At 74.1% G+C, this 55641-nt stretch carries 59 protein-coding genes (2 of these 59 running past the window's edge); 34 read left to right on the plus strand and 25 right to left on the minus strand.

The window, feature by feature from the left end; all coding sequences use genetic code 11:
• Positions 1-2064: the 3' portion of a GmrSD restriction endonuclease domain-containing protein gene (locus CELGI_RS14865; protein WP_013884959.1), read on the plus strand. It extends 87 nt beyond the left edge of the window; only the last 2064 of its 2151 coding nucleotides appear in the window; its start codon lies off the left edge, out of view; the stop codon is at positions 2062-2064.
• Positions 2048-2266, plus strand: coding sequence for a DUF4268 domain-containing protein (locus CELGI_RS14870; RefSeq protein WP_013884960.1), 219 nt, complete (start codon positions 2048-2050; stop codon positions 2264-2266). Before CELGI_RS14865 ends, CELGI_RS14870 begins: the two co-directional genes overlap by 17 nt.
• Before the next feature lie 7 nt (positions 2267-2273).
• Here the strand turns inward: CELGI_RS14870 and CELGI_RS14875 are convergent, their stop codons facing one another.
• Together CELGI_RS14875 and CELGI_RS14880 are read right to left on the minus strand one after the other, a co-directional pair.
• Positions 2274-2918, minus strand: coding sequence for a DUF6308 family protein (locus CELGI_RS14875; protein WP_013884961.1), 645 nt, complete (start codon positions 2916-2918; stop codon positions 2274-2276).
• A gap of 167 nt (positions 2919-3085) precedes the next feature.
• The gene (locus CELGI_RS14880) at positions 3086-4765 is read right to left on the minus strand and encodes an NERD domain-containing protein (protein WP_013884962.1); all 1680 of its coding nucleotides are present in this window, start codon (positions 4763-4765) and stop codon (positions 3086-3088) included.
• A 243-nt stretch (positions 4766-5008) separates the two neighbouring features.
• On the opposite strand from CELGI_RS14880, the gene CELGI_RS14885 reads away from it, so the two are divergent.
• A complete protein-coding gene (locus CELGI_RS14885; RefSeq protein WP_013884963.1) occupies positions 5009-5908 on the plus strand; it encodes a phosphotransferase in 900 nt (299 codons plus the stop codon).
• Between the two features lie 40 nt (positions 5909-5948).
• Here CELGI_RS14885 and CELGI_RS14890 read toward each other — a convergent pair whose 3' ends face one another.
• The 3 genes from CELGI_RS14890 to CELGI_RS14900 all read right to left on the minus strand — a co-directional run bounded on the left by CELGI_RS14890 (position 5949) and on the right by CELGI_RS14900 (position 7470).
• Positions 5949-6263, minus strand: coding sequence for a hypothetical protein (locus CELGI_RS14890; RefSeq protein ID WP_013884964.1), 315 nt, complete (start codon positions 6261-6263; stop codon positions 5949-5951).
• Positions 6264-6369: 106 nt separating this feature from the next.
• Positions 6370-6852 carry a VOC family protein gene (locus tag CELGI_RS14895; protein WP_013884965.1) on the minus strand — a complete coding sequence of 161 codons (483 nt, stop codon included), beginning with the start codon at positions 6850-6852 and terminating at the stop codon, positions 6370-6372.
• Between the two features lie 39 nt (positions 6853-6891).
• Positions 6892-7470, minus strand: coding sequence for an isochorismatase family protein (locus CELGI_RS14900; RefSeq protein WP_013884966.1), 579 nt, complete (start codon positions 7468-7470; stop codon positions 6892-6894).
• A 108-nt stretch (positions 7471-7578) separates the two neighbouring features.
• On the opposite strand from CELGI_RS14900, the gene CELGI_RS14905 reads away from it, so the two are divergent.
• Positions 7579-8010, plus strand: a complete 432-nt coding sequence (locus tag CELGI_RS14905; protein WP_013884967.1) for a MarR family winged helix-turn-helix transcriptional regulator — start codon at positions 7579-7581, stop codon at positions 8008-8010.
• A gap of 125 nt (positions 8011-8135) precedes the next feature.
• On the opposite strand, the gene CELGI_RS14910 is transcribed toward CELGI_RS14905, so the two are convergent.
• Positions 8136-9869 (minus strand): cellulose binding domain-containing protein, encoded by a 1734-nt coding sequence (locus CELGI_RS14910; RefSeq protein ID WP_013884968.1) that lies wholly within the window; start codon positions 9867-9869, stop codon positions 8136-8138.
• Positions 9870-10062: 193 nt separating this feature from the next.
• Here CELGI_RS14910 and CELGI_RS14915 point away from each other — a divergent pair, with 193 nt between their 5' ends.
• A complete protein-coding gene (locus CELGI_RS14915; protein ID WP_245528119.1) occupies positions 10063-11289 on the plus strand; it encodes an RICIN domain-containing protein in 1227 nt (408 codons plus the stop codon).
• Between the two features lie 204 nt (positions 11290-11493).
• On the opposite strand, the gene CELGI_RS14920 is transcribed toward CELGI_RS14915, so the two are convergent.
• Positions 11494-11835 carry a YciI family protein gene (locus CELGI_RS14920; protein ID WP_013884970.1) on the minus strand — a complete coding sequence of 114 codons (342 nt, stop codon included), beginning with the start codon at positions 11833-11835 and terminating at the stop codon, positions 11494-11496.
• A 128-nt stretch (positions 11836-11963) separates the two neighbouring features.
• Between CELGI_RS14920 and CELGI_RS14925 the strand changes: the two genes are divergently transcribed.
• The 5 genes from CELGI_RS14925 (at position 11964) to CELGI_RS14945 (ending at position 16005) form a co-directional block, all read left to right on the plus strand.
• Positions 11964-12665 carry a helix-turn-helix transcriptional regulator gene (locus tag CELGI_RS14925; RefSeq protein WP_013884971.1) on the plus strand — a complete coding sequence of 234 codons (702 nt, stop codon included), beginning with the start codon at positions 11964-11966 and terminating at the stop codon, positions 12663-12665.
• A gap of 83 nt (positions 12666-12748) precedes the next feature.
• Complete coding sequence (locus CELGI_RS14930; RefSeq protein ID WP_013884972.1) at positions 12749-13120, plus strand: VOC family protein; 372 nt, start codon at positions 12749-12751, stop codon at positions 13118-13120.
• 145 nt (positions 13121-13265) lie between these two features.
• Positions 13266-14630, plus strand: a complete 1365-nt coding sequence (locus CELGI_RS14935; protein ID WP_013884973.1) for a cellulose binding domain-containing protein — start codon at positions 13266-13268, stop codon at positions 14628-14630.
• Positions 14631-14690: 60 nt separating this feature from the next.
• Complete coding sequence (locus CELGI_RS14940) at positions 14691-15245, plus strand: GNAT family N-acetyltransferase (protein WP_013884974.1); 555 nt, start codon at positions 14691-14693, stop codon at positions 15243-15245.
• Between the two features lie 121 nt (positions 15246-15366).
• Positions 15367-16005 carry a fasciclin domain-containing protein gene (locus tag CELGI_RS14945; protein WP_013884975.1) on the plus strand — a complete coding sequence of 213 codons (639 nt, stop codon included), beginning with the start codon at positions 15367-15369 and terminating at the stop codon, positions 16003-16005.
• A gap of 43 nt (positions 16006-16048) precedes the next feature.
• Here the strand turns inward: CELGI_RS14945 and CELGI_RS14950 are convergent, their stop codons facing one another.
• Complete coding sequence (locus tag CELGI_RS14950) at positions 16049-17242, minus strand: NAD(P)/FAD-dependent oxidoreductase (protein ID WP_013884976.1); 1194 nt, start codon at positions 17240-17242, stop codon at positions 16049-16051.
• A gap of 187 nt (positions 17243-17429) precedes the next feature.
• Between CELGI_RS14950 and CELGI_RS14955 the strand changes: the two genes are divergently transcribed.
• Together CELGI_RS14955 and CELGI_RS14960 are read left to right on the plus strand one after the other, a co-directional pair.
• Positions 17430-17996, plus strand: a complete 567-nt coding sequence (locus tag CELGI_RS14955; protein WP_013884977.1) for a dihydrofolate reductase family protein — start codon at positions 17430-17432, stop codon at positions 17994-17996.
• A 4-nt stretch (positions 17997-18000) separates the two neighbouring features.
• A complete protein-coding gene (locus CELGI_RS14960) occupies positions 18001-18807 on the plus strand; it encodes a YqjF family protein (protein ID WP_013884978.1) in 807 nt (268 codons plus the stop codon).
• A gap of 157 nt (positions 18808-18964) precedes the next feature.
• Here CELGI_RS14960 and CELGI_RS14965 read toward each other — a convergent pair whose 3' ends face one another.
• Positions 18965-19936, minus strand: coding sequence for a helix-turn-helix transcriptional regulator (locus CELGI_RS14965; RefSeq protein WP_013884979.1), 972 nt, complete (start codon positions 19934-19936; stop codon positions 18965-18967).
• Between the two features lie 81 nt (positions 19937-20017).
• On the opposite strand from CELGI_RS14965, the gene CELGI_RS14970 reads away from it, so the two are divergent.
• Positions 20018-20752 (plus strand): alpha/beta fold hydrolase, encoded by a 735-nt coding sequence (locus CELGI_RS14970; RefSeq protein WP_041574226.1) that lies wholly within the window; start codon positions 20018-20020, stop codon positions 20750-20752.
• 15 nt (positions 20753-20767) lie between these two features.
• Here the strand turns inward: CELGI_RS14970 and CELGI_RS17790 are convergent, their stop codons facing one another.
• From CELGI_RS17790 to CELGI_RS14980, 3 genes are read right to left on the minus strand one after another with little or no spacing between them, the layout of a single operon-like run.
• On the minus strand, positions 20768-21715 hold the full coding sequence (locus CELGI_RS17790) for a cold-shock protein (protein WP_013884981.1): 948 nt from the start codon (positions 21713-21715) through the stop codon (positions 20768-20770).
• Positions 21610-21945: a GNAT family N-acetyltransferase gene (locus tag CELGI_RS17840; RefSeq protein WP_407636804.1), complete on the minus strand. Its 336-nt coding sequence runs from the start codon at positions 21943-21945 to the stop codon at positions 21610-21612. The genes CELGI_RS17790 and CELGI_RS17840 overlap by 106 nt, the downstream gene beginning before the upstream one ends.
• Before the next feature lie 45 nt (positions 21946-21990).
• Positions 21991-22593, minus strand: coding sequence for a TetR-like C-terminal domain-containing protein (locus CELGI_RS14980; RefSeq protein WP_013884982.1), 603 nt, complete (start codon positions 22591-22593; stop codon positions 21991-21993).
• Between the two features lie 202 nt (positions 22594-22795).
• On the opposite strand from CELGI_RS14980, the gene CELGI_RS14985 reads away from it, so the two are divergent.
• On the plus strand, positions 22796-23764 hold the full coding sequence (locus tag CELGI_RS14985; protein ID WP_013884983.1) for a DUF5692 family protein: 969 nt from the start codon (positions 22796-22798) through the stop codon (positions 23762-23764).
• A 53-nt stretch (positions 23765-23817) separates the two neighbouring features.
• Here CELGI_RS14985 and CELGI_RS14990 read toward each other — a convergent pair whose 3' ends face one another.
• Positions 23818-24276, minus strand: a complete 459-nt coding sequence (locus tag CELGI_RS14990; protein WP_013884984.1) for an Lrp/AsnC family transcriptional regulator — start codon at positions 24274-24276, stop codon at positions 23818-23820.
• Between the two features lie 85 nt (positions 24277-24361).
• On the opposite strand from CELGI_RS14990, the gene CELGI_RS14995 reads away from it, so the two are divergent.
• Entirely contained in the window at positions 24362-24787 is a 426-nt protein-coding gene (locus tag CELGI_RS14995; protein ID WP_013884985.1) for a rhodanese-like domain-containing protein, read from the plus strand.
• 6 nt (positions 24788-24793) lie between these two features.
• On the opposite strand, the gene CELGI_RS15000 is transcribed toward CELGI_RS14995, so the two are convergent.
• Together CELGI_RS15000 and CELGI_RS15005 are read right to left on the minus strand one after the other, a co-directional pair.
• Positions 24794-25384: an AAA family ATPase gene (locus CELGI_RS15000; protein WP_013884986.1), complete on the minus strand. Its 591-nt coding sequence runs from the start codon at positions 25382-25384 to the stop codon at positions 24794-24796.
• Positions 25381-26955: an OmpA family protein gene (locus CELGI_RS15005; RefSeq protein WP_013884987.1), complete on the minus strand. Its 1575-nt coding sequence runs from the start codon at positions 26953-26955 to the stop codon at positions 25381-25383. The genes CELGI_RS15000 and CELGI_RS15005 overlap by 4 nt, the downstream gene beginning before the upstream one ends.
• A gap of 186 nt (positions 26956-27141) precedes the next feature.
• Here CELGI_RS15005 and CELGI_RS15010 point away from each other — a divergent pair, with 186 nt between their 5' ends.
• From CELGI_RS15010 to CELGI_RS15020, 3 genes are all read left to right on the plus strand, one after another.
• Positions 27142-28350 carry a TerD family protein gene (locus CELGI_RS15010; protein ID WP_013884988.1) on the plus strand — a complete coding sequence of 403 codons (1209 nt, stop codon included), beginning with the start codon at positions 27142-27144 and terminating at the stop codon, positions 28348-28350.
• The gene (locus CELGI_RS15015) at positions 28347-30017 is read left to right on the plus strand and encodes a TerD family protein (protein ID WP_013884989.1); all 1671 of its coding nucleotides are present in this window, start codon (positions 28347-28349) and stop codon (positions 30015-30017) included. Before CELGI_RS15010 ends, CELGI_RS15015 begins: the two co-directional genes overlap by 4 nt.
• Before the next feature lie 69 nt (positions 30018-30086).
• Complete coding sequence (locus CELGI_RS15020) at positions 30087-30935, plus strand: SDR family oxidoreductase (RefSeq protein WP_013884990.1); 849 nt, start codon at positions 30087-30089, stop codon at positions 30933-30935.
• A 9-nt stretch (positions 30936-30944) separates the two neighbouring features.
• Here CELGI_RS15020 and CELGI_RS15025 read toward each other — a convergent pair whose 3' ends face one another.
• The gene (locus CELGI_RS15025; protein ID WP_013884991.1) at positions 30945-32084 is read right to left on the minus strand and encodes a low temperature requirement protein A; all 1140 of its coding nucleotides are present in this window, start codon (positions 32082-32084) and stop codon (positions 30945-30947) included.
• Between the two features lie 89 nt (positions 32085-32173).
• On the opposite strand from CELGI_RS15025, the gene CELGI_RS15030 reads away from it, so the two are divergent.
• The 8 genes from CELGI_RS15030 to CELGI_RS15065 all read left to right on the plus strand — a co-directional run bounded on the left by CELGI_RS15030 (position 32174) and on the right by CELGI_RS15065 (position 38297).
• Entirely contained in the window at positions 32174-32752 is a 579-nt protein-coding gene (locus CELGI_RS15030; protein WP_013884992.1) for an ArsR/SmtB family transcription factor, read from the plus strand.
• Positions 32749-33543, plus strand: a complete 795-nt coding sequence (locus CELGI_RS15035) for an SRPBCC family protein (protein WP_013884993.1) — start codon at positions 32749-32751, stop codon at positions 33541-33543. Before CELGI_RS15030 ends, CELGI_RS15035 begins: the two co-directional genes overlap by 4 nt.
• Before the next feature lie 49 nt (positions 33544-33592).
• The gene (locus CELGI_RS15040) at positions 33593-34417 is read left to right on the plus strand and encodes a UbiA family prenyltransferase (RefSeq protein WP_013884994.1); all 825 of its coding nucleotides are present in this window, start codon (positions 33593-33595) and stop codon (positions 34415-34417) included.
• A gap of 45 nt (positions 34418-34462) precedes the next feature.
• Entirely contained in the window at positions 34463-35578 is a 1116-nt protein-coding gene (locus CELGI_RS15045) for a type III polyketide synthase (protein WP_013884995.1), read from the plus strand.
• The gene (locus CELGI_RS15050; RefSeq protein ID WP_013884996.1) at positions 35575-36099 is read left to right on the plus strand and encodes an isoprenylcysteine carboxyl methyltransferase family protein; all 525 of its coding nucleotides are present in this window, start codon (positions 35575-35577) and stop codon (positions 36097-36099) included. Before CELGI_RS15045 ends, CELGI_RS15050 begins: the two co-directional genes overlap by 4 nt.
• Positions 36096-37145, plus strand: a complete 1050-nt coding sequence (locus tag CELGI_RS15055; RefSeq protein WP_013884997.1) for an NAD(P)/FAD-dependent oxidoreductase — start codon at positions 36096-36098, stop codon at positions 37143-37145. The genes CELGI_RS15050 and CELGI_RS15055 overlap by 4 nt, the downstream gene beginning before the upstream one ends.
• Before the next feature lie 71 nt (positions 37146-37216).
• The gene (locus CELGI_RS15060) at positions 37217-37651 is read left to right on the plus strand and encodes a VOC family protein (RefSeq protein ID WP_013884998.1); all 435 of its coding nucleotides are present in this window, start codon (positions 37217-37219) and stop codon (positions 37649-37651) included.
• Between the two features lie 4 nt (positions 37652-37655).
• Positions 37656-38297 carry a winged helix-turn-helix transcriptional regulator gene (locus CELGI_RS15065; RefSeq protein WP_013884999.1) on the plus strand — a complete coding sequence of 214 codons (642 nt, stop codon included), beginning with the start codon at positions 37656-37658 and terminating at the stop codon, positions 38295-38297.
• Positions 38298-38306: 9 nt separating this feature from the next.
• Here the strand turns inward: CELGI_RS15065 and CELGI_RS15070 are convergent, their stop codons facing one another.
• The gene (locus CELGI_RS15070) at positions 38307-38876 is read right to left on the minus strand and encodes a TetR/AcrR family transcriptional regulator (protein WP_013885000.1); all 570 of its coding nucleotides are present in this window, start codon (positions 38874-38876) and stop codon (positions 38307-38309) included.
• Positions 38873-39478 carry a sugar O-acetyltransferase gene (locus CELGI_RS15075; protein ID WP_041574231.1) on the minus strand — a complete coding sequence of 202 codons (606 nt, stop codon included), beginning with the start codon at positions 39476-39478 and terminating at the stop codon, positions 38873-38875. Before CELGI_RS15075 ends, CELGI_RS15070 begins: the two co-directional genes overlap by 4 nt.
• Positions 39479-39542: 64 nt before the next feature.
• Between CELGI_RS15075 and CELGI_RS15080 the strand changes: the two genes are divergently transcribed.
• Positions 39543-40802: an MFS transporter gene (locus CELGI_RS15080; protein WP_013885002.1), complete on the plus strand. Its 1260-nt coding sequence runs from the start codon at positions 39543-39545 to the stop codon at positions 40800-40802.
• 52 nt (positions 40803-40854) lie between these two features.
• Positions 40855-41790 carry a GNAT family N-acetyltransferase gene (locus CELGI_RS16845; protein WP_013885003.1) on the plus strand — a complete coding sequence of 312 codons (936 nt, stop codon included), beginning with the start codon at positions 40855-40857 and terminating at the stop codon, positions 41788-41790.
• Positions 41791-41829: 39 nt separating this feature from the next.
• Here CELGI_RS16845 and CELGI_RS15090 read toward each other — a convergent pair whose 3' ends face one another.
• Together CELGI_RS15090 and CELGI_RS15095 are read right to left on the minus strand one after the other, a co-directional pair.
• A complete protein-coding gene (locus tag CELGI_RS15090; RefSeq protein WP_013885004.1) occupies positions 41830-42345 on the minus strand; it encodes a DUF3592 domain-containing protein in 516 nt (171 codons plus the stop codon).
• 130 nt (positions 42346-42475) lie between these two features.
• Positions 42476-43132 (minus strand): acetoacetate decarboxylase family protein, encoded by a 657-nt coding sequence (locus CELGI_RS15095; RefSeq protein ID WP_013885005.1) that lies wholly within the window; start codon positions 43130-43132, stop codon positions 42476-42478.
• Positions 43133-43271: 139 nt separating this feature from the next.
• Between CELGI_RS15095 and CELGI_RS15100 the strand changes: the two genes are divergently transcribed.
• Positions 43272-43574: a hypothetical protein gene (locus tag CELGI_RS15100; RefSeq protein WP_013885006.1), complete on the plus strand. Its 303-nt coding sequence runs from the start codon at positions 43272-43274 to the stop codon at positions 43572-43574.
• A gap of 11 nt (positions 43575-43585) precedes the next feature.
• On the opposite strand, the gene CELGI_RS15105 is transcribed toward CELGI_RS15100, so the two are convergent.
• On the minus strand, positions 43586-44413 hold the full coding sequence (locus CELGI_RS15105) for an alpha/beta fold hydrolase (RefSeq protein ID WP_013885007.1): 828 nt from the start codon (positions 44411-44413) through the stop codon (positions 43586-43588).
• A gap of 66 nt (positions 44414-44479) precedes the next feature.
• On the opposite strand from CELGI_RS15105, the gene CELGI_RS15110 reads away from it, so the two are divergent.
• Positions 44480-44782: a hypothetical protein gene (locus CELGI_RS15110; RefSeq protein ID WP_013885008.1), complete on the plus strand. Its 303-nt coding sequence runs from the start codon at positions 44480-44482 to the stop codon at positions 44780-44782.
• 49 nt (positions 44783-44831) lie between these two features.
• On the opposite strand, the gene CELGI_RS15115 is transcribed toward CELGI_RS15110, so the two are convergent.
• On the minus strand, positions 44832-46271 hold the full coding sequence (locus CELGI_RS15115; RefSeq protein WP_013885009.1) for a hypothetical protein: 1440 nt from the start codon (positions 46269-46271) through the stop codon (positions 44832-44834).
• A 164-nt stretch (positions 46272-46435) separates the two neighbouring features.
• Between CELGI_RS15115 and CELGI_RS15120 the strand changes: the two genes are divergently transcribed.
• The 4 genes from CELGI_RS15120 to CELGI_RS17420 all read left to right on the plus strand — a co-directional run bounded on the left by CELGI_RS15120 (position 46436) and on the right by CELGI_RS17420 (position 52453).
• Entirely contained in the window at positions 46436-47509 is a 1074-nt protein-coding gene (locus CELGI_RS15120; protein WP_013885010.1) for a zinc-dependent alcohol dehydrogenase family protein, read from the plus strand.
• Between the two features lie 63 nt (positions 47510-47572).
• Positions 47573-49201 (plus strand): HNH endonuclease signature motif containing protein, encoded by a 1629-nt coding sequence (locus tag CELGI_RS15125; RefSeq protein WP_013885011.1) that lies wholly within the window; start codon positions 47573-47575, stop codon positions 49199-49201.
• Positions 49202-49651: 450 nt separating this feature from the next.
• Positions 49652-51532, plus strand: a complete 1881-nt coding sequence (locus CELGI_RS17795; protein WP_013885012.1) for a glycoside hydrolase family 11 protein — start codon at positions 49652-49654, stop codon at positions 51530-51532.
• Between the two features lie 375 nt (positions 51533-51907).
• Positions 51908-52453 carry a GNAT family N-acetyltransferase gene (locus CELGI_RS17420; RefSeq protein WP_013885013.1) on the plus strand — a complete coding sequence of 182 codons (546 nt, stop codon included), beginning with the start codon at positions 51908-51910 and terminating at the stop codon, positions 52451-52453.
• Between the two features lie 183 nt (positions 52454-52636).
• On the opposite strand, the gene CELGI_RS15140 is transcribed toward CELGI_RS17420, so the two are convergent.
• The 3 genes from CELGI_RS15140 to CELGI_RS15150 form a co-directional block, all read right to left on the minus strand.
• Complete coding sequence (locus CELGI_RS15140; protein ID WP_245528120.1) at positions 52637-53482, minus strand: GNAT family N-acetyltransferase; 846 nt, start codon at positions 53480-53482, stop codon at positions 52637-52639.
• A gap of 111 nt (positions 53483-53593) precedes the next feature.
• Positions 53594-55378 (minus strand): ABC transporter ATP-binding protein, encoded by a 1785-nt coding sequence (locus tag CELGI_RS15145; protein WP_013885015.1) that lies wholly within the window; start codon positions 55376-55378, stop codon positions 53594-53596.
• Positions 55375-55641, minus strand: the 3' end of a protein-coding gene (locus CELGI_RS15150) for an ABC transporter ATP-binding protein (RefSeq protein WP_150104762.1). Its footprint extends 1755 nt past the window's final position; the window shows 267 of its 2022 coding nt (coding positions 1756-2022); its start codon lies off the right edge, out of view; its stop codon occupies positions 55375-55377. The genes CELGI_RS15145 and CELGI_RS15150 overlap by 4 nt, the downstream gene beginning before the upstream one ends.

Below are 55641 nucleotides of genomic sequence, written 5' to 3' on the forward strand. Positions count from 1 at the left end.
CTGACGACACTCACGCTCCTGCTCGCGGCGCTGCGCGACCACCTCACCGAGACCGGCGATGCCGAGAGCGCGGAGGGCATCCACGCCCAGTACCTGGCGAACGTCTACGACAAGGGCAAGCCCGCCAAGGTGCTGCCCACGCAGGCCGACCGCGAGGCGTACAAGGCGGTCCTGACACGCTCGCCGGATGCCGGTGGCCCCGATCGCATCGGCGTCGCGTACAACCACTTCCGGGCCAAGATAGCCGCCGCGGACGACCCCGACGACCCCCACGATCTCGAGGAGATCGAGCACGCCGTCGTCCACGGGCTGGCCGTCGTCGTCGTGACCGCCGAGCCAGGTGACAACGCGCACCGCATCTTCGAGTCGCTCAACAACACCGGCCTGCAGCTCAACCAGTCGGACCTGCTGAAGAACTACCTGTTCATGCGCCTCGGCGAGCGGGGCGAGGACGTCTACGACACCGTCTGGCTGCCGCTGGAGAAGAAGCTCACCTCGGACCAGCTGGAACTACTGTTCTGGCTGGACCTGGCCCAACGTGACGAGCGCGCCAAGCAGTCGGAGACCTACGCGGGCCAGCAGAAGCGCCTGGAGAAGCTCGCGGGGCCGGAGCAGATCGAGTCCGAGGTCCGACGCATCGCCGCTCTCGGCGACCTCCTCGCGACGATCCTCGACCCGTCACGCGAGCCCGACCCGGCGATCCGTCTGCGCCTCGAACGCATCCGGGCCTGGGGCTCGACCACCGCCTACCCCGTCGTCATGGCGCTCCTCGCCCGGCGAGCCGCGGGCACCGCGACGTCCACCCAGGTCGCGGCAGCCCTGCTGACGTTGGAGTCGTACTTCGTGCGACGCATCGTCGTCGGTCGCGCGACCGCCGGCCTCAACCGCAGCCTCCTGCAGGCCGTCGGTGCGGTCACCGACGCCCCGGCCGTGGACGTCGCGCTACGCGACTACCTGTCGCGCGGGCGCAGGCACTTCGCCACCGACGCGCAGATCCGCGGAGCTGTCGGGGTGGTGGCGTTCTACTGGCAGGGCCGCGCGGCGCAGAAGAAGCTCATCCTCCACTGGATCGAGGGGTCCCACGGCTCCAAGGAAGCCGTGGACCCCACGCGCCTCACGATCGAGCACGTCCTGCCCCAGGTGCCGACCGACGCCGCCCGCCGGGAGTTCGCCGCAGGGCTGCCCGAGGACGCGGACGTCAGGGCCGAGCACGAGCGCGTCGTCCACACCTTGGGGAACCTCACGCTCACCGGCTACAACAGCGAGCTGAGCAACCGGCCCTTCTCCGCCAAGCGGTCCATGCTTGCCGACTCGGGCCTCCACATGAACCGCGGAGTCGCTGCAAGCGAGACCTGGAGCGTGGCGGAGATAGACGCGCGTGGCGCGGCGCTGGCCGAGCGGACCATCCAGCTCTGGCCGGGACCGAACGAGGGCCTCAGCGGCGGGAGCGACGAGGAACCCTCGGCGACCCGTCGGCTGGTCGCCTCGATCGTCGCCGAGATCCCCGCCGGCCGGTGGACGTCCTACGGGGAGGTCGCGCTCGTCGCAGGCTCCTACCCTCAGCCGGTTGCGGCGATCATCACGCACCTCATGCAGGGGGTGTGGCGCGTCCTGCAGACCGGCGGGACCATCTCGCCCGGCTTCCGGTGGCTCGACCCGGCCCGCACCGAAGAACCCCGCGCGTACCTCGAAGCCGAAGGCCTGAGATTCGACGCTGAAGGACGTGCCGACACCGAGCTGTTCGTCGACGCCGCAGAACTTGCCTCCCTCGTCGGGCTCGAGGTCCCCGACGAGGCGCCCGCTTGGCGGGCCTCCGACACCCGGCCACTGCTGGCCCACTGGCAGGCGTTCTTTCAGAAGGTGCGAGACCTCGGCGAGTCGACGGACGCGGTCGTCCGATACTGGCCCAGCCCGTCGACCCAGGACGCCGTCGACGTCAACGTCGGCGTCCCCGGTTGCGTCGTCGTCCTCTCACTCAGCTCCCGTGACCCTTCAGGCGTCCAGTGCTCCTTCTACGTCCGGGACGACAAGGCGCTCTTTCGCGCAGTTGCACGCACGCTGTGAGGAGATCGAGGAAGCACTCGGAGGCACCCTGGAGTGGCACGAGAACCCCGCATACAAGGCCAGCAGGATTGCGCTGCGGCATGTCGGGGACTGGCGGGACGAGAACTTCGCCCCCGGCCTCGCGCACTGGCTCGTGAGCACTGCCGAGCTCTTCGCCACGGCCTTCCCGAAGTACACGAGCGAGGTGCGACGGCTCAGCTGATAGGGCTCTACGAGGTCAGGTATCCACTGCCGACCATCCAAGCGAGCACGTCGAACACACGCAGCACCGACACCTCCGGCCCGAGCCCCGCCGCCAGACGGAGCTCCTCGAGACGTCGGTGCTGGGCGCGGCCGTCCGCGGTCAGCCATGCGTGCAACGGCACCCAATACCGGCCCTTGACGACGGACAACTCGGCAGTGACGACGGCGTCGAGGATCGGGACGAGATGCGGTCGCTTGCGTGCGAGCAGCTTGGTGGCGGTGGTCTCGCCGATCCCTGGGACAGCCAGGAGCTCTCGGTAGGCGTCCCGCACGGACCAGACGTCGCCCACCTCGTCGGCCGTGAGCTCGGCGAACGCCACGTCCGTCGGAATCTTCGCGAGTAGGTCGCTCAGCTCCGGTCCACGCGCCTCGAGGAGCTGCAGCGCCGCGGCTGCGGGGACAGGTACCGAGAGCATCGACACGGCCACGATGTCGTCAGAGGTGAACGTATTGGCCACGTCAGGCCGGTCCCCTCCGCCTCCGAGCCGCTCGAAGTAGGCACCCGTGAAGCCGCCCGCCGGCAATGGCGCGAAGTAGCGCCGGAGAGCCGCCACCGCTACCTGCTCGTCCCCCGGTGCCAGGAGGGCCTCAAGTCGCTCGCTGATCTGCACGCCGTCTCCTCGTCGTTGAGCGCCATGCGTAGGCCGCCTCGCGGACCTACGCGAGAAAAGCGGCGCCGAGCGCGACGTGTTCCGCGCGCCCGCCGTGCCCGCATCGTCGCAGAGGCACGGCCGGCGGACACGAGGTTCAGGAGACTGCGCGCCCGCCCGGGCGATTCTCACCCGGTCGAGGACGCCGCCGCCCACGCCCAGGCATCCCCCAACCGCCTCCTGACCGCCTCTCCGCCAACCTCCTCCACGTACCCGAGCGGCCCCACCACCACGAGCAACACACGCGCTCGTGACAACCCCGTGTAGATCATCGACCGAGCCCGCGCCGCGTCCCGGATCCCGTTGACCGCCAGCACCACGACCGTCCGCTCGAGCCCCTTGAACCCCAGCACGTGCCCGTAGAACACGTCCTCACCGGCGAAGAACCCGTCCCAGTACTCCTGGTACCCGGCCATCCCGACGGTCTCGACCTGCATCGGGTGGCGCCGCCCGGTAGTGAGCAGCGCGATCTGCCCGGTCTCCCAGCCCTCGTCGAGCAGCGCCTCGACAGCGTCGTCCGCGGCGCCGACGGCCTCCTCGAACGGCACGTCCACGACGCGCACCGGCGCGCCGGGCCAGCCACGCGGGCGAGTGACGCCCTCGTGCAGCGCACCGCACAGCTGGGCGATCTGCTTGGTGGAGCGCAGGTTCTCGTCGAGCTCGACGACGGTGAGCTCGACCGGCGCGGTGCCCGAGCGCGGGAACACGCGCTGCCCGTCGTCGGAGAACACCGTCAGCCTTCCGCCGTCGGGGTCGCGCAGGCACCGCAGCAGTGCCGGCCACCACGCGTCGCCGAAGTCCTGCGCCTCGTCGACGACGACCGCGTCGAACAGGTCACTCTCCGGCCGCTGCGCGGCCAGCTCCCCGAGGTCACACGGCAGGCGCTCCTCCCAGTCGGTCGGGTCGGCGTCGTCGCCGGGTGCCGCACCCCAGCGCACCGGCAGCTCGTGGAACAGCCCGACGTACGCCGGACGCTCCCGCACCGGCCACTGCGTGGTCGTCCGCTCGAGGTACCGGGCCAGCCCTCGCGAGTAGCACATGAGCGCGACCCGTTCGCCCGCCTTCGCGCGGCGACGGGCGTGCTCGAGGGCCAGCCACGTCTTGCCCGTGCCCGCCCCACCGACGACGTGCACCCGGCGCACCGCGTCGAGGTAGCGCATGGCCTGCGCCTGCTCGCGAGTCAGCCGGTCGAGGTGGTCCTCGTACTGCGCGGCCACCGCGAGCGCCTCGGACTGCGAGGGGAACCCGCCGGTCAGCCACTCGACGAGGGACTCGGCCGACGGCTCGTCGAGCGGAGCCCGCCCAGCCCCGTGCTCGTCGATCGCCCGACGCACGAGGTGGACGGCCCGCCCGCCGTCGGTGACGTCGCCCCGGTCGAGCAGCATCGTGCGAGGCAGCTCCGGTGCGTCCCACCCCCCTGGGACGAACGTGTGCGGAAGCGCGACGAGGTGCGCGGCCCGTGCCCGCGCCGCCGCGAGACCGTGCCGATGCAGCAGCGCGAGCAGCGTGTGCTTCGCGTCCTGCACCTGCCCCACCGGGTCGATCGCATGGCGCCCCTCACCGGAGCCCTGCCACCACTGCCCGTCCGCGCGCGTGACGTGCCCACCCTTCACCTCGATCGCCGCGAGCCCCAGGCCCGGCCACACGACGAGCAGGTCGATCTCGCGTTCCTTCGCCCCGTCCTGCAACGCGGTGCCCGCGAGCAGGACCGCGTCGTCAGGCAGGTGGTCGCGCAGCGCCTGCCAGACGGCCTGCTCGGCGCCGCCGTCCTCGGGGAAGGCGGGATGCTCGGGGTAGGTACGTGCCACTGCCGTGACCTCCAGAGGTTGGTGTCCACCCCCGCTATCGGCATGGGCAGGTCGGTGCCGGAGGACGGAAGGGGCAATAGCTCGTCCGCCGACCGCGTGACCATCCGCCCGGTGGGCCCTGACATGGTGTGAAGGTCAAGCGACTGCCTCGGTCCTCCGACGAGGGGCGCCGCCTGCGGCCCGACAGACGCGCGTCGGCACGACCAGAGCATCCCAGCCACGCACCGGCTAACGTGACGCCGCATGGCGTCCGAGATCACCGCGGAGCTCATCCGCGACCTGGTGCGCGAGCAGCACCCCGACCTCGCGGACCTGCCCCTCGTCGAGGTGGACGGCGGGTGGGGGAACCAGATGTGGCGCCTGGGCACTGATCTGGCGGTGCGGATCCAGCGCATGGACACCAGCCCGGACCACCAGCTCAAGGAACGTCGGTGGCTGCCGTTCCTCGCACCGCTGCTGCCGTTGCCGGTCCCTGTCCCGGTGCGGCACGGCGCGCCCTCCGCGCGCTCGGCCAAGCTCTGGACGGTGGTCACATGGGTCCCCGGTGAACCGCTGGACCGTGCCACGATCACGCGCGCCGCGCACGCGACCGACGCCCTGGCGGCGTTCCTCCGGGCGCTGCACGTCGAAGCGCCCGCCGACGCACCGGCGGGGGTCGACCGGGGTGCGCACCCGCGGGAGTGCACCGGTGGGTTCACCCACTTCCTCGAGTCCGTCGACCCCGCCGCACTCGGCTGCGCGGCCCGCGACGTCCGTGCCGTGTGGGAGGACGCCGTCGCCGCGCCTGCCTGGCAGGGCCCGCCGGTGTGGGTGCACGGGGACCTGCACCCGGCGAACGTCGTCGTCGCCGACGGGACGCTGGCGGGCATCGTGGACTTCGGCGACCTGTTCGCGGGGGACCCCGCGTGGGACCTCGCCGCGGCGTGGTTGCTGCTGCCGGCAGGGTCGTCCGCCCGGTTCTTCGACGGCTACTCGCGGGCGGACGACGCGACGATCCGCCGAGCCCGCGGCCTGGCGGCGCTGAAGAGCCTGTTCCTCATCCTCATGGGCCAGAACGGCGAGCGCGGCCTGCCCGGGGGGAAGCCGGCGTGGGGTCCGGCGGGACGTGCCGCGCTCGCCCGGGTCCTCGGCGATCCGCTCTGAACCCGCCCGTGCGGCCCTTGCGCGGCCCGGCCGTCCTGGCTCAGCGGCCGGGCGCCGGCGTCTCGGACGACACCCAGTACGGCGAGCCGGCGCACGCCCGCTCCGCCTCGTCCATGCCGTCCGGGCCGATGTCGTGGTCGAACCCGGGGTCCAGCAGCCGCCGGGCGTGCGCGAGTCGGCGCGTCACGCGCCAGCCATCGACGAACCGCGCCGGCTCGCGCCCGTACCAGTCGTCGTCGCGGGCGTGCTCGTCGGAGGCGATCGCGTGCAGCGACGCCAGGACGAGGTCGATCTCCCGCAACGCGTCGAGCGCATCGGGACGGGGGACGACGAACGGGGGTGCTGAGTCGGTCACGGCGCGATGCTAGGGGTCGGGCCGTGCCCGCCCGAGCCCCGGGAGGCGGCACTCCTGTGCCCGCAGGGGCTCCTGGGTAGCACGGGCGCGTCCGAGGGTGCGGCGGTCAGTCGCGGGTGTCGGCGGTGCCGAACCCGGGCCGGCCGGAACGCGCGTCGAGCGACTCGAGCTCCTCGAACACCGTGATCTGGAGCCCGGCCGGCGCGTCCAGGCGGGCGTTCAACGACTGCCACGGCGTGCGGGTGGGCGGGGCCAGCTCCTGTGCGCCCGCGTCGGTCAGCGCCCGGGTGGTCGCCACGGCGTCGTCCACCTCGAACGCCACCCGCAGGTGGGGTGCGACCTGCCGCCCTACCTCGACGTCGTCGATCATGCGCTTCTGAGCGGGGTTGGCGATCTCCAGGGTGGCGCGGCCGGCGTCGAGGATGATGACGCGCGCGTCGCCGTCCCCTTCGAAGGCCGCCTGCTCGGGCAGGCCGAGCACGTCGCGGTAGAACGTCACGGCCTCGTCGTAGTCGGCAGCCTCCACCACGAGGCGCAGCTGGCGGACCGGGCTGGGCGCGCCGGCGGTTCGTGCGGTGTCGTCCGTCATACCAGGACGATAGGTGTCCCCGGCACGGGCGGAACGGACTCAGCGCTCCCCCGCCAGGCACTGGGCGATCGCCTCAGCCGTGTCCAGGCGCGCGATCCTCGGCAGGATCACCCCCAGGCTGGTGGCGTGCGCCGCGGCCACCAGATCCGTCACCGCGTCGTGCGCGACGACGACCTCGTATCCCAGCTCGCGTGCCGTGCGGGCCGTGGACTCGACGCCGATGCTCGTCGAGATCCCGGCGATCACCACGCACCGCACGCCCCGGCGACGCAGCCGCGAGTCCAGCTCGGTCCCCGTGAACGCGTCCCACCCCCGCTTGGTGACGACGAGGTCGGCAGGGTCGCTCGGCACACGCGCGTCGAGCTCGGCGAAGTCCGCGGCCTGGGTCACCGCGGGCCCGGGAGAGTCGGTGCGCCCGCGGAGCACGTCGCCGCCGTCGCTCGAGAACGCGGTCCGCACCCGGGCCACGGGCAGGCCGGCGCGGTGCGCTGCCTCCGCGAGGAGCGCGGCACGCGCGACGACGAGCGACGCGTCGTGCACCGTCGGCAGCGCGGTGATGCCGTTCTGGAGGTCGACGAGGACCAGGGCGGTGGCGGGGTCGAGCGTGTCGACGGGCATGAGGTGCTCCTGACTCGAGGGGGAAAGACAGCAAAACTGTCTATCGAGCCCCGCCCGATGTCAAGCAAGACTGCGCAGATGCGCTGTTGATCAGGCTAGGGTGGCCGCATGGACGACGCCCAGCTCGCCGCCGACCTGCGCCTGCACGTCGGTCGTCTGGTCCGACGAGGCCGCGCCGAGGACCCGCGGCCCCAGCCGCTCACCGCGGCGCTCGGGCTCCTCGACCGTGAGGGGCCGCTGACCACGAGCGAGCTCGCCGCTGCGCAGCGCGTGCGGCCGCAGTCGATGGCGCGCACGGTCCGCACGCTGGAGGAGGACGGGCTCGTCGAGCGGTCCACGGACCCCACCGACGCCCGCAAGTCGCCGGTGGTGCTGACCGCCCGGGGGCGCGAGGCGCTCGCGCAGGAACGCCGCCGCCGGACCGACTGGCTCACGCTGGCGCTGGCCGACGCGCTCGATCCGGCGGAGCGGGAGACCCTCGCGGCCGCCGTGCCCCTCCTGGCGCGCATCGTCGCGTGGGACGAGCGCCGCACGCGCTGAGGCCACGCTCGCGCGCTCGTCGGCCTCGCCACCTGGCACGCCCCTCGACCACCGAGACGGTGGCCCACGCAGCTCGGCGTGGACCACCGTCTCAGGCGCCGGGGTCCCCCGGGCGTCCCCGGGGGTCAGAGCGTGATGACGACCGTCGAGATGCTCCGCGCGGGGACGTCGACCGTCACCTGGCTGCCGTTGACGCTCGTGGTCCGTGGCGCGCGGCTCGAGTACTGCGACGTCATGGTGTGGAGCGCGGACCTGATGGTCAGCGGCGCCTGGATGACGGCGCCGTTCACCGCACTGGTCGAGCGGTTGAGGATGACGAGCGTGACCTTGCCGTCGCCCTGGTAGGCCGTGACGTCGAGCGGTGAGGCCTTCGAGCTCTTCGTCAGGCCGACCCGCTGGTAGCCCGGGCGGACGTACTTGGAGAACTGCGAGAAGGCCCACCCGCGCTTGAGCACGGCGCCGCCGGTGGTGCCGAACGCCGACTCCCCGTCACCGATGAACGAGTAGTAGCGCCGCCCGTACCACCAGACGTACGCGCTCCAGTTGGCCTGCATCGACCGGTCCACGGTGTACATGACCTTGTCGAGGGTCTCGTTCCAGGCGGCGGCGTTCGACGGGTCCCCCCAGATGGTCGAGCCGTTGCCGTCCGCCTGGTGGTAGTTCCACTCCGTCATCCACTGGTTCTTGCCGTACTGCGCGGCGAGCGGGTACGGCGAGAGGTTCGGCCCGTTCTCCTGGCCGTAGATGTGGCCGCCGACGTACCCGATGTTGGTGCGCGCCGCCGCGTCGTTGAGCGTCGGGTCGCTGTAGGACCGGTTGAACCCCAGCGACTCGGCCACCATCAGCCTGGTGTTCTGCACCTTGGCGCCCTGGTCGCGCACGAAGGTCCGCAGCTGCTCTCCGGTCCACGCCATCGAGTCGTAGTCGGGGTGCCAGTCGGGCTCGTTCTGCACCGACGTCACGTCGATGGTCACGCCCTGGCTGCGCATGTACTGCACGTAGCTGTTCAGGTGGTTGGCGTAGTCGTCGTAGTAGTCGGTCTTGAGCGACCCGCCGCCCGTGCGGCTGTTGTTGGTCTTCCACGCCGCGGGCGCGGTCCAGGGCGAGGCCAGGATCTTCACGTTCGACCCGTACGACTTCGCGGTCTTCAGCGCGTTGACCTGGGCGCCCCACTCGCCCGAGACCGGCGAGACGCCCGTGCGCACGATGGACAGACCCAGCTGGTTGTCGCCCATCCCGACGAGCGTCTGGGTGTCGGCTGTCGACCACGCGCCGCCCCAGATCGGCGTCGCGGCGCCGAAGCCGTCGATCGTCTGGTACTTCGTTCCCGTGTTCACCGTGATGTCCGCGGGCGCGCTCGGCCGCGGCGTCTCGCCGGCGGTGGGCGTCGGGGTGGGCGTCGGCGTCGGGGTGGCTGTCGCCGTCGGCGTCGTGCCCGTCGAGCCGGTGCAGGCGACCCCGTTGAGCGCGAACGCGGTCGGGACCGGGTTCGCGCCGACGAAGCTGCCGTTGAAGCCGATCTCCGCGGACCCGCCGGTGCCCAACGAGCCGTTGTAGGACGCGTTCCTCGCGGTCACGGCCGCACCGCTCTGCGTGAGGGTGGTGTTCCAGGCCTGGTTCACGGTCTGCCCCGCGGGGAACGTCCAGGTGAGCAGCCAGCTGCTGACCGCGTCGCCGAGGTTGGTGACCTTGACGCTCGCCGTGAACCCGTCGGTCCACTGCGAGGCGACGACGTAGTCCACCCGGCAGCCGGTCGCGGCGGTCGCCGCGGGCGCCACCGCGACCGTCCCCCCGGTGACGAGCGTCGCCACCGCCAGAGCCGCGGGCCACAGACGGCGCCGCCAATGAGTTCCTCGCATGGTTCGTCCCATCGCCGTTGGTGTGTCGAAGCGCGCCGAGGCCCCCTGTCGGCAGTCGGCGGCCGGGGACCGCGGTGCTCGGATGGCGCGACTATCGCGGGCCGGATCGGGCTTGTCCACCGCCCCGATCCCTAACCGTTTGTGCCGATCGCGCGGCCCGCGAGCGCCGTGCGACAGTGAGCGGATCCGTGCTGTGAGCGCTCACATCGACGCCGCGCAGCGCCACACTCTCGAGGAGGCAGACATGCACCGGTTCGGCCGACGGCTGCTGCTCGCCGTCACCCTCTGCGCCGCGCTCGCGGGAGGCGCGGCGACCCCGTCCGCGCCCGCCTCCGCCGAGAGCAATGGCGGCACGCGCGTGATGCCGCTGGGTGACTCGATCACGGAGGGCTACCCCGGCGGGGGCGGCTATCGCGTCGGGCTGTGGCAGCGCCTGGCGCAGAACGGCTACACCACCGACTTCGTCGGCTCGGCCTTCAACGGGCCGGCCAGCCTGTGGGACCACGACCACGAGGGGCACGGAGGGTGGCGGATCGACCAGATCGACGCCAACGTCGTGAGCTGGGTCCGCGCCTACCAGCCGCGGACCGTGCTGCTGCACATCGGCACCAACGACATCACCCAGAATCGCGACCTGGCGAACGCGCCGGCCCGGCTCGCGTCCGTCGTCGACAAGATCACCAGCACGTCCCCTCAGACGGACGTCTTCGTCGCGACCCTGATCCCGATCTCGTTCGCGGATGCGCAGGTCCGGTCGTACAACGCGGCCATCCCCGGCATCGTCTCGAGCCGCGCCGCCGCCGGGAAGCGGGTCCACCTCGTCGACATGTACCGCGCGCTGACCACCGCCGACCTGGGCGACGGCGTGCACCCCAACGCGACGGGCTACGACAAGATGGCGGCCGCCTGGTTCACCGCGCTGCGCGCCGTGCCGGGGAGCATCGGGAACCCCGGCGGCGGCTCCGACCCGGGCCAGGGCTCCGGCCCCGTGGACGCCTCCGCCTGGTACGCGCTCGTCAACCGCAACAGCGGCAAGGCCCTGGACGTCTACAACCTGTCCACCGCAGACGGCGCGCGCATCACCCAGTGGTCCCGCAACAACGGCAACCAGCAGCAGTGGCAGTTCGTCAGCGCCGGCAACGGCTTCTACACGGTGCGGTCGCGGCTGTCGGGCAAGGTGCTCGACGTGTCCGCCAGGTCCACCGCCGACGGTGCGGCGATCATCCAGTGGAGCGCCACCAACGCCACCAACCAGCAGTTCAGCATCCAGACGATCGACGGGTACGTCCAGCTGATCGCCCGCAGCAGCGGCAAGGCCGTCGAGGTCCAGGGCGCCTCCACCGCCGACGGCGGGAACATCGTCCAGTACGCCGACTGGAACGGCGCCAACCAGCAGTGGCAGCTCGTCAAGGTGGGGTGAGCCCGCCGACCGCGCGCTGGTCAGGCTGACGGCTGCCATCCTTCGTCGTCCCGGATGGCTCGCGTGATGCGGCGACCGAGCTCACGCAGCTGCCGGGGGCCCGTCCCTCGGATGCGCACGAGCTGCGTGGCCTCGCGCGGCCCGACGGGGTCCGTCCGGCTCGCGCCCTGACGAGCGTCCTGGTGGTCCTCTGCCGAGATGGACTCACCAGACGGCCCGGACCTCCTGGGGCCACCCGCACCCCTGCGCCACCCTGCCGGCCCACATCTTGGCCGTCTCCAGGTCGGGCACGTCGATGACGGTGATCCCACCGAGGTGCTCGGCGGTCTCCGTGTAGGGGCCGTCGGTGATGGACAGCGTCCCGCTCGTCGCATCCGCGCTGAACGCCTCGGCCGGGTCCTCGACCAGCCCGCCCGCGAAGACGAGCACCCCGGCCTCCTCCATCTCACGCACGACCGCCCGGCTGGGCTCCTGGCGCGTCTGGAACCATTCGGCGGGGTGGTCTCCGACCCACTGCTGGTTGAAGTAGATCGCGTACCGCGTCATGTCACTCCTCCTGTTCGTGGCGTTCACCCCCATGACGGACGAGGCCCGCCGAGATCGACAGGGGCCCGGACCGATCAGGCGGCGGACCGGGCCCACGGCCCGTCAGGGGCCAGGAGCATGATCGCCCCGTGAACCGGACGGATCGCCTCTACGCGCTCGTGGAAGAGCTGCGCGCCGTGTCGCCCCGGCCCCGGAGCGCGCGCTGGCTGGCGGCGCGCTTCGAGGTCTCCGTGCGGACCGTCGAGCGGGACCTGTCCGCGCTGCAGCAGGCGGGGGTGCCGATCTGGGCCCACCCCGGTCGCACCGGCGGGTACGCGATCGATGCGTCCGCGACGCTCGGGCCCATGGCCTTCACCCCCGACGAGGCCCTCGCCGTCCTGATCGGGCTGGGCGCGCTGCGGCGAGGACCGTTCCGGGCGTCGGCGGGCACCGCGCTCACCAAGTTCCTCGCGGTTCTGCCCCGCGAGGACGCCCGACGCGCCACCGCGCTCGCGGGCAGGGTCCACCTGCTCGAGCCCGACGAGGCGGACACCGTCCCGACGGCGTTCGCCGCCGCGCTGCGCGCCGGACGGGTCGTCAGCCTGGTCTACCGGGACCGCGACGGCATCGAGACCCGGCGGGAGGTGGAACCGCTCGGGTCGGTCGGCCGGGACGGCACGTGGTACCTGGTCGCGTGGTGCCGGCTGCGCGCAGGCGTGCGTGCGTTCCGTGGCGACCGCATGGTCCGCATCGAGCTCACCGACGAGCGCCCCGCACCGCGTGCCCTGCGGCTGGAGGACCTGCAGATCCCGATGGGGGTGCTGCGGCCAGTCGTCGAGCACCTCTCCTGACAGATCGCACGCAAACACCGACAGGACGGTGTCGCGGATGGGCGCGACGCTGGGACCGCCGATCCCCTACCCGGAGGTTTCCCGTGCCGTTCGCATCGATCCGTCTCGTCACCGACGACGTCGACCGCCTGGTCGCGTTCTACGAGCGCGTCACCGGTGAGGTCGCCGAGCGTCCCGCTCCGGTGTTCGCCCAGCTCGGCGGCCCCCGTGCGATCCTCGCCATCGCCGGCACGCAGACGGTCGCGATGCTCGGCGGCGCCGTGACGCCCGCGTCCAACCGCTCGGTGCTCGTCGAGTTCGAGGTCGACGACGTCGACGCCGAGGTCGCCCGGCTCCAGCCCGATCCGCAGGACGTGGTCCTGCCGCCGTCCACCATGCCGTGGGGCAACCGGTCCGCGCTCATCCGGGACCCTGACGGCAACGTCGTGAACCTCTTCAGCCGTCCGCCCGCATGACCGGCCGACCGTGCGGGTGGGGCACCGTGAGCCCCGCCCGCACGGCGTAATCGATTCGCCCCTCGGGCGATCGGACGACCCGCCGCCTGACGCCCGCGCCCAGGTGAAGACTCGGGCCGATCGCTGACCACCAGGGGAGCTCGTCATGTCGTCGTCGGGGAAGATCCGTTCATGGAGCCGTCTGCTCGCCGTGGTGCTGGCGGGTGGCGCGCTCGTCGGCGTGCAGTCCCCGGCGGACGCCGTACCGCCCGGCGGCGAGACCGAGCCGGTGACCGGCAACGCGACGTGGTTCGACAACCTCGGGGCGCCCTACGGGGGCTGCGGGCTCCCGCAGGACCAGCTCGAGACGCAGAGCTGGATCGCGCTCAACGTGTTCGACACGCCCGGCGACTACGCGATGTACCCGCGCCCGATGGCCGCGGGCGACCCGAAGATCGGCATGTGGGACAACGGCCGCAACTGCGGCCGGTGGGTCCGGGTGTCGATCGGCGACTACTGCACCGGCCTCAACGACGGCGCCGCCGGGCAGGCGTTCTGCCGCAACGGCTCGTGGGTCGCGGACAGGTACAACGGCGCGACGCTCGACATGCTCGTCGCGGACTCCTGCGGCGACCCCAACGCGTGGTGCCGCGACGACCCGTTCCACCTGGACCTCGCCCACGCCGCGATCAACACGTTCGTCAAGAACGGTGCACCGGTCGGTGACCTGGAGCCCGCGCACTGGGGCAACCGGCACGTGACCTGGGAGTTCATCGAGGCACCGCACTACTCCGGCGACATCGAGATCGGGTTCATCCAGGGCTCGGAGAAGTGGTGGGCCGGGGTCTCGATCAACCACCTGCCCAACGGCATCCACGGCATCGAGCACTACGCCGACGGCGCGTGGGTGCCGACCCCGATGAACGTCGACATGGGGCAGTCCTTCCTGCTCAAGCCGACGACGACGGGCGGGACCGAGTACCGGATCCGGGTCAAGGACGTCACCGACGCCTACCTGTTCGGCGGCCGCGAGTACTCGTTCTCGCTGCCCGCGAGCTGCGGCGGCAAGTGCTCGGCCCCGCGCACGGTCGTCCCGTACACGACGACGGGCGGGGACGCCCCGACCCCCACGCCGACGACCACGCCCACGCCGACACCGACCTCGGACCCGACGGTCACGCCGACGCCGACGCCCTCTCCCACCCCCACGGCTACCCCGACCCCGACGCCCACCCGCACCAGCGGCCCGGCCACCTGCACCGCGACGTTCCGCGCCGTGAGCACGTGGCCCGGCGGCTACCAGGGCGAGGTCACGGTGACGGCCGGCGCCTCGGCGCTGTCGTCGTGGACCGTCACGCTGTCCGGGGCGTCCGTGAGCAGCCTCTGGAACGGGACGGTGACGACGTCCGGGTCGACGACCACCGTCGCCAACGCGCCGTACAACGGCGCCGTGGTCGCCAGCGGGACGACGAGCTTCGGCTTCATCGGCTCCGGCTCCCCCGGCATCCCGCGGCTGACCTGCGCGCCCTGACGCTCCCGGCCTCGACACCCTGCCGACCCTCCGGTCCCGGCGATCGCTACCGTGTGCCCGATGACCCTCGTCACGCGTCCCGCCGTCGCCGACGACGTGCCCGGGCTGGCCCGCGTCCACGTCGCGTCGTGGCGCGAGACGTACCGCGGTGTCATGCCGGACTCCGTGCTGGACGACGACGGCCTCGTCGCGCGGCGTGAGCGCTTCTGGACGGCCGCGCTGACCGACGAGCGGTACCGCGCCAACCGGGTCGCGACGACCACGTCGGACGGCACGGTCGTCGGCGTCGCCATGTCCGGACCGCCCCTCGACGACGACGCCACGTGGCAGCAGCAGCTCTACGTGCTCTACACGTACCGCGCGATCCACGGCCGCGGGGCAGGCGCCGCGCTGCTGCGTGCGGTCCTCGACCCGTCGGACGACGCCGCACTGTGGGTGGCCGATCCCAACCCCCGTGCGCAGGCGTTCTACCTGCGGCAGGGGTTCGCGTTCGACGGCACAACCCGGCTCGAGGACGGCGTCCACGAGCTTCGGATGACGCGCCCCGCTCGCCACCACGCAGGCCGTAGCCGCGCAGCCGCACGCGAAGCACCGGGCGACACGAACGAGATCTGAGGTTCGTCCCGGTTGGTGCATCCGGACGCACCGCTCGCGCGGAAGTAGGGGCAGGGCGCCGAGGACGACGCCCCGCGGCGCGCACCGCGCACCGCCCCGCCGCACGCAAGGAACCGTTCCCATGAGGATCCGTCGTCTCGTCACGTCCCTGGCCGTCACCGCGCTCGCCGGTGGCGCCGCCCTCGGCCTGGCCCCGGCCGCGTCCGCCGCGACCGGCACCGCGAGCCTCGCGTCGGTGCTCGCCGCCGACGGCTCGGGGTTCGACCGCAACTGGTACGACTTCGACATCGTCGACAACGCCGTGGCCGCGGTGCTCGCCGCCAAGCCCGACAGCCCGGTGGCCGTGCTCGCCGACGGCACCGTCCCGCTGACCGCGTTCCTGCCGAACGACCGCGCGTTCCAGGTGCTCGCGCTCGACCTGACGCACCGCTGGTACGGCTCGGAGCAGAAGGTCTTCACGGCGCTGGCGCAGAAGGTGGGGATCGACGCGATCGAGCAGGTGCTGCTCTACCACGTCGTGCCCGGCGCCACGATCGACTCCGCCACGGCGCTCCGGTCCGACGGCGCCAGGCTCACCACCGCGCAGGGCGGGACGGTCTCGGTCGACGTCCTGTCGAAGCGGATCCCGCTCGTCGTGCTGCGCGACGCGGACCGCAACGACCTCAACCCGCTGCTCGTGCGCAGCAAGCTCGACATCAACGCGGGCAACGCGCAGATCGCGCACGGCATCTCGCTGGTGCTGCGCCCCGCCGACCTGTGACCGCCCCGGTGCCCGCCCGGTCCCGGCCGGGCGGGCACCGCGGTCAGGACACCTTGCCCTTGAGCAGGCGGTGCCAGTAGACGGGCGGCTCGAGGAAGCGGTCGAACGCCAGGAGCGTGCGCCGCGGCCGCACCAGGTCGGGAAACCGGAACGTGGGGTCAGGAGTGCCGTCGCGGTCGAACTCGGCGAGCAGCAGCCGTCGCCGGTCCGTCGTCACGGGTGCCACGGTGTACCCCTGGTACCGGCGCATCGGTGCACCGGTGCGCCGCGCGGCGATGTTGTGCGCGACGACGGGCACCTGCTTGCGCAGCGCGCCTCCCGAGGGCGGCGTCTGCACGTCGGCGGCGTCGCCCAGCCCCCAGACGGTGGGGTGCCCGACGTGCTGCAGCGTGTACGGGTCGACGGCGACGAAGCCGGCGCTCGCCGCGGTGGCCAGGCCTGACGCGGCGAGCCACGCGGGAGCGCGGTGCGGCGGCGCGACGTACAGCGCGTCGTACGCGAGCTCGTCGGGCCCGTCCGAGCCAGACAGGCGCACCGTCCTCCGCTCGGGATCGACGCTCTCGACACGCGTCCGCAGCCGGACCCGCACGCCGAACCCTGCTGCGGCAGCGCGCAGTTCGCGGTCGGCACGCTCCTGCCCGACGAGGGCCTCGCCCTCGTGCACCAGGTGAATGTCGATCGCGTCGAGCACGCCCGTGCGGCGCCAGTGATCGGCGGCCGTGAGGAGCGGCTTGAGCGCGACCGGGCTGCACGGCACGTACCGGTCGGACACGACGAAGACGGCCGTCCCCGACGTGAGCGAGGACAGCAGCGTCCACGTCATCGGGGCGAGCTCGGGCAGGTAGCTCGTCGCGGCCGCGGGCGTCGCCATGGCCGCCTCGGCGCCCGGCACGGCGTCCCAGTCCACCTGCGAGCCCGGGCACAGCGCGAGGTCGGTGTAGTGCAGCACCTCACCGCTGGCGAGGTGCACGTGGGACGCGTCCGGGTCGACGCCCGTGACTGCGTCGGGGTACCACCGCACGCCGTCCGGGATGACGTCGCGCTCCGGGCGCCGCAGGTCGTCGAGGGTCGCCATGCCCGACGCCACGTAGGACAGCAGCGGCCGGTAGTGGTGCGTGGTGCTGGGCTCGACGACCGCCACGTTGCGACACCCGTCGCGCAGCAGCTTGGCCGCGAGCGAGATCCCGGCGTTGCCGCCGCCCACGACGAGCACGTCGTGGTGCCGGGGACCGTCCATGGCTGTGCTCCCTCGCCGGATCGACGTCCCGGCCACGGTAGGCGACGTCCTCAGCGAGCGCGCGCGGGCAGCCGGGGAGACGGCGGCCGGGCGCCGCGCGGTCGGGCGCCGCACCGCGCGCCGCCGCTCTTGCCGTCGCCGCCGGCCGCTGCGAGCCTGAGGCTCCCGTCCCCGCCGGAGGATCCACATGGGCAAGCTGGTCTACGCCGCGAACGTCTCGCTCGACGGCTACCTCGAAGACGAGTCCGGCGCATTCGACTGGTCGGTGCCCGACGAGGCCGCCCACGCGTTCTGGAACGAGCACGAGCGCGGCATCGGCACGTCGCTGTACGGGCGGCGGATGTACCAGACCATGCGCGTCTGGGAGGACGACGACTGGCTGGCCGACGAACCCGCGGTGGTCCGCGAGTACGCCCAGATCTGGCGCGACACCGACAAGGTCGTCTACTCCACGACGCTCGACGCGGTCTCGACCGCCCGCACCCGGATCGAGCGGAGCTTCGACCCGGAAGCCGTCCGCAGGCTCAAGGAGGAGTCCACACGGGACCTGAGCATCGGGGGCGCGACGATCGCTGCGGAGGCCTTCCGGCACGGGCTCGTCGACGAGTGCGTGCTGCTGCTGTGCCCGGTGACGGTCGGTGGCGGCAAGCCCGCGCTGCCGCGCGGGATGCGCCTGAACCTCGAGCTGCTGGACCACCGCCGGTTCGCCAACGGCGTGGTCTACGTCCGCCACGCGGTCCGCCGCACCGACTGAGCCGATGGCGAGCGTCGCGGGCCGCACGCAGGTGCAGAGTGGAGCCGTGCTGCCCGAGCCCGTGACGCCCGTCGCCCCAGCGATGCACGGCCCGCCGCTGCTGCGGCAGTCCTGGTGCGACCTCACGTTCGTGCACTGGCGGGTCGCGCCCGACCTCGTCGCGCCGCTGCTGCCCGCGGGTACGCGCCCCGACGAGCACGACGGCTCGAGCTGGGTGGGGCTGGTCCCGTTCCGCATGGTCGGCGCGGGCGCCGGGCGCGGACCCGGCATCCCGTGGCTCGGCACGTTCCCGGAGACGAACGTGCGGCTCTACTCGGTCGACGCCCGCGGGCGTCGGGGCGTCATGTTCCGCACGCTCGAGGCATCCCGGCTGGCATTCGTGCTCGGGTCCCGCGCGGCTCTCGCGCTGCCGTACACGTGGGCGCGCATGCGCGTGACCGAGGCGGACGGAGTCCTCACGTACACGTCGCGGCGACGCTGGCCGGGACCGCGGGACGCGGCCACGCACGTCGTCGTGCGACCGGGTGCGCCGCTCGCGGCCGGTGACCCGCTGGCCGACTTCCTGACCGCGCGCTGGGCGCTGCACACCCGCGCGTTCGGCCGCACGCTCCGCCTCCCCAACCGCCACGAGCCCTGGCCGCTGCAGAGCGCCGAGCTGCTCCGGCTGGACGAGACCCTGCTGGCCGCCTGTGGTCTGCCCGGGCTCGCCGGCCGCCCGCCGGACTCCGTGCTGTTCTCCCGCGGCGTCCGCACCCAGTTCGGCCCACCCACCGTCGTCCCCACCCACTCCCACCCGCGACCTGGCGGATAACCACCAGGTCGACGAGGTGGTAGGCCCGCCCCTCCCCGCGAGCTGGCGGATAACTACCAGGTCGACGAGGGGTGGGCCCGCCCTTCCCCGCGAACTGGCGGACAACTACCAGGTCGGCGGTGCTGGGGGGCCGTCCATCGCGCGAACTGGCGGATGACTACCAGGTGGGTGGGGTGGGGGTGGCGTTGGTGCGGAGGCGGTCGGCGAGGGCGACGAGCTCGTCGCGCAGGGCGTCCGGGGTCAGCACCTCGAAGTCCCAGCCGAGCCCGGCGAGCAGGCGGGCCATGCCGTCGAGCCGCTCGGCGCGGGTCTCGAGCAGCACGCCGCACGGGTGGTCGCTCAGACGGCCCACGCTGCGCGGCAGCCGCTCGCGCGCCTCGGCGGGGCTCGTCCGGAGCACCACGCGCACCTCGTGCGACCAGCCGGCGGCGGCGATCCCGCCCTCCACCTGCGCCCGCGCGTCGAACTCGGCGGGCACGACGAAGGAGCCCTCCCCGGGCCGCACGGACGCGATCCGGTCCACGCGGAAGGTCCGCACGTCGTCGCGCGCGTGGTCGTGGCCCGTGGCGTACCAGCGGCCGGCGTGGAACACGACGCCGTAGACGTCCAGGTCGCGCTGCGACTCGCGGCCGTCCCACGCGGTGTACGTGATCGCCACGGTGCGGCGCGCACGGGCCGCCGCGGTCAGGTCAAGCAGCGTGTCGGCATCCGCGGGCGAGGCCGCGCGAGCGGGCGCGGTGAACTGCGCGGTCGTGAGCAGGTGGTCGAGCCGTCGGCGCAGCGTCTCCGGCAGGACGCGGGAGACCTTGGCGAGCGCGCTCGCGGCGGCCGCGTGGTCGGTGGTGGCGAGCCCCGCGCGTTGGGCCACGCGCAGGCCGAGCACCACGGCCACCGCCTCGTCGTCGGTGAGCATGAGCGGGGGCAGCTTGTACCCGGGGGCCAGGCGGTACCCGCCGTAGCGGCCGCGCTGCGACCTGACGGGGATCCCCAGGTCGGTGAGGTGCTCGGCGTAGCGGCGCACGGTCCGCTCGTCGACGCCGAGGTGCTCGGCCAGGTCCGCCACCGTGCGCTGCCCACCGGCCTGCAGCAGCTCGAGCATCGCGAGGACGCGGGCGGTCGGACGAGTCACGATCGGACCCGCCACGTCGATCCAGAAGTCGCGCGCAATACCGGGCGGATGCTGTCCACAATCCACCCTAGCGTGGCCGTCATGACCACCACCTACGTCCTCATCCCCGGCTTCTGGCTCGGCGCGCAGGTCTGGCGCCCCGTCACCGACGCGTTGCGCTCCCAGGGCCACACCGTGCACGCCGTCGACCTCACCGGCATGGGCGAGCGCGCCGACCTCGCGTCGCGCGAGACCGACCTGTCCACGCACGTCGACGACGTGGTGCACCTGCTCGAGCAGCAGGACCTGCACGACGTCGTCCTGGTCGGCCACAGCTACGGCGCCCTCGTGGCGACCGGTGCGGCCGATCGCGTGCCGGAGCGCATCGCGCGCCTGGTCTACGTGGACTCCGGTCCGCTGCCCGACGGCATGGCGCAGGCCGACTTCGACGGTCCTGAGGCGCGCACGGCCAACGAGGCGCTCGTCGAGGCCGGCGACGGCTGGCGGCTCCCGCCGCCGCCGTGGGGCGCGCTGGCCGCGGGCGTGGCCGGGGTCGACGACGAGGCCGTGGCCGCGCTGACCGCCGGGTCCCAGGCGCAGCCGTGGCGCACGGCCACGCAGCCCGTGGCCCTCACCGGCGCATGGGCGCACCTGCCCCGCACCGGGGTGCTGTGCAGCTTCACGCTGGAGGGCCTGCGGCAGATGGCGCCGCACGCGCCGACCTTCGCGCACATGGTCGACGGTGACTGGACCTACGTCGAGCTCCCGACGTGGCACTGGCCCATGGTCAGCCGCCCGGCCGACCTCGCCGAGGTGCTCGCGGCGGCCGGGAGCTGACCGTCGGCGGCGCGGTCAGAGCAGCTCGACCGCGTCCGCCTGCGGACCCCGGTCGCTCTGCCGGACCTTGAACCGGACGCGGTCACCCTCCTCGAGGACCTCACCGCCGCGGATGACCGAGACGTGCACGAACAGGTCGTCGCCGCCCGCGTCGGGGGCGATGAAGCCGAAGCCGCGCTCGTCGTCGTACCGCACCACCACTCCCTCGCCACCCCGGGCCGGGGCGTCCGACCGGCGCCCCGGTGCCGGGCGGCCACCGTGCCCGGCGCGACCGCGCGCCGGAGCCGACCGGTGGCCGTGGCCGCGCACCAGGCGCACGTTGCGCGCCTGCGGCCCGCGGTCGCTCTCGGCGACGTCGAACGTCACGCGGTCGCCCTCGACCAGCTCGGTCGCACCGCCCGCGAGCGCACTGGCGTGCGCGAACACGTCCTCGCCCCCCGCGTCGGGCGTCACGAACCCGAAGCCCTTCTCCGCGTCGTACCAGGTCACGGTGCCGTCGGCGCCGTCCGACGCGGCCTGGCGGCCCGCGTCGGCGCCCAGCGGCAGCAGGTGGTCCGCCTGCGGGCCCTTCTCTCCCTCGACCACCAGGAACGCAACCCGCTGACCCTCGGTGATCACGCCGCCGACGACGATGGCCGAGCTGTGCACGAAGATCTCCGCGCCACCACCGTCGGGCGTGACGAAGCCGTAGCCCTTGCCGGGCTCGTACCAGGAGACCGTGCCGAGCACGCCCACCGGGGCGTCGGCCGCGTGGTCGCCCGTGACCCGGACGCGGCGGGCCTGCGGTCCGCGCGCACCCTCGCCCACCTCGAACTCCACGGCCTGGCCCTCGCGCAGGAGGTTCGAGCCGTCGTCGTTCACCACCTCGGACGCGTGGACGAACAGGTCGTCGGACCCGTCGTCGAACGCGAGGAAGCCGAACCCTCGTTCGGCGTCGAACCAGCGGACGGTTCCCTGGGGCACGGTGACTCCTTGATCGGCGGGCGGTGCTGCAGCCTCCCAGTGTCCCCGACCGGAGCGCCCGTGCCCGACCCGCGCATCACGCCGGGGGCGCGCACGTCCGGGTCGGTCGGCTCGCCGCCCGAGAGGTAGCGCATCACCTCCGGGTCGCTGTCGAGCTCGATCAGCAGGTCCGCGTCGTCGGCGCGGAACGGGCGCAGGACCACGCGATCGGTCTCCAGGTACGTGCCCACGGCGGTCAGGATGCCGGAACCCGCACCGGACGCCGCGCTGACTCCTCAGGCCTGCGTGCGCCGGCCCCGCGCGTCGAGCCGCGCGACCGACTCCTGCACCGCACCGTGCAGCATGAGCTCCACGTCCCCCACCAGCCGGTACGGGTCCTCGACCATGCCCTGCGAGACCCACCGCAGCACCACGGCCAGCACGGCCGAGGTGTAGAAGTCGACGACGAGCGCGCGGTGGACCGGGCTCGCGGGCCCGCCCCCGCCGACCTCCTGGACCACCGCGGCGGTCACGGGCCGCATCTGCAGGAACAGGAAGCGCTCGAGCCCCGCACGGCCCAGCCCCTCGAGCACCGCGGTGGTCGACGAGCGGTTCTCCCGCAAGTACCCCATGAGGCGCACCAGGCCGTCCGCCCACGCGTCGTGGCTCGCCAGCAGCCGCACCTGCTCGGCGACCTCGGTCTCGAAGACCCACGCGGCCAGGTCCTGGACGTCGTGGAAGTGGTAGTAGAACGCCTGCCGCGTCAGGCCGCAGTCGCGTGTCAGGTGCGTGACGGTGACGCGGGCGAACGGCTCGGTGAGCAGACGCGCCTTGAGCGCGGCCGCGAGCGCGTCGCGCGCGTCGGCCCGCCGCGCGTCCTGGCCCTCGTCGTCGCTCACCCTTGTCTCAACGGAGCGCCGCACCCTCCTGGCGTAGGCCCAAGGTCCCCGAGCGGCCGTGGCCGGCCACGACGACGAGCCCGCCGACGCCCAGCTCTGGACACATCCGGACCGGTGTCCAGTGACCGCCGCGGACCGCCTTCCTACCGTCGGAGCACCCCCGGAGCCATGCCGGCCACGGGCCGTCCGCGAGGAGGTCGCGATGTTCTTGTTCGACTCCATCCCGTGGGAGTCGTGGGCGATGTGGTTCGTCGTCCTCGGCGCCCTCATCGTCCTGAACGAGGTCACGCGCCGCTGGAAGTGGGCCGGGATCGCGTTCTTCGTCGCGCTGCCGCTGTTCCTCACGCTGTTCGTCTGGCCGTCCACCGCGGGCGAGGGCTCCTCGACCGGCACCTGGTTCCACTGGGTCAAGGTGTACTCGGCGCTCGCGGGCTGCCTGGGCTTCATGCTGCTGCGGTACGTGGACAAGCTGGCCAAGAACCGCTGGATGCTGCTGTTCCCCGCGCTGATCCTCGCCATCAACATCTGCGAGGCCGTCATCCGCGACTTCCAGGTCGCGGGCCTGCAGGGCATGCATGACGGCGTGTTCATGGTGGGCGGCCCGTGGAACTACATGAACGGCATCGCGGGCATCCTCAACGCGCTCACCATCTGCGGCTGGGCCGGGATCATCGTCTCGCGGGACAAGTCCAAGGACATGATCTGGCCCGACATGCTGTGGTTCTGGATCATCGCCTACGACCTGTGGAACTTCGCGTACGTCTACAACTGCGTCGGCGACCACGCGTTCTACGCCGGTGCGGCGCTCCTGATCTCCTGCACCATCCCCGCGTTCTTCCTCAAGAAGGGCGCCTGGCTGCAGCACCGCGCACACACGCTCGCGCTGTGGATGATGTTCACGATGGCGGTCCCCGCGTTCGTCACGACGTCGCAGTTCTCCGTCCAGTCCTCGCACGACGAGACCGCGCTGTTCGTGGTCTCCGCACTCTCGCTCGCGGCCAACGTGGCCGTCGCGGTCTACCAGGTGCGCACCATCGTCACGCGCCGCCGCAACCCGCTGCGCGACGAGCTGTTCACGCACCTGCGCCCGTACCGCGAGGTGCTCGAGGCCAACGCCCCGCTGCCCGCGGCCGCCGCCACGCGCGCCGAGCAGCCGCTCGCCCACGCCTGACCCGGTCCCGGTCGCGGCGTCCCTGCCCGGGCGCCGCGGCCGGGCCGTCCGCGTCAGGCGGGCAGGAGGTTCCGGCGCGGGACCGTGGTCGAGTACACGACGCTCGTGGTGATGCCGCCGAGCGTCGCGAGCTTGCCGGTGATGCGCTCGAGGTCGCTCATGGACCGGGCGATCACCTTGATGACGAAGCAGTCGACACCCGTGACGTGGTGCGCCTCGACGATCTCCGGCGTGGTGGCGACCAGGTCGTGGAACGGGCGGTAGTTGCCCGACGGGTACGCCAGCCGGACGAACGCCATGATCGGGTAGCCCAGCGCCTCGGGGTCGACCGTCGCGGTGTACCCGGTGATGACGCCCGCATCGGTGAGCCGCCGCACGCGGTCGGCGGTCGCGCTGGGCGACAGGCTGATCGCACGCGCGAGGTCCGCGACGCTCAGCCTTCCGTCGCGCTGCAGCTGCTCGAGGATGCGGTGATCGGTCGTGTCGAGCTCGAGGCGTGAGATCGGCGGCACAGGTCGGAAGATACCGGCGGATCCACGCCCGCAGGCCCGGATCGCCGCGCATCGCCCGTGGTCGCGGCGCACGGGCCCGCGTTCGATGGGACCCATGCAGACCTCGATCACCGCCCGCGACTTCTACGCCGCCAAGCTCCTGTACGAGACCGACCCGGCCGACCTGGCCGCCGACCGCGCGGCCGGCCGCGGGCCCGTCGTCGTCGACGTCCGCTCCGCCGAGGGCTGGCGGCAGGGGCGGATCCCCGGAGCCGTCCACGTCCCGGGCGCCGAGCTCTCGGCCCGCGTGCACGAGGTGCTCCCGGACCTCGACGCCGAGGTGGTCGTGTACTGCTGGGGTCCCGGCTGCAACGGCAGCACGTGGGGTGCGTACGCGTTGGCCGAGCTCGGCTACACGCGCGTGCGCGAGCTCATCGGCGGGTACGAGTACTGGGTGCGCGAGGGCTTCGCGACCGTGACCGACGACGGCCGCACGCGCCGCGACCCCGACCCGCTGACCGCGCCGGCTTGACCTGCCTCACCCGCGTGATCGACCTGCCGCGTGCGCGAGCGACGGGTCGATCACGCGGGGGCGGGCGGGCTCGGTGGTGTCGACGACGACCGACGCCCGCTCCCACGGTCGCGCGAGCGCGTGGTAGATCCGCTGCGCGCCCTCGTACCGATCCAGCAGCAGGTCGGCGACGGACTCGTCGAGACCGCCCCGGCGCCGCATCCGCTCGCGCGCCACGGCGAACGGCACGTCCAGGTACACCGAGCGGTCCCACAGGCCGACGAGCTCGTCGCGCAGCAGGAACGTCCCCTCCACCACGACGAGCGTGCCGTCGGCGCCCGCCCGCCGCACGGCGGCCGTCAGCCGGTCGTGGTCGTACGTGTCGAGCCAGAACCCCTCCGGCGAGAACCGGCCGCGCGCGTGCCGGACGTCGGCGGGGCGGAAGAAGTCGTCGGCGTGCAGCAGCGCCACCGCGCGCGGTGCGACGTGCTCGACGAGCGCGCCGGCGAACGTGCTCTTGCCGCTCGCACCGATCCCGTCGATCGCCACGAGCGCCCGGCCCCGGGCGGGCAGCCCGTCGAGCACCCGGTCGACGACTTCTCGCACGTCTGGCGTCACCGGCTCGTCTGCGCCTGGCCCTGCTCGACGGGTCGGACCGGGATGTCCGTGAGCCTGAAGGGCTCGACACCGAGCGCGGCGCCCACCTGCACGGCGACCTCGTCGAGCGGTCCGACGTCGGGGTAGACCACGCTGAACGTGCGCGGTCCGGTCAGGACGCCGAGCGTCTCCAGGTCCGCGAGCGGGAGCCACTGCTCGTGCCCGTCATCGCTCACGCCCGCCAGGTGGTCGGTCGGGTAGACCGCGGTCCCGCCGCGCAGCATCACCAGGCCCGACGCCGAGCGCTGCACGGTCCACGCGTCACCGCGGTAGTGCCACACGCCGGACAGGAACGCCACGCCGGCACGCGCGCCCTCGTCGAGCGGCTCGATCCGCAGGTCCACGACGACGTGCCCGTCCACCAGGCGGGCCTGCGGTGCCGTGATGCGGTACCGCCCGGCGCTGTCGACGACGACGCCCTCCTCGCCGGTGCCCACCGGCCCCTCGAACGGGGGCAGCTCGCCCTTCGTGGTGACCTCCGTGGTCGTCGTGGTGGTCGACGTCAGGGTCACGGTGACGCGCCGGTTGCGGGCGCGCGCCTCGTCGTCGGTGTTCGCGACGACGGGCTCGGCCTCGCCCCGGCCCTCCGTCCGCAGCGTGAAGCGCGTGGTGTCGATCCGGCGCCCGAGCTCGGCCGCGACCGCGGCGGCACGACGCTCCGAGAGCTCCTGGTTGTAGGCGTCGCTCGCGACGTCGTCCGTGTGCCCCACCACCAGGACGGTCCCGGGCTCGCGGTCCGCCAGGTGCGCCGCCGCGGCGTCGAGCGCGTCGCGCGCCCGGCTCGTGAGCTCCGCCGAGTCGACCGCGAACAGCACGTCGGCCCCCAGCGTGACCCGGACCTCCTCGGTGCTGGTGAGCGTCTCGACCGCGCCCTCGAGCTCGGCGGTGAAGGCCTCCAGCTCGGCCACGGGCGCCTCGGCCACCCTCCCCAGGTCCAGGGGCGCGGTCGGGTCCACGACCTGCTCGCCGGGCAGGTCGAGCGGTGGGAGCTCGCCGTCCACCACGGGGACCGCGGGCACGTAGGGCCCGCCGGGCACGAACACGCCGATCGAGCCAGAGCCCGCAGGCGGCGCCGCGTACGCGGTCTGCAGCCGCATCGTCGTCCCCGGGTCGAGCGCGATGAAGTCATGACCCGACGTGACGGCGTCGCCCTCGGTGTCGACCGCGACGGTGTGCACCACGTCGCGCTCGAGGTCCACGAGGCGGAGCCCCGCGAGCGACGGGAGCCGCAGCACACCGGTGCCGCCGAGTGCCGACGCGAGGAACGCCGGGTCCCCGCCCGTCTCCGGCATCGTGAGGTCGAGCGTCAGGACCGCGTGCTCGCCCACCCGGACCACCGGCAGCACGTCGACCTGCACGTCCGCACCCGCGAGGTGGAGCGTCGTGGTGGCCGCCGGCTGCGTCGGGTCGGGACCCGGTGCGGGTGTCGACGACGCGTCCGGTCCGGGAGCGGGCTCGTCGGCCGCGTCGCACCCGACGAGCAGGGCGACACACAGCGCGGCAGCCAGGGTGAGGACGAGCGGGCGGCGCATCACGGGCTCCTCGGGTCGGGCGACGAGCCGCACACGCTACCGGCGGGGCCCGGACCGCGGGGCCCTGCGGCGTCGGTGACCGCCCCTCGGGACGGTGCCGCGAACGCCGTCGTCGCGTCAGCCGCGGCCGGTACATTCGCCCCGGACGGGCCGGCAGACCGGCCGGCGACCCACGGAAGGATCCCGGTGGACCAGCTCACCAAGGGGACGAACGCCCCGCTCCACGCATCCCGCGTCACGCTCACGGTCGACGTGCCGGCTCCCGCCGACCTCTCGGCGCTGCTCGTCACCGAGGACGGCAAGGTGCGCACCGATGCCGACTTCGTGTTCTACAACCAGCCGACCGGACCGGGTGTCCGGTGCGTGCAGCCGACCGCCGGGCAGGCCTGGCGCGTCGAGGTGGACCTGGCCGCCGTCCCGGCCGACGTGCACGCGGTCCGCCTGGTCACGAGCCTCGACGACGCGTCCGCGACGTTCGGCGGCATCGGGCAGCCCGTCGCGCACGTGAGCGACGACGCCGGCACACCGCTGTTCGCGTTCCCCATGACGGGGCTGACCACCGAGAGCATCGTCGTCGCGCTCGAGGTGTACCGGCGCGCGGGTGCGTGGAAGGTGCGCGCCGTCGGTCAGGGCTACGCGGGCGGGCTCGCGGACCTGATCACGGACCACGGCGTGAGCGTCGAGGACGCTCCGCCCCCTCCCGCACCGGCACCGGTCGCGGCACCCGTGCCGCCTACGCCGGTCGCGCCCGCCCCCGCAGCGCCGCCTCCCGCGCCGGCCGCACCCGCCGAGCCGGCCGAGGTGCAGCTCACCAAGGCGCGTCCCGTCAGCCTGTCCAAGGGTCAGAAGGTCACGCTGACCAAGGACGGCGGGGTCGCGCTCACCATGGTCCGCATGGGCCTGGGGTGGGACCCCGTGCGCAAGCGCGGGATGTTCGGCAGCCGCGAGGTGGAGATCGACCTCGACGCCTCTGCGGTGCTGCTCGCGGGCACCGAGCCGGTGGACGTCGCGTTCTACAACAACCTGCGCACGCGCGACGGCTCGGTGCAGCACACCGGCGACAACCGCACGGGTGAGGGCGACGGCGACGACGAGACGATCCTCATCGACCTCACGCGCGTCCCCGTGCACGTGACGAGCGTGATGCTCGTCGTGAGCTCGTACGAGGGGCACACGTTCGAGCAGGTCCAGAACGCGTTCTGCCGACTGGTGGACCACACCACGGGCGCCGAGCTGGCGCGCTACACGCTCGCGGGCGGCATGCCGCACACCGGGATGATCATGGCCCGCGTGTACCGGCAGGGCTCGGCGTGGAAGCTGCAGGCCGTGGGTGAGGGCATCCAGGCCCGCACGCCCTCGGACGCGATCCCGGCGCTCATCCGGTACCTGGGGTGAGCTCACCGCTCGAGCTCGCCAAGGGCCAGAACGCGGCGTGGCCCGACGCGGCCGTGCTGGTCGAGGTGAGCGGGTCCGCGGTCGCGGACTGCGACGTCTCGGCGCTGCTGGTGGACGGGCAGCACCGGGTCGCGTCCTCCGACGACTTCGTGTTCTACAACCAGCCGGCCGCACCGGGCGCGACGCTCGAGGCCGGCACCCCGGCGCGCGTCCGCCTCGACCTCGCGGCCGTCCCCGCCCGGGTCCAGGCCGTGCTGTGCGTGGTGAGCGTGGACCCGGACCGCCCCCCGCTGGGGGCGTTGCCGCCGGTCACGGCGGTGCTGCGCGGTCCGGACGGCGCCGAGCGCGCGCGGTTCACGCTCACGGGCCTGACCAGCGAGCGCGCGGTCGTCGCCGTCGAGGTGTACCGCCGCGGGCCCGCGTGGAAGGTGCGCGCCGTGGGGCAGGGGTACGACGGCGGGCTCGCGCAGGCCGTCACCGCGCACGGCGTCGAGGTGCACGACGAGGCACCGGCGAGCCCCGTGGCCGGCCCGCCTCCGGCCCCGCGCCCGGACCGGTCACCCACCCCCGGACCCGCCGACGCACCCGCGGGGCCGCTGCCGCCCGGCACCAGCGACGGCGAGCGCCTGCTGCGTCAGTCCACCGCGATCTTCGAGGACGCCGCACGCTCCACGGCCGCGCTGAGGTCGAGCGTGGGGTACGCCGACGCCCGGCGCGAGCAGGCCCTGGCGGAGATCGTCGCGGACCCCCGGCTGCGCCACGGCCCCGAGCACGAACGTGCGGCCGCGGCCGCGGAGCGGGACCACGCCGACCTCGTCGGGCGCGCGCGTGAGCGGCACGACGACGACCTGCGCCAGCTCGCGAGCGAGCTCGCGGAGTACGAGCGCCGGCTGCCGGCCGCGATGGCGCCGTGGGCGGCCGGTGCGTGGCAGGGGTGGCGCCCGCCCGAGCAGCACGCGCCGGCCGTGCGCGTCGGCGACCTGCACGTGGAGGAGGCGCCGTGGCTGCGCTTCCCGATGCTCGTGCCCGTGCCGCTGCCGCGCCCGCTGTGGGTCGACACGGCGTCGGGTGCCGAGGCCGAGGCCGTGCGCGTCACACGTGCGCTGGTCACCCGCCTGCTCGCCGCGTACCCGGCGGGCGGGCTCGAGCTGCTCGTGATCGACCTGGGCGGGGGCCTGGCGCCCGCCCTCGGTGCGCTCGCGCAGCCGGGCAGCCGCGTGATGACCAGCCCGGCGGCCACGTCGGTGGCCGCGGCGGGTGAGGTGCTCGACTCGCTGGTGCGCCGCGTGGACCTGGTCCAGATGGCCCGCTCGGCCGGTGCGCTCGACGCGCTGGACGGCGGTGCCGCGGACCGCCTGTTGGTGGTGCACGACTTCCCGACCGCGCTGGACGACGCGGCCGTCGGACGCGTGCGCTACCTGGTGGACGAGGGGCCCTCGGCCGGCGTGCAGGTGCTCCTCACGGGTGAGCTCAGCCCGGTGCTGAGCGGCAGCCCGTTGATCACCGGGCTGTTCCGCGAGTCCCTGCGCCTGCCGCTCGAGCCCGACGACCACCTGGCCGAGGGCTGGACGGGCACCGCGTGGCGCTACACGCCCGACCCGGGCCCCGAGGACGTGACCGTGCTGGACGGCGTGCTGCGGTCCGCTGCCGGAACCACCTGGCCCTGACGGCCAGCGCGCCGGTGCGCGCCGCGCGGTCGACCATGGGCGTCACGGCAGCGCATGCGGGGAGGGTCCATGAGCACGATCGCGGTCACCGGCGCCTCGGGTCACGTGGGCGGCCTCGTCGTGCGGCTCCTGCAGCAGGACGGGCTCCCGGTGCGGATGCTCACGCGGGATCCGGCGAGCCCGCGTCTGCCCGCCCCGGCCGCAGGAAGCGCGGTCGCTCGCGTGGACTACGCGGATGCGGGGCTGAGCACGGACGCGCTGCGGGGCGTGGACGTGCTGCTCATGGTCTCGGCGCACGAGAGCGCCACGCGCGTGGCCGAGCACGCGACGTTCGTCGACGCCGCGGCACGAGCCGGCGTGCGCCATGTGGTCTACACGTCCTTCGCCGCGGCGGCGCCCGACGCGACGTTCACGCTCGCCCGGGACCACGCCGCGACCGAGCAGCACCTGCGCGCCTCGGGCATGGCCTGGACGTTCCTGCGCGACAACCTCTACCTGGACTTCCTCGAGCAGATGGTCGGTCCGGACGGCGTGATCCGCGGCCCCGCAAGCGACGGGCGGTGCGCCGCGGTGGCGCGCGCGGACGTCGCACGGGTCGCCGCCGCGGTGCTCGCCGAGCCGGCGGCGCACGCGGGCCGTACGTACGACCTGACCGGGCCGGAGTCGCTCTCGTTCGACGACGTGGCGCGCATCGTGGGCGAGGTGCGCGGCACGCACGTGGAGTTCCACGACGAGACGGTCGAGGAGGCGTACACCTCCCGCGCGGGCTACGGCGCCCCGCGGTGGCAGGTCGACGCGTGGGTCTCGACGTACACCGCGATCGCGAGCGGCGTGATGGCGCAGCCCACGCACGACGTCGAGCGGATCACCGGACGCCGGCCGACCAGCCTGGCCGAGCTCCTGCGCGGGGTGGGCTGACGGGCCGATTCAGGCGGCGCGCGCGCCGGCCCGGGCGTCCGTGCTGGTGGTGATCACCACGACCACCACCACCGCGCCCAGCAGCACGAGCACGTGCGGACGCGCCGCCGCGAGCGCGAGGCAGCCCGCCGCCGCGAGCCCCCGCCCGAGCGCCGGCCCCAGGTGCAGCGCACGCCGGTAGTCCGCCTCTCCGATCAGGAACAGCGCCACGCCGCCGCCGACCAGCCACGCGACGGCGGGCTCGGGCCGGTGCAGCGGCTCCTCGAGCGCGTGGTGCAGCCCCGAGCCGAGCAGCGTGAGCCCGACGAGCATGACCAGGTGGTCCAGGTAGAAGCCGCGCAGCGCCACGGCGGTGCGTCGGCGCGGCTCGACCGCCTCGAGCGCGTGCGCGGCGCGCGCGTCGTCACCCGAGAAGTAGCACCACCACAGCGCGGCCACGACGCCGACGACGAGCACGGCCGCACCCACGGTGGCGGCCTCGAGCCCGTGCCCGCCGACCGCCGCCCCGAGCGAGACGACCGACTCCCCGAGCGCGATGATCATCAGCAGCCCGTGGCGCTCGACGAAGTGCTCCCCCGCGAGGTCGAACGGAGACCGGACCGCGATCGCGGCGGCGACCACGCAGAGCACCAGGGGCGCCGCCAGCAGCGCGGGCGCCGGCTCGTGCAGGCGGCCCGCCAGCACCAGGGCGAGGCCGATCGCGACGTTGAGCGGCATGACGCGCGTCATGACGCGCGCGCTCGTGGGTCCGCCGAGCGCGATGAACAGCCCGCCGTGGATCAGCGCGGCGGCGACGTAGGCCCATCCCAGGACGGTCGAGCCGCCGTGCACCAGGTCCGGTATCGCGAGCGCGACCACCAGGAACGCGGCCATCGCGGCCACGAGCAGGACGCGGACCGGCGTCGTGTCGGGCACGGCCTGGTTGGTCAGCCACACGTACGCGTCGTACATCCACCAGACGGCGGCCATGACGAGCACCGCCCGCCCGACCGTCACCGCGCCGGGGTCCACCGCGACCGCGCGCGCGACCTGGCTGACGGTCAGCACGAAGACGAGGTCGAGCAGCAGCTCGAGGCTCGAGGCGCGTGCGGCGGTCCGCCGCACGCGGTGGGCGGGGTGGCCGTCCGCGGCCCCCGGAGGGACAGTCACGCGCCGATCGTACGAACGCCGCCCGCTGCGCGGGCGGGATCGGGGGCCCAACCCTTGACAGATTCTCTTGTCAAGGGGACGGTGGACGCATGCAGGACGTCGAGGTCATCGAGGACGCCCACGCGGCGGCGGCCGCGCTGGACCCGGTCCGGGCGCGCCTGCTCGGCGAGCTCGCGAGGCCGTCGTCGGCGGCCGGTCTCGCGGCACGCGTGGGCATCACCCGCCAGAAGGTCAACTACCACCTGCGCGCCCTCGAGGCGCACGGCCTGGTGGAGCTCGCCGAGGAGCGCCGGCACGGCGGCCTCACCGAACGCGTGCTGCGGGCCACGGCGTCGTCGTACGTCGTGTCACCGGCCGCGGTCAGCGCGGGAGCCGCCGATCCGGACGCGTCCGCCGACCACCTCTCGGCCGGCTACCTCGTCGCGCTGGCCGGCCGGGTGGTCCGGGAGGTGGGCGCGCTGGCCCGTCGCGCGGGTGCGTCCGGCGGGCGTCTGCCCACCCTGACCATCGACACCCGGATCGGCTTCCGCTCGGCCGCCGACCGCGCAGCGTTCGCCGACGAGCTCACCGCGGCCGTGCTGGACCTGGCCGCCCGCTACCACCACGACGACGGGCGCCCCCACCGGCTCGTCGTCGCCGCCCACCCCGTACCCGAGGAGACGCCATGACCACCGCACCCACCGTCCCGTACCGCCTGACGTTCAGCGTCGAGGTCCCGGGCACGCCCGAGCAGGTCTGGCACGCGATCGCCACGGGCGCGGGGATGAGCGCATGGTTCCTGCCCACGCGGATCGAGGAGCGCGAGGGCGGCGCGCTGCACATCAGCATGGGTCCAGGCATGGGCTCGGACGGCCACGTCACGCAGTGGGAGCCGCCGCGCCGGCTGACCTACCAGGAGGACTGGGCCGCGCTCATGGGCCAGGAGCCCGACGCGGTCAGCCCGCTGACGTCCGAGTTCCTGGTCGAGGCGCGGTCCGGGGGCACGTGCGTCGTGCACGTCACGTCCAGCGGGTTCGGCCGGGGCGCGGCGTGGGAGCAGGAGTTCTGGGACGACATGGGACCCGGCTGGATGCCGTACTTCGACAACCTGCGCCTGTACCTCACGCAGTTCCCGGGCCAGGACGCCACGCTCCTCGAGGCCACCGCGACGCACCCCGGCGACGACGCGACGCTGTGGTCCGCCCTGCGTGCCGCGCTGCCGCTGGGCGACGAGGGCACCCCCGCCGCGCTGCGCGGCGGCATGACCGGGACGGTCGAACGCGTGGGTGAGCGGCAGGCGCTGGTCCGCCTCACGGGCCCGGTGCCCGGGATGCTCAACGCCTACGCGCACGCGATGGGGGACGGGCAGGCGGCGGTGGGCGTGCGGGCCTACCTGTTCTCCGCCGAGGCGGCCGAGCACGTGGAGCGCGAGCAGCCCGCCTGGCAGTCCTGGCTCGAGGACCTGCCGCGCCCGTCCTGACGCGCACCCGCGGGCCGCGCGTCCGCCGACCGCGTGGCAGGGTGACCGCATGGGGCTCGCGCGGACCGCTGCTGCGCTCGTGCGTGCGTCGCACGCCCCGCCCACCGTGGCGGTCACCGCGTTCGCGGGCGCGTTCGCATGGGGCGTCGGGGCCTCGGCGGGGCGGGCCGGGCAGGTCGCGCTCGCGGTGCTGGCCGGGCAGCTCTCGGTCGGGTGGTCCAACGACTGGATCGACGCGGCGCGGGACCGCGCGGTCGGCCGGTCGGACAAGCCCGTCGCCGCCGGCGCCCTCACGGTGCGCACGGTCCGGACCGCGGCTCTCGTGGCCGCCGGCGCGTGCGTGGCGCTGTCCTTCGCGCTCGGAGTCCCCGCCGGGGCGGTGCACGTGGTCGCGGTCGCGTCGGCGTGGAGCTACAACGCGTGGCTCAAGGCCACTCCGTGGTCCTGGGCGCCGTACGCGTTCTCGTTCGGGCTGCTGCCCTCGGTCGCGACGCTCGCGCTGGCCGCTCCGCACGTCGCGCCCGTGACGACGACGGCCGCGGCGGCCCTCCTGGGCGTCGGCGCGCACCTGGCGAACGTGCTGCCGGACCTGGAGGACGACGCGGCGACGGGGGTCCTGGGCCTGCCCCACCGGATCGGCCGGCGTGCCACGACGCTCGCCGCGGTCACGCTCCTGCTCGGGGCGACCGCTCTCGTCGTGCTCGGCACCCCGGGCGGTGCGACCGGTGCGGGTCTCGTCGCGCTCGGCCTCGCCGCGGGGCTGGCCGCGAGCGCGGCGTGGGTCGCGGCGTGGCGGCCCGGACGCCGCTACCCGTTCCTCGCGGCGATCGGGGTCGCGGCCGTGACGGTCGCGGTGCTGGTAGGCGCGGGCTGAGCCACCGGCCCTGCGGGCCCGCCGGGTGCGTGCGACGATCCCGACATGTCCCGGATCGTGGCGGTCGCCCCCGTGCTCCCCGACCACGTCTACCCGCAGGCCCGGATCGCGGACGAGCTGGCCGGACTGCTCACGGCCGACCCCGCGCGGCGCGCGCTGCTGACCCGCCTGCACACGTCGTGCGGCGTGGAGCAGCGGCACCTGGCGCTCCCGCTCGACCGGTACGGGGCGCTGGGCTCGTTCGACGAGACGAACGCGCTGGCGACGGCGTGCGGGCTCGACCTCGCGGAGCGGGCCGTGCGCGCGGCGTTGGCGGGTGCGGGGCTCGAGCCGCACGACGTCGACCACGTGATGCTCACGTCGGTCACCACGATCGGCGCACCGTCGATGGACGCGATGCTCGTCGAGCGCCTGGGCCTGCGGCCCGACGTGACGCGGCTGCCGAGCTTCGGGCTCGGGTGCGCGGGCGGCGCGGCCGGGCTGGCCCGCGTGCACGACCACCTGACCGCGCACCCCGACCAGGTGGCCGTCCTGGTCTCGGTCGAGCTGTGCTCGCTGACGCTGCAGCGTGACGACGACTCGACCGCCAACCTCGTCGCGGGCGGGCTGTTCGGTGACGGCGGCGCGGCCGTCGTCATGGCGGGGCGCGACCGTCCGGCACCCCGCGCCGCCGCGGCGCGGCACGCGTGGGACCGCGCACCCGTGGTGCTGGGCGCACGCAGCGCGCTGTACCCGGGCACGTCCGACGCGCTGGGCTGGCAGGTGGGCGGCTCGGGGCTGCGGATCGTGCTCTCGGGCGGCCTGCCCGACGCGGTCCGCGCCCACGTCGCCGACGACGCGAAGGCGCTCCTCACGGCGATCGGCGCCGTCCCGGACGACGTGGGCGCGTGGCTGGTGCACCCGGGCGGCCCGAAGATCCTCGAGGCCGTGCAGGAGGCGCTCGACCTGCCGGCCGGTGCGTTGACGCGCTCGTGGGCCAACCTGGCGCGTGCGGGCAACCTGTCCTCGGCGTCGGTCCTGCACGTGCTCGCGGATGCGATGGACACGGGCGGCTCCCCGGCAGCGCCGGGGTCGCTGGGTGTGGCGCTCGCGTTCGGTCCGGGCGTGGGTGCCGAGCTCGTCGCGCTGCGCTGGCCGGACGGGCAGGGGCACGCCGCATGAGCCTCACGCTGTACGTGGCGCTCGTCGTCGCGACCGGGCTCGAACGGCTCGCCGAGCTCGTGGTGTCCGCCCGGCACGCGCGCTGGTCCTTCGCGCGCGGCGGCCGGGAGAGCGGACGCGGCCACTTCCCCGCGATGGTCGCGCTGCACACCGGGCTGCTGGTGGCGTGCGTGGCCGAGGCCGTGCTCGCGGACCGACCGTTCCTGCCGTGGCTCGGGTGGCCCGCACTCGTCGTGGTCCTCGCGTCGCAAGCGCTGCGCTGGTGGTGCATCCGGGTGCTCGGGCCGCAGTGGAACACGCGCGTCATCGTGGTCCCGGGCCTGGGGCTGGTCGCCCGCGGCCCCTACCGGCTGCTGCGGCACCCGAACTACGTCGCGGTGGTCGCGGAGGGCGTCGCGCTCCCGCTCGTGCACACCGCGTGGGTCACGGCTCTCGCGTTCACGGTGCTCAACGCGGTGCTGCTGCTCGGGTTCCGGATCCCCGCCGAGGAGCGCGCACTGGCCGACTCGCGGGCGGCGTGAGCCCGGTGGCGGGCGACGTCGACGCGGACGTGCTCGTCGTCGGCGGCGGACCCGTGGGACTGGCGGCGGCGATCGAGGCCCGGCTCGCGGGCCTGTCCGTGGTGGTGCTCGAGCCGCGGGCGGGGCCGGTGGACAAGGCGTGCGGCGAGGGGCTCATGCCGGGCACTCTCGCGGCGCTGACGCGGCTGGGCGTGGACCCGACCGGGCACGCGCTCGCGGGGATCGCGTACGTGGGCGGGCGGCGGCGCGTGGAGCACGCGTTCTCCGGCGGCGTCGGGCGCGGGGTGCGGCGCACCGTGCTGCATGCGGCGCTGGCGCGGCGCGCGGCGGCCCTGGGTGTGGTGGCGGTGTCGCGGCGCGCCACCGACGTGCGGCAGGACGCGTCCGGCGTCGTCGTCGACGGGCTGCGTGCGCGGCACGTCCTGGCGTGCGACGGGCTGCACTCGCCGGTCCGGCGGATGCTCGGGCTCGAGGCCGGGGCACGACGATCGGGCGGACCCGACCGGCGCCGGTACGGGCTGCGCCGGCACTACCGGGTCGCGCCGTGGGGCGACCTGGTCGAGGTCCACTGGGCGCCGCACGCGGAGGCGTACGTGACCCCGGTCGGTCCGGGCCTGGTGGGGGTCGCGGTGCTCGGGCCGGCGCGCACGGACCTGGACGCGACGCTCTCCGTGCTGCCCGCGCTGGCCGAGCGCCTCACGGGCGCCGAGCCGGACGGGCCGGTGCGCGGGGCCGGGCCGCTGCGCCAGCGCACCACCGCGCGCACGGCGGGCCGCGTGCTGCTGGTCGGCGACGCGTCGGGCTACGTCGACGCGCTCACGGGCGAGGGGCTGCGCGTCGGGCTGGCGCAGGCCGCCGCGGCGGTCGCGCACCTGCACGACCCGGCGGGCTACGAGCGGGCGTGGAACCGCGCGACGCGCGACTACCGGGTGCTCACGTCGGGCCTCGTCGCCGCCGCGACCTCGCCCGCGCGGGGCGGCATCGTGCCGCTGGCCGCGACCCTTCCCGGCGTGTTCGGCGCGGTCGTCGAACGCCTGGCCCGCTGACCCTTGACGACGGCACTTGTTTTTTGCACGTGTGGGCGAACCGGACGACCGCTCACCGAGGGAGAAGCACCATGACCGCGATGTTCGTCAATCTGCCCGTGACCGACCTCGAGCGCGCCAAGGCCTTCTACACCGCGCTCGGGTTCCGCCTGAACCCGCAGTTCTCCGACCACAACGCCGCCTGCCTGGTGGTCGAGGACGGGCACAGCTACTTCATGATCCTGGTGCGCGAGTACTTCCAGACGTTCACGGACCTCCCGCTGGGCGACCCCGCGGTCGCGCCTTCGGTCTCGACCGCGATCTTCCTCGACAGCCGCGACGCGGTCGACGAGCGGGTCGCGGCCGGGCTCGCGGCGGGCGGCTCGGAGGACCGCCCGGCCGCGGACTACGGGTTCATGTACCAGCGGCAGGTGTCCGACCCCGACGGCAACATCCTCGAGTTCGGGTACATGGACCCCGTCGCCGCCGAGCAGGGCCCCGAGGCCGTCGCGGCTCAGCAGGCCTGACCACGTGGCCGCACGCGACTACGGGCAGTACTCCGGGATCTCGCAGGCCCTGGAGCTGATCGGCGAGCGGTGGGCGCTGCTCATCGTGCGCGACCTGCTGGTGGGACCCCGCCGCTACGGCGAGCTGGCGGCGGGGCTCCCCCGGATCCCGAGCAACATCCTGGCCACGCGCCTCAAGGAGCTCCAGGCCGCGGGCGTGCTGCGGCGCGTGCCGCGCTCACGCGTGATCGTCTACGAGCTCACGCCGTACGGGCGCGAGCTCGAACCCGTCGTGCTCGCGCTGGGCGCGTGGGGCTTCAAGGCACTGGGCGAGCCGCGCGACGAGCAGGTCATCACGCGCGAGTCGCTGACCATCGACCTGCGCACGGCGTTCCGCCCGCAGGTCGCGGCCGCGCTGCCCGCGACGGCGTACCGCGCGCGGCTGGGCGCCACCGAGCTGCTGATCCGCGTGGACGGTCCGGCGCTCGACGTGGCCTCCGGCGACGGCCCGGCCGACCTCGCGTTCGCCACCGGACCCGACCTGCGCCGCGTCATCACCGGTGAGCTCGCACCCGACCGCGCGATCGCCACCGGCGTCGTCGAGGTGCTGCACGGCCCGGGCGGGCTGCTCGACCGGTTCGCGAGCACCTTCCACCTGGCCGCGTGACCCCCGGGGTCAGAGGGCCCGCCCCGCGGGTGCCGCGGTGACCAGCGCGACGGCTCGTTCGACCTCGGCGCGGCCGTGGGGCTCGGTGTCGAGCGCGCGGTGGATGGTCAGCCCTTCGATCAGCGCGTCGAGCAAGCGGGCCGTCGGCGGGTCGAAGTGCCGTTCCAGGGCGTGCCGGCTGCGCGCCATCCACTCGTGCGTGAGCCGGCGGTAGCCGGGATCGCGCGCCGCGAGCGTGTACAGCTCGTGCGTGAGGACCAGCTCGCGCGGGTCCACCAGGAGGTCGGCGGTGATCAGCTGGACCACCGCGTCGCGCGCCTCGTCGAGCGTCGTCGCGCGGGACAGGTACTCCTCGAAACGGTCGCTCACCACGTGCGCGAACCGCGTGAACGCCGCACGGAGCAGCTCGTCGGCGTCGGCGAAGTGGTAGCTGATCGAGCCGAGCGGCACGTCCGCCGCGGCCGCGATGCGCCGGGTCGAGGCCCCTGCGACACCCGACTCGCCGATCACCTGCAGGCACGCCTCGACGATGCGCTCGCGCCGCTCGGGGTCGTGCCGCCGTGTCCGGCGCTCGGTCATCGCTGCTCTCCGGGCGTGATCGTGCGGACCACGCGCGCGGGGTTGCCCACCGCGACGACGTTCGCAGGCAGGTCCCGCACGACCACCGACCCCGCGCCGACCACGGTGTTCTCCCCGATGGTCACGCCCGGGCAGACGATCACGCCTCCGCCGAGCCACACGTTGTCCCCGAGGGTGATCGGCTGGGCCGCCTCGAGCTTGTCCCGACGAGGCTGCGGGTCCACCGGGTGCGTGGGCGTCAGGAGCTGCACCTGCGGACCGATCTGGCAGTCCTCGCCGATGGTGATGGTCGCGACGTCCAGCGCCGTCAGGCCCGAGTTCACGAACGTGCGCGCGCCGACGTGGATGTTCTCGCCGTAGTCGACCGCGAGCGGCGGCTTGATGAACGCGCCCTCGCCGAGCGAGCCCAGCAGCTCGGCCAGGATCGAGCGGGCCCGCTCGTCGTCGGCCGCCACCACCGCTCGGTGGTACTCGTCCACCAGGACGGTCGCGCGCCGCGCGATGCGCTCGTTCTCCGGGTCGTCGGCGATGTACAGGTCACCGGCGAGCATGCGCTCACGCTGCGTGCGGGGGTCGCCGGCGAAGTAGTCGGGGGTCGTCATGTGGTCGATCGTACAGATGCTATGTACGATCGACCACAGCCACCCCGCCACCTCTCGGAGATCCATGTCGCCCGTCCCGCCCACGGCTCGCCGCGCGCGCGCCGCCGTCTCGGCCGTGTTCCTGGTCAACGCCGTGCTGTACGCCAACCTGGTGCCGCGTCTGCCCGAGCTGAAGGACCGTCTCGAGCTGAGCAACGCCGCGCTCGGCACCGCGATCGCCGCGATGCCGCTCGGCGCGCTGGTCGCCGGCCTCCTGGCGCCGCTGCTCATCCAGCGCCTCGGCTCCGCGGCGGTCGCGTCGTTCGGGCTGGTCACGCTCGCGGCCGCCGTGACCGCCGTGCCGTTCGCCGGCGGCTGGGGCGTGCTCGCACTGCTGTTCGCCGTCGCGGGCGCGCTCGACGCCGTGATCGACGTCGCGCAGAACGCGCACGGCTTCCGTGTCCAGCGCCTGTACGGGCGCTCGATCGTCAACGCGTTCCACGGCCTGTGGAGCGTCGGGGCGGTGCTGGGCGGACTGCTCGGCTCGGCGGCCGCCGGGCTCGAGGTCCCGCTGCCCGCGCACATCGCCACGACGTCGGCCGTGTTCGCGCTCGTCGCCGTGGTGGCCTTCCGGTTCCTGCTGCGCGGACCCGAGGACTCCGAGCGCTCGGCCGACGACGCGCCGGACGAGCCCCATCCCGGCGCGCGGTCGTTGCGCCATGTGACCGGCCGCACCGTGCTGCTGCTCGCCGCGCTCGGCGTGCTCGCCGCGTGCGGGGCGTTCGTCGAGGACGCCGGCTCGTCCTGGGGTGCGCTGTACCTGCGGGGCGAGGTCGGTACCGGTGCGGCCGCCGCCGGGCTCGCGTTCGTCGCGCTCCAGGTCGCCATGACCGTCGGGCGGCTCACGGGCGACCGCGTCGTGGACCGGTTCGGCCAGCGACGCGTCGCCCGCACGGGCGGGATCGCCATCGCGGCCGGGCTCGGCCTCGCGCTCGGGTTCCCGTCCCTGGCCACCACGCTGATCGGGTTCGCGCTCGCCGGGCTCGGCGTGGCCACCCTGGTCCCCGCCGTCATGCACGCCGCCGACGAGCTGCCGGGGCTGCCCGCGGGCGTCGGCCTGACCGTGGTGAGCTGGCTGCTGCGCGTCGGGTTCCTGGTCTCGCCCACGCTCGTCGGGCTCGTCGCCGATGCGGTCAGCCTGCGGGCGGCACTGCTCGCCGTCGTGGGTGCGGGCGTGCTCGTCGCCACGCTCGGGCGCATCCTGGTGCCCGCGCGGTCCGGGACGGTCGAGCCCGGCGTGGCGGTCCCCGTCTCGGGCGGACCGGCCGCGACCCCGCACGCCTGACGCGCCCGACATCCGGCGTGACCTCGTGCGCACGACGCGCGACGATGCCGCCATGACCACGCACGATGCGACTCCCTTCGTCGAGCTCGGCGACGACGTGCTCACGCTGCGCTGTCTGCGCGCGGACGACGCACCCGCGCTGATCGCGGGCGAGGACGAGGATCAGGTGCGCCGGCTGGACGACGGGCACCGTTCGGAACCCGCGCGCACCCGGGAGTGGATCGAGCAGAACCGGGAGCACTGGCGCACGGGAGGGCCGCGCCGGCACCTCGGCGTCCTGCACGTGGCCACCGGCCGGCTGATCGGCACCATCGAGGCGCACCTGGCCATGCCCGGCACACCGGTCCGCGCGGTGACCATCTCCTCCACGGTCTTCCCCGACGCGCGCGGCCACGGGTACGCCGCGCGCGCGGTGGACCTGCTGTGCACGTGGCTGACCTTCGCCACCGCGGCGGACACGGCGTTGGTCCGGGTGGACGCGGCCGACGCGCCGGTCCACCACGTCCGTGCGCTGCGTGACGCGCAGCACGTCGCACTCGTGTGCGGACCCGCCGGGGCCGGGAAGTCGACGCTCGCGCACCGGCTCGCCGCGCGGGGTGCCGTGCACCTCTCGTTCGACGAGGACGCGTGGCGGCTCGGGCACCGCACCCATCCGCTGCCCGCACACGTCGCCGACGCGCTGCACGCCGACCTGCGCACGCGGCTCGTCGCGCTCGTGCGGCAGGGCCGCGACGTCGTCGTCGACACGTCCTTCTGGTCCCGCGCCGCGCGGACGTCCTACCGCGAGCTGGTGCGCCCCTACGGCGTCGAGCCCGTGACGATGCACCTCGCGACCCCGCACGCGCTGGTGATGGACCGGTTGGCCGCGCGGTCGGGCTCCGGACCGCACGACGTGCTGGTGCCGCCCGAACTCGCGCGTCGCCACCTCGTCGGTTTCGAGGTGCCGACGCGCGACGAGGGCCCGCTCGTCGTGCTCCGGGCCGAGTGAGCCGCGCGGTCCGAGCCGGTGGGCGAGCTGTCGAGACCCCTACCGCTTCTTGCGTGTGAGCCAGATGACGAAGCTCACGATGGACAGGACGAACAGCCCGCCGGCGGTCGCGCCGGTGGCCTGGAACGACACAGGACCGGCGGTGTAGTGCGCTGCGGGTGCGTTCTCGCCGGCGGGGTCCGCCGGGTCGTAGGTGAGGTCGATCGTGTCGCCCACGTCGAACTGGCAGTACGCCTCGTGGACGTTCGGGCTGCTGGCGGAGTACGTCGCGCCGTTCGCGGTGAAGTCGTACGACGGGCCGCACGGGTCGTACTCGGGCTCGTCGTAGTGCTCACGGCTGAGCTCGGTGATGGTGCCCGTGGTGGTGGCGGAGTACGTCGGCAGCGTGGACATCGCGGTGGCCAGCGCCAGCAGCCACGTGAATCCGAACAGCAGCAGCGAAGCCACCAGGGAGACCAGCGCTGTGACGCCCCATGCGACGCTGCGGGTGGGTCGGATCTGGTCGGCGTCCGCGGGGCTCATCAGCGGCGGACGCGGGGTGTCGTCGGTGCTCATGGGGTCTCCCGGTGGGTGGGCGTGCTGAGAGGCTACTGGTCCGGCCCTACGTGCCGGCGTCCGACGGCGAGACGATGATCAGGCAGGTCGCCGGGACGCTGGGCGCGAGCGGCTCCGTGACCGGCACCCGTCAGGACTCCTCGACGCGGCGGCCGAAGACGATCGACGCGTCGACCACCGCGGCGGAGGCGATCGGGCGCAGCCCGTGCAGATGGCCCAGGGGGCCTTCCGGCGGGAGGTCCCACCGGACCGCGAGGCGTCGCAGCGTGCCGGTCACGGTGTTGTGCGCGCGCACGGTGCTGGCGTCGGGGCGGCGCTGCGCCGTGGGCAGGGGCACCGCCACGCGTCCCGGGACCAGGCGCTGCCCGACGCGCGCCGTGAGGCGTGCGATCCCCGCGCCGTCGTCGTCGCGCGCCTCCACCCGGACCTGCGAGCCGCCCGCCCACGCGAACGACGCGAGCTCCTTGGGGATCCCCCAAAGCACGCGCCCGCCGGCGCGCGAGGCCGGGCTCGTCACCCAGATCTGCGGGATCGTGACGCGTGGGACGTGACGCTCGTGCGTCAGGACCGCCACCAGCAGCTCGTCGTAGGTCAGCATCCCGGTGGGTGCGTACCGGACCATCGCGATCCCGACGAACCCGTGGCCGCGCACCGTGAGCGGTCGGTGCCCGGCGGGCAGGGCCGCGTCCAGGCCCGCGACGCGGTGCGGCGGCACGCGCAGCACCGAGACCAGCAGGTCCCCGCGCAGTCGCCAGGGCCCCGGCGGGTACGCAGCCTCGTCGTGCACCAGCGCCTCCTCACGACCGCGCACCGGTTCCGTGCCGTCCCCCGCCGACCGTACGGGTGAACCGCGCGAGATCCTCCGATGCCGCGCGTCGCGGCCCCCTAGATTCCGTCCGTCAACGACGTGTCTGGACAGGAGTCCCGTGATCTTCTTCGGCTGGGGTCGCAACAGCAAGACCCATGAGCTGTCCCCGCACCACGTGCTGGTGCTCACCTATGCGTACTTCCACGTCTTCTGGCTGTTCCGGATCACGGTCCCCCAGGGCTACGGCCTGGCCACGCTCAGCGAGTACGGCTGGGCGACGCGCCCGATGACCCCCCTCGAGGTGGACAACGGCGGGTACAAGGAGCTGCTGAGCGTGAGCTGGTGGTGGCGCTGGGGGCTGCTCGTCGGCCTTGCGGGCGTGGTGCTGCTGGTGATCGCGTCCTCGCTCACGGGAAGCTGAGCGAGGCCTTCTCAGGTGCGCCGCAGCCACGGCGCCACGGCCGCGCTCAGGGCGGCGGGCTGCTCGACCCACGGGTAGTGACCGCAGTCGGGCAGCATCACCAGGTCCGCCCCGAGCGCGGCGGCGTACGACTCGACGGGCGCGACGCCGGTCATCGCGTCCGCGGCGCCCCCGACGACGAGCACGGGGCTCCGCACACCCGCGCGCACGCGGTCGGCCGCATCGGGCGGCACGTCCCGGAACCAGGCGCGCGCTGCGGGCAGGGACACCGCGCCGAGCCCGGCGTGCGCGCGCTCGGCCTCGCCCCAGCGCGCGTACCCCGCCGGGGCCTCGACCATCCAACGGCGCTGGAACTCGTCGTCGTCCGCGGGTGGCGGGCCGAGGAGCGAGTCGACCGCGGCGTCGACGAGCGGGTCGTGCCGCGCGCGGGCGAGCTGCTCGCCGTCGTCGGCAGTGCCCGTCAGCCACGTCGCCGGGGGCGTGACCAGCAGCAACGAGCGCACCCGCGCGGAGTGCTGCACCGCGGCCGCGAGCGCCAGGCGGGTCCCCGCGGAGTGTGCGAGCACGTCCACCTCGGCCAGTCCCAGATGGTCCGCGAGCGCGACCACGTCAGCAGCGTCGCGCCACCACCCGCGCGAGAGGCCGCCCGTCGTCGGGGTGCCACGCGGGTGCAGCACGACGAGGTCGCGGCCACCGGTCGTCTCCGCCAGCCCCGCCAGGTACTCGACACCGCGGCACGGACCACCGGGCACGACGAGCACGGGGGTCGATCCGGACCGTTCGGACGGCTCGTGGTGGTACCGCAGGGTCACGGCGTCGTCGGACACGAAGGTCGGCACGGCCCGACGCTACCGTCGTCCCGCACGCGGCCGACGAGGGTCCGCGGTGGTGGTCAGGAGGAGTCTGTGGGCAGGTACGTCGGAACCGTCGGTCGTCCGCTCGACGAGGTGCGGTGGGCGATCGACGCGGTCGCGCCGCAGCAGGGCTGGACGCTCGGGTTCGGCTCGACCCGCGAGGTCGCGGTGCTGACCAAGGGCATGACCCTGTGGTCGTGGGGCGCGACGCTCCACGTGCACCTGCAGGACCTGGGCGGGATCACGCGGCTGACCTGCGACACGCGTGAGGAGCTGCCGGCGCTCACCGACTGGGGGCGCGGCAAGCGTGCCGCACAGCGTCTGGTCGAGGCGCTCGGCGGCACGTTCGCGTGACGCGGGCGTGGCGGCGCCGGCGTCACGTGCCGCGCCGCCACCCCACGTGTCAGTGCAGGCCGCCCCAGCGCATGGGGTTGGTCCGGGTCGAGGCGAACAGGAACCAGGACGTGGCACCCACGTGCTGCACCTGGAAGTAGCCGAACCCGAAGCCCGTGTCGAGCAGGCTGGACGCCGCCACCACACCACCCGTGGCCGCCGCTCCGCCCAGGTGCTGCCCCTCCCCCAGCACGTCCTGCGCGTGCCGGACCTGCGCGAGCAGGGCCGCGGCCCGCATGCGGTCGTGGTGGCTCCCTCGGTCCGCGAGCGACGTCGCCAGCTGGCCCGTCCCCTCGAGCCAGACGCCCTGCGGGTGCACGGTGATGCCGTTGTACTGCGCGGTCGACGTGAGGCTCGCGGTGCTGAACGTGACGCCGGACAGCCGTTCGCCGTCCGGCAGCTGGCTCGTGGCGGCCGCGGCGTCGTCCTGCACCGCGAGCGCGCGGGTCGCCCAGTCGAGCGCGGGGGCGTAGCGCCGCTCGCGCAGCGCGAGCCAGCTCCACGTGGCGGGGTCCAGCGGGACGGGCGACCGGTTGATCTCCACGCCGTCGTTGGTGCCGGTCCAGAACCAGCCGTCGGCACGTGACCACATGCCGTCGACGAACGCGCGCGCGTGCGCGGCCGCCTTCGTCCAGCGGCGGTCGCCCGTGACGGTGCGCAGCATCGTGAAGAACGCGACGCAGTCCACGTTGTGCTCGGTCGAGCCGTTCGGCACCGGCTCGGTCGCGCCGTTGACGCCGAACGAGAAGCCGCCCAACGGCCTCGTCGACCACGTGTTCGTCGTGATCCACTCGCCGATGCGGACCGCGGCGTCCCGGTAGCGACGCTCGCGCGTGCGCCCGTACAGCTGGACCAGCGCGATGCCGGGCCACGCCATGTCGCCCACCGCGGTGCCCAGGAACCCGAACTGCCAGCCGATGTTGGCCGTGCCGTCGGGCTGCACGAACCCGTTGGGCTGCGGCGAGCCGTCGTAGAACGTGTACGGGCCCACGTTGTAGCCCTGGCGGAGGCGGCCGTCGTCGTGCGCGGGGTCGTGCTCCTGCGCGTAGACCAGACCGTCGCCCAGGACGCGTGCGGTGGCCAGCGCGCTGCGGCGGCCGTCCGCGAGCAGCGCGAGGATCGCGAGCGCGTTGTCGTAGACGAACGCCGTGCTGAACAGGCCCAGCTCGTCGGCGTAGCTCTGGGCCAGGCGCGGCCCGGTGTTGACGGTCGGGTAGGCGTCCGTGGCGTGCTGCAGGAACGCGACCGCGGCGCGCTCGGCCGCCCGGCCCGGGTGGGGGTGGCCCGGCCGGTGCGCGGGCAGCGCGGCAGGTCGGCCCGTGGCCAGCGCCCCGCTCGCACCCGCGGCGACCGCGACCGCGGCGCCCGAGAGGGCCAGGAAGGACCTGCGGCCCAGCGCTGCTCCGGGTGAGGCGTCCTGGATCGTGGTGCTCGTCGCATCGTCCGACATCGCGGTGTCTCCTCTGACGGTGGCGGCTGCGGCGCTGCAGCCGGGACACAGGGTAGTGACACGTGTCACGCGAACGGAAGATCCGGACATCACCGACACCCGATCGAGATCTGCCGTGTCGCCCGGACGTAGGGTCAAGGCACGACGACGACCGAAGGAGCACCGTGCGCGCAACCGTCATCCATGGCGAGAGGGACATCCGGGTCGACGAGGTCCCGGACCCGGTGCTGCTGCCCGGCGGCAGCGGACGGGACGCCGTCGTGCGCGTCGTCGCCGCGTGCGTGTGCGGCTCCGACCTGTGGCCCTACCGCGGGGTCGAGCGCGTGCGCGCACCGCGCCGGATCGGCCACGAGTTCGTCGGCGTGGTCGAGCAGGTGGGCGACGCGGTCGAGCGCGTGCGCGTCGGCGACTTCGTCATCGCGCCGTTCTACGTGTGCTGCTCGGAGTGCACCAACTGCCGCAACGGCGTCAGCACGTCCTGCCTCAACGGCGGCTGGTGGGGCAGCGAGGACCGCGAGGGCGGGTTCGCGGACGCCGGCCAGGGCGAGCGGGTCCGGGTGCCGCTCGCGGACGGCACGCTCGTCGTCGTCCCGGACCTCGACCCGGACAGCGAGCGCGGGCGCGCGCTGATCCCCCACCTGCTCACGCTGTCCGACGTGATGTGCACCGGCCACCACGCGGCCGTCTCGGGTGGCGTGCGCGCGGGCTCGACCGTGGCCGTCGTCGGGGACGGGGCCGTCGGGCTCGGCGCGATCGCCGCCGCCAAGCGGCTCGGGGCGACGCGCATCGTCGCGATGTCACGTCACGCCGACCGGCAGGCGCTCGCGCGCGAGCTGGGTGCGACCGACGTGGTCCCCGAGCGCGGCGACGACGGGATCGCGCGGCTCAAGGAGATGTTCGACGGCGTGGGGCCGGACGTGGTGCTCGAGTGCGTCGGCACCAAGGAGTCGATGGACCAGGCCCTGCGCTCGGCGCGTCCGGGCGGGCAGGTCGGCTTCGTCGGCGTCCCGGCGGGCGGGCCCGAGCTTCCGGTCTCGACGATGTTCTCGACGAACGTGGGCGTGCGCGGCGGGGTCGCGCCCGTGCGCGGGTACATCCCCGAGCTGCTGCCGGAGGTGCTCGACGGCACGCTGCGACCCGGCATCGTGTTCGACCTCGAGCTGCCGCTCGAGCAGGTGGCCGAGGCGTACGCCGCGATGGACGAGCGGCGCGCGACGAAGGTGCTGCTGCGCCCCTGACGCGTTCTCCACAGGCGCCTCCGGACCTGGTATGGCGCGTCCGGTTCGCGTAGAATCGAACACATGTTCGAGACAGGGACCATCGACGGCGCGGGGGGCGCTCAGGCCACGGGCCTGGACGTGCTCGCCGAGCTCGAGGCCCTGTCCGGGCAGCTGTCCGCGCTCGTCGTCCGCGCCGCCTCGGCTCCACGCTGGGGCGGCGCGACGCGGGCCCGGGTGCTCGGTCTGCTCGACCGCCTGCCCGGTCTCGTGGCGGGCGTCCGGTCGCCGGTCCTGGTGGCGCAGCAGTCGGCCGCCGAGGCGGTCGGGGGCGAGCGGTCGTTCCTGGACGCACGCGCGCGCCTGACGGGCTCCACGCGGTTCCAGGCCGAGCGTGAGGTGCGCACGGCCCAGGCCCTCGGGGCCCTGGGGTCGGTGCGGGACGCCGTGGTCGGCGGCGTGATGCCCGTCGGGCACGCGGACGTGCTCGCGCGCACGCTGGACGCAGCGAGCGCGCAGGTCGGCGCGCTGCTGCGCAGCCCGGAGGCCCAGGCGAAGGTCGTCGAGCTCGCGCGCGGGGCGGATGCGCGCGAGTTCTCCCGGTCGCTGTCCGCGCTCGTCGCGGAGCACGACGCCTCGCACCTCGAGCACCAACGCGACGCCGCGCGCCGCGCCCGCTTCCTCGTGCTGTCCCACTCGCCCGAGGGCACGTTCCTCAAGGGTCGTCTGGACCCGGTCGCCGGGCACGCGCTCGCGCGTGCGCTGGACGCCACGGGCCACCGGCAGGACGCGGAGCGCTCGGCGGAGCAGGCGCGGGCGGATGCGCTCACCGCGCTCGCGCAGCACGCGTCGACCGCTGGGACCCGCTCGTCACGCGCCCTCACGCAGGATGCGACGGCCGGCGAACCGGAGCTGTGGCGCGGCCCCACGCAGGATGCGACGGCGGACGACGATCCCGGCGGCTCGCTCCCCGACGGCGCGGGGACAGCACCCGCGGCGCACGTGAGCCTCCTCGTGCCCGCGGCGACCTGGGTCGCCGTCCGCACCGCTGCGTCGCGTCGCAGGGAGCGCGCCGGGCGGGGGCGGTCGGGCGCGCGTACGGGGTTCGAAGCGGACGGCTCGTCCGGCGTCGGCTCGTCCGGCGTCACTGCGGCCGCGGACGCGTGTGATGCGGTGCGGGCCGACGGCCGGTCGGGCGGCGGTATGGCCGCGCCGGATCCCGCGCAGCTGCGCGCCGATGTGCCGCGCCTCGTGCCGGCGGTGAGCGAGGAGGGGACGGTCCTGTCGGCGGACGAGCTGGCGGTGGCGCTGTGCGACTGCACCATGACGCGGGTCGTGATGGGCGCACAGGGCGTCCCGCTCGACGTCGGCCGCGGTCGCCGCATGTTCGGGCCAGCGCAGCGGCTCGCCGTGGTGGCGCGCGACCGGCAGTGCGCCTGGAACGGCTGCTCGGTGGCGGCCCGGTACTGCGAGGTGCACCACGTGCGCTGGTGGCACCGGGACCGGGGCCCGTCCGACGTGTCGAACGGCGTCCTGCTGTGCAGCTTCCACCACCACGAGGTCCACCGGCTCGACCTCGACATCGAGCCGGTGGCTGGGCCGCGGGAGGCGGGCCCGGTGCCCGGCGCGGTCGCTCGTCGGCGCTACACGTTCCGCACGCACGATGGCCGGATCCACAACGGGCCGCCCGGCCGGCCACCCGACAGCGGGTAGTCGGGTGGCGTCACCTGGTCGCCGCGACGAGCCGAGCACGGCGACGGCGGACACGGGCGAACGACGAGCGTCCGGTGCGGCGGTGCTTGCAGGTGGGGTGCGGCGGTGCTTGCAGGTGGGGTGCGGCGGTGCTTGCAGGTGGGCGCGCGACGTGCGGCCGCCCGCGTCCGCACGTCGGAACCAATGCCGGTCGCAACTAATCGGTTCGGACGTCGAAAGTGCCGTTCCGATACACGACACCGGTGACCACACTCGGTCGATATCGGTTTCCATCGCCGTCCAGGCCGGTGTCGCCGTCCAGGGGTCCCGCCGTCGTGATCGTCCGCCATGGACTTCCGGGGCGAGGACCCACGACCGTCGTACAGGAACGCACGAGGGAGTGCACACGTGTCCGCAACTATCGTTCATCGTCGACCGCGCGATCGGCGTGGCCGGACGTTCCGTGCCCTGGTGGCCTTCGCCGCCACGGCTGTCGTGGCCGCCGCCGGGGTCGTGGCCGCCGAGCCCGCCGCTGCGGCGGTGACGTCCAACTCGACCGGCACCAACAACGGCTTCTACTACTCGTTCTGGACCGACTCACCGGGCTCCGTGTCCATGGACCTCGGCTCGGGGGGCAACTACGCGACCCAGTGGTCCAACACGGGCAACTTCGTGGCCGGCAAGGGCTGGGCCACGGGGGCGCGCCGCTCGATCAGCTACTCGGGCACGTTCAACCCGTCCGGCAACGCGTACCTCACCGCGTACGGGTGGACCCAGAACCCGCTGATCGAGTACTACATCGTCGACAACTGGGGCACGTACCGACCCACCGGTCAGGCGATGGGCACCGTCACCACGGACGGCGGGACGTACGACATCTACCGCACCCAGCGCGTCAACCAGCCCTCGATCGAGGGGACCAAGACGTTCTACCAGTACTGGTCGGTGCGCCAGCAGAAGCGGACCGGCGGCACCATCAGCACCGGTAACCACTTCGACGCGTGGGCGTCCAAGGGCATGAACCTGGGCACGCACAACTACCAGATCATGGCGACCGAGGGGTACCAGTCCTCGGGGAGCTCCAACATCACGGTCTCCGAAGGCACGTCCACCGGCGGTGACAACGGCGGCAACAACGGTGGGAACAACGGCGGCTCGTCCGGGTGCACGGTCACGGCCACGAGGGCCGAGTCCTGGTCGGACCGCTTCAACGTGAGCTACACCGTCTCGGGCGCCAGCACCTGGTCCGTGACCGTGGCGCCGGGCTCAGGCCAGTCGATCCAGAGCTCGTGGAACGCCACCCGCAACGGCAACACGTTCACGTCGAGCGGGTCCAACACGTTCGGCGTCACGTACTACTCGGGCGGCAACACCACGATCCCCGCGGCGACCTGCACCGGCTCGGGAAGCAACAACGGGGGCAACACGGGCGGGGACAACGGCGGCAGCACCGGCACGGGGTGGACGGGCAGCTGCTCCGCCGGCTACGTGGCGCTCACGTTCGACGACGGACCGAGCTCGAGCACCACGACCCAGCTGATCAACTCGCTGCGCGGCAGCGGCGCCACGGCCGTGGTCTTCCCGACCGGCTCGAACGCGCAGAGCAACCCGTCCGGCATGCAGGCGTACAAGAACGCCGGGTTCACCATCGGCAACCACAGCTGGGACCATCCGCACCTGGTGAACATGAGCGCCTCCGACATCCAGTCGCAGCTCTCCCGGACCCAGCAGGCGATCCAGCAGACCGCGGGTGTGACGCCGCAGCTGTTCCGGCCGCCGTACGGCGAGAGCAACGCGACGCTGCGGCAGATCGAGTCGCAGCTCGGGCTGCGCGAGATCATCTGGGACGTCGACTCGAGCGACTGGAACAACGCGAGCGCGGCCCAGATCCGGCAGGCGGCCAGCCGGCTCCAGAACGGCCAGATCATCCTCATGCACGACTGGCCCGCGGCGACCATCCAGGCGATCCCCGGCATCCTGCAGGACCTGCGCTCCCGGAACCTGTGCCCCGGCACGATCTCCCCGAGCACAGGCCGTGCGGTGGCGCCCACCGGCACCTCGACCGGCGGCGGCACGACCCCCGGCACGGGAGCCTGCACGGTCACCGTCCAGCGGGCCGACGAGTGGTCCGACCGGTTCAACGTGAACCTTGCGGTGAGCGGCTCGTCCACCTGGACCGTGACGGTGGCGCTGGGCTCGGGCCAGAGCCTGCAGAGCAGCTGGAACGCCTCGGTCACGGGCAGCGGAAGCACGCTGACCGCCCGGCCCAACGGCTCGGGCAACAGCTTCGGCATCACTCTCTACAAGAACGGCAACAGCACCACACCGACCGCCACCTGCGCAGCGGGCTGACGGACCACGAGGGGCCGGGGTGCTCGCCCAAGCAGTGACGCCCCGGCCCCTGCGCGATGACTGGCGGCTCTGGCGCTACCCGCGGCGCGTGTCCAACCCGACGGACCCGCACCGAGGACGGCGAGCCCGCCCCGGGCGACCCGCACGACACCACCCGTCCCACCCGGGCCGAGCACGGCGACCATCTCTGCGGGAGCCGCCCGACTCGCGACCACCCGCCGAACCCGTCCCAGCCCGCCCCCGAACGGCGGGCCGCGCTCGAACCCAGGGCCACGCAGACACCCGCCCGCGCGACGGGCATCGCGGGTCCCGCCGCCTCGACCCGCACGGCAGACCTGGCCCTGCGGCGCACGCCGCTGCGCGTACCGTGTTCGCGTGTCCCACTTCGCGAGCTACGCGCCGACCGCGCACGGCACGCGCGACCCCGCGGTCGAGGTGCGGGACGCCCTCGAGGACGACGTCCCCGCGATCGCCGCCGTGGCCCGCACGCGGGGTGGCGAGCACGTCGGCCTGGAAGGGCGCCTGGCCGGCTGGGTCCGTGGCGACGAGCACGTGGTGCTGGTGGCCACGCGCCACGACGAGGTGATCGGCTGGGCGTCGGCCAGGCGGCTGCGCGACCGACCGGACGCACCCGACGGCTGGTACGTCTCGTCCCTGACCGTCGCGCCCCAGCACCGACGTCGCGGTGCGGGCGACGCGTTGCTCACCCGCCTCGTGGCCCACGCGGACGCACGGGAGAGCGCGCTCCGCAGCATCGTCAACGCGACGAACGCCCCGTCGCTCGACCTGCACGCCGCGCACGGGTTCGTCGAGGAGGGTCGCGGACCGACGTTCGCCGGCATCGAGTTCATCGGCGGCACGGGTGTCCTCCTGGTACGCAAGCCGCCCATCTCTGCAGCGGGTTCGGTCGCCACCACCTGAGAACGGCGCGCCACGTCGCGAGCGCTCCAGCAGTGCGCCAGTGGTGCGCCAGTGATGCACCGTGCCGCACGCGTCGCGCTCAGCCCGCGCGGCGCGACCTGACCTCCCCCTGCCGTGCGGCCGACCCGACCCACCCTCCGCCGTACGGCGGGGCATCCGGTGGCCTCATGGACGCGGGCGAGCTCAGCCGCGCCGCCTCAGCCGCGGACGGGCAGCCAGCGCCTCCGCCGACGGGACAGCGAGCAGCCCCGATCCGTCCCAGCCGGCCGGCTCGCCGGAGTCGAGCACGTCGGGGCCCGGCGCATGATCGGCAAGCACGTCAGGGGTCGCGGACGCTTCGGACGCGTCGAGCGCGACGGGGCCGTCGGAGTCGTCGCACGCGGCGGGCGCATCGGACACGTCGGCATCGGGTGCTGGTGCGACGGCGATCGAGTCGGGGGCCAGGAGGGCGTGGACGTGCATGTCGTGCCAGCCGTCGGCGTGACGCGCGCTCCCCCGGCGGGTGCCTTCGGCGGGGAAGCCCGCCTTCTCGGCGACGCGGCACGATGCCGGGTTGCCGGTCGAGTGCTCGACCTCCAGGCGGTGGAAGCCGGTCGCAAAGGCCCAGCGTGCGACAGCGCGGACCGCGCGTGCACTCACGCCGCGGCCGCGCGCTTCTGGTGCGGTCCAGTACGCGAGGACGCCCGTGCCGTCACCCGCGGAGCCGATCTTCACGGCGACCCGGCCGACCATGCCGAGCTCAGGATCGTCGACGGCCCAGGAGGCGCCCGTCCCGGCGGCCCAGGCGTCGCGCCAGGCACGCACCAGGTCGAGGGCCTCGTCGTCGGAGTCCAGGCGCCGGGCGTGCCAGCGCTGGGTGGCGGGGTCGGCGTACGCGGCGCGGACCGCGGGGGCGTCGTCGTCGCGCCACGTGCGCAGCACCAGGCCGTCGGCGGTGAGGTCGGGGAGCGGCGAGCCGGCCAGGGCATCGGGATCCAGGGCCGGTGGGTAGAGCAGCGGCACGATCACCTCGAGGGGTCGGACGAGCACGGAAGCGTATGCACACGGTGTCGGACGTCCAGAGTCGAGCACGCGCGGGGCGGCGAGCGCGAGCGGTCCAGAGAGCGGGCCGGTGGGAGCGGCGAACGGCACCCCGCCGGGTCAGGAGTCGGTGTAGGCGCGGGACTGGAGCGCCCACAGCTGCGCGTAGCGGCCGCCGGCGGCGATGAGCTCGTCGTGCGTGCCGTGCTCGACGACGCGCCCCGCGTCGAGGACGACGACGCGGTCGGCGAGCCGGACGGTCGACATGCGGTGCGTGACGAACACGGTCACGCCGCCCACGGTGGCGGCGACGTCGGCGGCGGTGGCCTGGTAGGCGTCGACGAGCCGCTGCTCGGCGAGGGCGTCCAGCGCGGCGGCGGGCTCGTCGAGGATCAGCAGCGCGGGGTCGTCGCGCATCAGGGTGCGGGCGAACCCGAGGCTCTGCCACTGGCCGCCGGACAGGTCACGCCCGTCGGCGTAGCCGGTGCCGAGCACGTCGTCGGGGGCGAGGTCGTCGGCGAGCGGACCGACGTCGGCGCGGTGCAGCGCGCGGCGGACGGCGGGCTCGTCGTCGACGTCGGCGAGGCGGCCGATGCCGACGCTGTGCTGCAAGGACAGCTCGACGCGCGCGAAGTCCTGGTAGAGCGCCGCGGTCCGCGCACGCCACTGCGCGGGCGGCACGGTGGCCAGGTCGACGCCGCCGACGAGCACGCGTCCGGCGGTGGGCCGGTAGAGGCCGGCGACGAGCTTGAGCAGCGTGCTCTTGCCGGCGCCGTTCTCGCCCACGAGCGCGACCGAGGCACCGGCGGGCAGGTGCAGGTCCACGCCGTGCAGCACGGGATCGGTGGCGCCCGGGTACCGGAACGTGACGCCCTCGAGCCGCAGCCCGTCGCCGACCGACGCGGGAAGGTCGGCGGTCGGGGCGGGTCCGGCCTCGGGCGCGGGTGAAGCCTCGAGCGCGACGAACCGGCGGAGCCCGGCCGCGGCGCGGTGCACCGAGCCGAGCATCTCGATCCCCGCGGACATCTGTCCGCTGAGCTGCGTGGCGAGCGTGATGGTGAGCACCACCTGCCCGAGGCTCGCGCGCCCGTCACGGGCGAGCCAGAACGCCCCGATGACGGCGCCGACGTACGCGAGTCCGAACACCACCTGACCGGCGGCGCGCAGCAGTGCGTAGCGGACGTCCGCGCGGCCCATCGCGGCGTCGTACTCGTCGAGCAGCGCGCGCTGGCGCGCGAGCAGGAAGTCGGTCCCGCCACCCAGGCGGATCTCCTTCTGCGACGCGGGACTGGTCGCGAGCCGGCGCAGCGAGCGGATGGCGCGCGTCGTGGGCGCCTGCGCCTCGCGGACCACCTGCAGGCCCGCCTCGGCTCGCCGCCCCAGCACCACGGGGGCCACGGCGAACGCCGCGAGGATCAGCAGCCACGGCGAGACGGTGGCCAGGATCGCCGCGGTGAGCAGCACCTGCACGGCCGTCGCGCCCAGCTGCAGACCGGTCTGGACGGTCGCGCGCATCTGCATGACGTCCTGCCGCAGCAGGTCGACGCGGTCGGCGAACGCGGGGTCGTCGGCGCGGTCCAGGTGGTCGCCCGCGTTGACGAGCCGGAGCAGGTCGCGGTTGAACCGTTCCTCGGTCTGCTCGGCGAGCTCGAAGTAGGACAGGTGCGCGAAGTGCCCGAGCATGAGGTCACCCGTGAGCGCGGCCGCGACCACCAGGGCCCAGAGCGCCGCACCGCCGGGGTCGCCGTCGACCGCGTGATCGACCAGGCGCCCCGCGCCCACGGCGACGAGCGGCGTGGCGACCGCACCGAGCAGCAGCAGCCCGGCGCCGACGACGAACCGCCGCCGGTCGAGCCGCCAGGCCAGCGCGAGCAGGTGGCGCAGGCAGAACAGGACGTCCTTCATCGCGCCACCTCCGTGCGTGCGCCCGCGTCGACGGCGGTACCGGGCGCCGCGGCGGCCTCGGTCGGCGCGGCGGGCTGGGCGGGCTGGGCGGACCGGCCCGAGCCGCTGGACCCGACGGACCCGAGGGACCCGACGGGGGCGGTGGACCCGGCGGAGCCGTGGGGCGGTGGCTCGGGCGGGTCGTCGGCGCCGAACCGGCGCGCCTGCACGTCGAACATCCGGGCGTACTGGCCGCCCGCGGCGACGAGCTCGTCGTGCGTGCC

This window comes from Cellulomonas gilvus ATCC 13127 (genome assembly GCF_000218545.1).
Taxonomy (GTDB): domain Bacteria; phylum Actinomycetota; class Actinomycetes; order Actinomycetales; family Cellulomonadaceae; genus Cellulomonas; species Cellulomonas gilvus.

Coding starts and splice junctions, on each gene's coding strand:
- CELGI_RS16845 (WP_013885003.1), top strand. CDS start 40,855: ATGACCACGCACGATGCGACTCCCTTCGTCGAGCTCGGCGACGACGTG.
- CELGI_RS14985 (WP_013884983.1), top strand. CDS start 22,796: ATGTTCTTGTTCGACTCCATCCCGTGGGAGTCGTGGGCGATGTGGTTC.
- CELGI_RS15035 (WP_013884993.1), top strand. CDS start 32,749: ATGACCACCGCACCCACCGTCCCGTACCGCCTGACGTTCAGCGTCGAG.
- CELGI_RS15080 (WP_013885002.1), top strand. CDS start 39,543: ATGTCGCCCGTCCCGCCCACGGCTCGCCGCGCGCGCGCCGCCGTCTCG.
- CELGI_RS14960 (WP_013884978.1), top strand. CDS start 18,001: ATGGCGAGCGTCGCGGGCCGCACGCAGGTGCAGAGTGGAGCCGTGCTG.
- CELGI_RS14970 (WP_041574226.1), top strand. CDS start 20,018: ATGACCACCACCTACGTCCTCATCCCCGGCTTCTGGCTCGGCGCGCAG.
- CELGI_RS15020 (WP_013884990.1), top strand. CDS start 30,087: ATGAGCACGATCGCGGTCACCGGCGCCTCGGGTCACGTGGGCGGCCTC.
- CELGI_RS15045 (WP_013884995.1), top strand. CDS start 34,463: ATGTCCCGGATCGTGGCGGTCGCCCCCGTGCTCCCCGACCACGTCTAC.
- CELGI_RS15075 (WP_041574231.1), bottom strand. CDS start 39,478: ATGACGACCCCCGACTACTTCGCCGGCGACCCCCGCACGCAGCGTGAG.
- CELGI_RS14940 (WP_013884974.1), top strand. CDS start 14,691: ATGACCCTCGTCACGCGTCCCGCCGTCGCCGACGACGTGCCCGGGCTG.
- CELGI_RS14945 (WP_013884975.1), top strand. CDS start 15,367: ATGAGGATCCGTCGTCTCGTCACGTCCCTGGCCGTCACCGCGCTCGCC.
- CELGI_RS15030 (WP_013884992.1), top strand. CDS start 32,174: ATGCAGGACGTCGAGGTCATCGAGGACGCCCACGCGGCGGCGGCCGCG.
- CELGI_RS15040 (WP_013884994.1), top strand. CDS start 33,593: ATGGGGCTCGCGCGGACCGCTGCTGCGCTCGTGCGTGCGTCGCACGCC.
- CELGI_RS14955 (WP_013884977.1), top strand. CDS start 17,430: ATGGGCAAGCTGGTCTACGCCGCGAACGTCTCGCTCGACGGCTACCTC.
- CELGI_RS14935 (WP_013884973.1), top strand. CDS start 13,266: ATGTCGTCGTCGGGGAAGATCCGTTCATGGAGCCGTCTGCTCGCCGTG.
- CELGI_RS15070 (WP_013885000.1), bottom strand. CDS start 38,876: ATGACCGAGCGCCGGACACGGCGGCACGACCCCGAGCGGCGCGAGCGC.
- CELGI_RS14900 (WP_013884966.1), bottom strand. CDS start 7,470: ATGCCCGTCGACACGCTCGACCCCGCCACCGCCCTGGTCCTCGTCGAC.
- CELGI_RS15145 (WP_013885015.1), bottom strand. CDS start 55,378: ATGAAGGACGTCCTGTTCTGCCTGCGCCACCTGCTCGCGCTGGCCTGG.
- CELGI_RS15060 (WP_013884998.1), top strand. CDS start 37,217: ATGACCGCGATGTTCGTCAATCTGCCCGTGACCGACCTCGAGCGCGCC.
- CELGI_RS15050 (WP_013884996.1), top strand. CDS start 35,575: ATGAGCCTCACGCTGTACGTGGCGCTCGTCGTCGCGACCGGGCTCGAA.
- CELGI_RS15125 (WP_013885011.1), top strand. CDS start 47,573: ATGTTCGAGACAGGGACCATCGACGGCGCGGGGGGCGCTCAGGCCACG.
- CELGI_RS15115 (WP_013885009.1), bottom strand. CDS start 46,271: ATGTCGGACGATGCGACGAGCACCACGATCCAGGACGCCTCACCCGGA.
- CELGI_RS14920 (WP_013884970.1), bottom strand. CDS start 11,835: ATGACGCGGTACGCGATCTACTTCAACCAGCAGTGGGTCGGAGACCAC.
- CELGI_RS14995 (WP_013884985.1), top strand. CDS start 24,362: ATGGGACCCATGCAGACCTCGATCACCGCCCGCGACTTCTACGCCGCC.
- CELGI_RS14905 (WP_013884967.1), top strand. CDS start 7,579: ATGGACGACGCCCAGCTCGCCGCCGACCTGCGCCTGCACGTCGGTCGT.
- CELGI_RS15090 (WP_013885004.1), bottom strand. CDS start 42,345: ATGAGCACCGACGACACCCCGCGTCCGCCGCTGATGAGCCCCGCGGAC.
- CELGI_RS14950 (WP_013884976.1), bottom strand. CDS start 17,242: ATGGACGGTCCCCGGCACCACGACGTGCTCGTCGTGGGCGGCGGCAAC.
- CELGI_RS14895 (WP_013884965.1), bottom strand. CDS start 6,852: ATGACGGACGACACCGCACGAACCGCCGGCGCGCCCAGCCCGGTCCGC.
- CELGI_RS14910 (WP_013884968.1), bottom strand. CDS start 9,869: ATGCGAGGAACTCATTGGCGGCGCCGTCTGTGGCCCGCGGCTCTGGCG.
- CELGI_RS15005 (WP_013884987.1), bottom strand. CDS start 26,955: ATGCGCCGCCCGCTCGTCCTCACCCTGGCTGCCGCGCTGTGTGTCGCC.
- CELGI_RS14885 (WP_013884963.1), top strand. CDS start 5,009: ATGGCGTCCGAGATCACCGCGGAGCTCATCCGCGACCTGGTGCGCGAG.